Source organism: Microcoleus sp. B7-D4, assembly GCF_036705125.1.
GTDB lineage: Bacteria > Cyanobacteriota > Cyanobacteriia > Cyanobacteriales > Microcoleaceae > Microcoleus.
In genome coordinates, this window is the sequence record NZ_JAUBTT010000005.1 from 1 (window position 1) to 57671 (window position 57671).

The window sequence follows — 57671 nt, forward strand, 5'->3', positions numbered from 1 at the left end:
AGGGTTGATTAGGAAACTGGAAAATCAATAAAAAGCCGTCGTAGAACGACGGGGCTTCAGACCCAGTTTTTTGGTGAATTACAGTAGTCATAAGTCACCTCATTTTACCAATAAAAGTTTGAGTTTTAGTCTAGATGGGCGATCGATAACCTTGTCTATATCTTAGCGCGCTAAGTCGATAATAAAATTGGTTTGTAGTTAGGGCTAAAGCCCTCACTACAAACAATTACCCTGAAGGTACGGAATGCGCGCTTTAAAATTCCCTACGGGAAAATATGGCGATCGCAATTGACAACAGCAGCACCATATACAGCAAACCGTAGCCAGCATCTGTAATCAAACCTGCCAAGTAAGGAACTTGTCCGTAAACAGCATCATTTCTCAAATTGAATCTGGCTAAATCCGGCAAAACCAGATAAAGTCCCATCATCAATTGTTCAATGCCAGGATTTTTAGTTAACTTGCCCAAAGCTACTAAATCCCGCGTCGAATGTCCCATTAAATAAACGCCAAATGTCAGTAAAGTTGCCAGCAGCGAACTGCTAAAAACCCCAAATAAAATCCCGACACTGGCCATGAGACAAAGCTCCAACCAGATAAACAGCGAAGCGATTAAAATGCTTTCCAAAGGGAAAGGAATGCGGCTCAAACTCAGAATAGCCAGATAGATAACAGTCATTGCCGCTACAAGAACCGCCAGCACCGCCGACAGCCCTAAGTGCTTGCCCACAATTAACTCAGCCCGACTTATCGGCTTGGCAACTAACAGATAAACAGTCCGCTTTTCAATTTCTTTGTTGACCAGTCCGGTAGCCACAAAGACTGTGGCAATTAGACCGAGGAGGCTCATAGCAGCCAAACCGACATCTAAGATAATTTTCTTCTCGGTTGTCGCCGCTAATTCGGGTATCAACCGTACCGAGGCGCCCATCAACAAAGCAAAAATAATAATTAAGTAAAGGATGCGATCGCGAATTACTTCCCAAAATACATTGGTCGCGACTGTCAAAATTCTTCTCAAATTCATAAAAAAATTCGCTAACTGGGAAACTCAGCGACTTCAGTCCTGAGAGGGAAACGACCCGGCGATTTCAATCGCCTTGAATCTTCAAATTCAAAATGAGTAACTGTAGCCATCTTTGTGGTGAACAATTTTGCAGTATTTATGGCTAATCCCTTGCACCAATTCTGATGCCGAGATATTGAACGAACCCGTCGATCTAACCGCAACCCGACCAACATATTCACCTATTTTTTTGCCACTGGTAACGACTGCTTTTACAATGTCGCCGGTTTGAAAACCTTTGACAAACTTGTTTCTCGGAACGTACCGAGATGGGAAGCCAAAGTTGTCTGTGCGGCACATTTGACGAGTCCCGTGTCCAGTTGTCTTGATTAGCAATGGTTTACTCGTTACTACAGACAATGATTCAATTTGACCGACACAAGCAGCATCAAGCCAATGAGTTTTAGGTAGTTGCAGTCGAGTACGATTAAACTTTGTCAGTCCACCTGAACCAGTCAAAACGGGCAACCCCGTTTCTTTCAGTCGAGAGAACAACGCCCATCGAGTCGAATTCACAGCAGCAGCATCCTTAAGCGGACGTTTTGCTTGTGCAAGAATGTGCTTCAAGATGTCAGGTTTCTTGACTAAAAATTGCTCAACATCTTGAGTGCCTTTCTTCTGGTTGCACTTCTCGCAAGCAAGGCAGAGATTAGAAATTCGATTGCTTCCACCTTTAGCTTTTGGATGAATGTGTTCAACTTGCAAAGGTACATTTTCAGTGTCGCAGTAAGCACATTTTCTGTTCCATTTGTTGAGTAGATATTCACGAACTTCGTAACCTTGTAGTTCGCCTTGTTGGTACTCAACGCCGGAGATATCAGGATTTTCTAGTTGTTGTAGGTCAAATCTGACAAGCTCTTGAACGATCAAACTGATTGGTGCAAGTCTGCGTAATTTGTTAACCCAAGTTAGGGTGGTTTCTACCCGGTGCTGCAAGGATGGTGCTAACCAACCTTTTTGGCGGGTACGGTTTAAAAACCTTGCTTGGCGGTAGCGAGTATGACGGTTTCGTCTTCCTCGACGCAGTGCGCGACGGGAATCAAGACTTGCTTTGATGGCTTGACCTCGATGAGTTAGTTCAGCGCCAAAAATTACTTTCTCACCTTCTAGTAAAGCGATGCCAGTAGTTTTAGAACCTGGATCTAACTTGAGACTAATTGATTCAATAGTTGCTGTTACCACCTTTTTGAGAATAATTGTGAAGGGGAACCTTCTAAAAACAGCCGCTTTACGGGCAGTTAACAACTTGTGAGCCATTGACGGCTTACAAGGTGTTAGTGGTCTTTTGTTTGTATCGAGTACGAAAATAAAGTTGGACATTGTTGCGTCCCTCCACTTGCGTGTAATGTTAGCTTCGCCAATGTTATAAAAGCTTTTTAAACCTGCAACACTGCCGAGCGTGACTTTAAGACTGTTTAATTGCAGATGACAGAGCAGGGAACTAGCTTCGCATTCGCCTGGTGTCGTGACTTGAATAACGTAGATTTCAAGAATCTTAGGCTGGTCAGCATAGCTTGCTCGATTTCTCTTGCAAGCTCAGTGGCTTTAGCCCTGAGTTACTGACCTAGTTATTAACCCGCTGGAAACTTTCGCCATACTTTAGTGCAAGGAAGAAGGAAGAAGGAAGAGGGAAGAAGTTATTAGGAAGAAGGAAGGGGGAAGAAGGAAGAGGGAAGAAAGAGGATTTTTTCCATCTTAGACTCTCAGACTTTCCCACTCTCCCGCTATACCGATCGCAATTAGTTAACAGAGACAGAATCACACTTGACTGTCTCCCGCAGTTCCATCTTTTTTCTGTCCGGGTTGAGAGCGTTTAATGGCATCGCAGGTTACAGTCGCCCTATTGGCTATCTGGAACACCTCGCAAGATTTGGTAAACGAATATATTTCCGGTCTAAAAACCAGCCCCAGCCAAGTGGCCTGCATATCTAACTGATAGCGGGACTCTCCTTGGACGATCGAAGTTTTGACATCCCAGCTAGCATCTTCTGGGACTATCCCAGTTGTTTTTAAGGCTTGATTCCGCAGAAAAAATCGCTCGTTGTCAATATCTATTAACATTTGCTCTACTTGCGCCCACGGTTTTGTGCGGGCTTCATTTCGCAGGTATCCCTCCATTGCATTGAGGATGACAACTCCTCGGGAGCGATTAATAGTTGGCCGTTGAAATGTCACCACATAATCGCTTTGCCTTAAATCCTGAGATAAAACGCTCGGATACTGTTGTATCCAACCTTGAATTAAAAAGTGAAAAGCAAACCAACAGGAAAACAGCACGTGAACTAGAGTAATCATCAAAAACTGAGGACGCACCAACGACCTGATACCTTCCCGTTTTGACTCGCTATTCCAAATCTCTATTGTAGCAAGAACTACTACTGCTATAATAGGGCCGGATATCCATGCTATTTCCTTCCTATCCGACGGCAATCTTACCAGCAACCACAAGCCAATTAAGATGCTTGTCACCCACGGACTCAGACTTACTCCTTTAATCACAAAAGGTTGCTGACTCGTCAGCAAACCCATTGAAAGTGTAAAAAATAACCAGCTCATATCAAAAAGCAGAGTTCTCGTCCGCCAGTCAGTGACTGCCGCCACTGTCAGCAAAGCTAAAAAGATGCTGAGTAGTAAAGGAGTCTTCCAGTGGACAACTTTAGGCGGAATCATCGCCTTTTGGATTTTTTTATTGGTTTCCCAAAGGTTGTTCGTCAGCTTAGTGAGTTGCTGAGTGACATCTAAAAATTGCTTCATCATAAATTTCAATAGACGCTTTGCAAAAACAACACGGTTAAAATAACGATATTGCTAACAGTGTGGGCGATTAAAATTCCCCCAAACTGGGTAGTTACTTGAAAAGTTTTTTTGGGAGGACGGCGGGTGAGGGTTGGTGGTCCTAAAAACTGAGGTTTGGAAGCTTTTTTATTGCCTGAAACCATGTTTTCTATGAATTCTAATCCCTGCCATTTAGCTAGAAAGGTGACGGCTAATACTGAGAGTGCTATCATAGTTATGGGAGCGTAAACATTATCCCCACGTCCTAATAAGATATAACCGATAAGCTGTTCCCGCAATTCTTTGCTAAGAACGCTTTCAATGCCGAAGAAAACTAACCAGCCTACGCAAGTGCAAGAGAGATTGAGGATGGCTGTATATTCAATGCTGGTTTTGGGGCCGAGTTTAAGTAGTTTTTGCAAAAACCACGATTCGATCGCGATCGCCAAAAACATAATTAAAATTTGCACCAAAACAGTCCGAAATGGGAAAACACTCGCAATCATAAGCCTTTAGGTATATCAGTCCGTGTTAAATTTTAATTGTACAGCACAAACGGAATAATCTTAACCGGAGGTTTGAGCACCTGATTGCGTTAGATCGCGACTTAAAAAATTGGGGGTTAGGACTTATCGTATAATCTGTTGAGATCCGCCAACAGAATGGAAAAATTAGACATTCAAGGCGCGCGATCGAATACCCACCCCGATACAGACTCAAACAACTGCTGATTATGGTAAGGAATGGCATTGGTATTCGGACAGCCTCATCCCGGTCGGAACGCGCCGCAGGTCAGATTCACGTCTACGACGGCGCTGGTAAAGGCAAGTCTCAGGCAGCTTTGGGAGTAGTGTTGCGCTCGATCGGGCTGGGTATCAATTCTGACTCGCCCACGCGAGTCTTGTTGCTGCGCTTTCTCAAAGGCCCCGGCCGCTCCTACGACGAAGACGGGGCAATAGAAGCCTTGCAACGGGCATTTCCGCACTTAATCGACCAAGTGCGTACCGGCCGTGCCGAATATTTTGGGGCCGAAGCAATCACCCGCTTCGATCGCGCCGAAGCTCAGCGAGGCTGGGATATCGCCAAAGGAGCGATCGCAAGCTCGCTCTATTCCGTCGTGGTACTAGACGAACTAAACCCGGTATTGGACTTGGGTTTGCTGCCAGTTGACGAAGTAGTCCAAACCCTCAAAAACAAACCAGAATATTTAGAAGTCATCGCCACAGGCCGAGCGGCCCCCGAAGCTTTGCTGGAGATTGCCGACTTACACTCAGAAATGAAGCCCCACTATAACCCCGCAGTGGCAGAGCATCATATTTCCGGTATCGAAATATACACCGGAGCGGGCAAAGGCAAGTCTACGAGCGCTTTGGGCAAAGCTTTGCAGGCAATAGGTAGGGGTATCAGTCAAGACCAATCTCACCGGGTGTTAATCGTGCAATGGCTCAAAGGTGGCACTGGTTATACAGAAGATGCGGCGATCGCAGCTTTGCGCCAAAGCTACCCGCAGCTAGTAGATCACCAGCGGTGCGGCCGAGATGCTATAGTTTGGCGGGGGCAACAGCAAGAGCTAGACTGCATAGAAGCAGAACGCGGCTGGGAAATCGCCAAATGTGCGATCGCCAGCGGCTGGTACAAAACGATTATTCTCGACGAACTCAATCCCACAGTAGACTTAGAACTGCTGCCGGTAGAGCCGATCGTCGAAGCCCTGCTACGCAAGCCGCGGGATACAGAAATTATTATCACCGGGCGCTGCCACAAACCCCACGCTTACTTTGACTTGGCAAGCGTACACTCCGAGGTATACTGTCACAAACACTACGGCGATCGGGGCGTAGAACTAAAGCGGGGCGTAGACTTTTAAAGCCCGGAGCGGTACTCGGTTCAATCCGGGTCAGAATTATTAAGTCAGGAACTCAGGGCTAAAGCCACTGAGCTTGTAAGAAATTACAAGCTATTCTGACCAGCCTAAGTCTTAACTGACTACGTTATTTGAGTCACGACACCGGCGAATGCGAAGCTAGTTTTCCGCTCTGTCATCTGCAATTAAACAGTCTTAAAGTCACTGAGACAGTGTTGCAGGTCTAAAAAGCTCTTATAACCTTGGCGAAGCTAACATTACCCGAAAGGGACTCGGAGACAACCATATCTCCATAGAGGGGCAACCATACCCCTCTAACCCCGCAAGGGGATTCAAGGCGATTGAAATCGCCGTGTCGTTTTCCTCTCAGGGCTGAAGCCACTGAGTTTCCCACTTACCGAGTATTTTTTATGATGGCCCTGCCTGGAAAACCGGAAATTGCCACAAAGCCTTGTTACCAAGTAACAAATCTCCCAATTTCCCTTGTCTTCCCGATCACCCAGATCAGCCTTTTTTAATCTTTAATGTCCTCCCCCGGACGCGATCCCCGACCGCCAACCCAGAATGGAACATTAAGAATATGAGCCGCGTCTTGTAGAGCGTGAGCACCTGAGACAGTGCACCAGGATTATTAAAGGGTGAAGACATTGAATATAAAAGCTTACAAGCAAAAAATCCGCGAGGGAGAAAGTCTAGACAGGGTTAACGCCAGTAGGCTAGACTTGCGGCTGGCAAACAGGTTAAACTACAGCGGAATCCAAACATTCGGTGTTCTAGGCAGTGTCTGTAGTCGCACCAGCGATGACCAACAAGTAGAGGAGTGAAGCTTTATGACAACGTTAACTGACAATTCCGATCAAACTAATTTAAACACTCCGGGACTGGGCCCGGATACAATCTTCGCTGGAGCGGGGGCGGATTTAATTACAACTTCTACCCTCGGCGGCAGTTTAATATTTGGCCAAGCCGATAACGATACTCTGACTTCCGTCGGCCCGAACGATACACTGTACGGCGACGGCGACGAAGATTCATTAGTAGCCCAGCGCGAGCGGGCTTTGCTGTTTGGCGACGCAGGCAGTGACACCGTAGTCGCTCAAAGCCGGAATACGACCCTGTACGGCGGTTTGGGAGAAGACTTGCTCCAAGGTACAGTCGATGGCAACCTCATGTTTGGTAATGAGGGTACTGATACGATGCTCGGAGGCGCCCTCGGAAGAGACTCCCTCTACGGCGGCAAGGACAATGACTCCCTCGGCTTCTTCATCTCCGGCGGCGGCAACAACCTCGGTCTTCCCGTCGGCGGCAGCGCCGGTGGCAATGCAGGTAGCAACTACTTGCGGGGGGACCTTGGCGCCGACTACGTTGTAGGTATCAATCAAAAAGATACTCTGTTCGGCGGTAAAGACAACGACACACTGTACGGTGTGGCCAGCAACAGCTATCTGTCGGGCGACCTTGACAACGATACTTTAGTCATTCGCAACAGTAGCCAGCCGAACCAGTTTGCTCTAGGCAGCTTCGTCACCATTGGCGTTGAGAAAACCACCTTGCTCGGCGGTGCCGGCAACGATTCTCTCGTCGGCGGTATCGCCGAGTTTGGCGCCGGCAAAAACTTCTTCGACGGCGGCGACGGCAACGACACGATCAGGGTTTTTGCTACCCAGGATACCGCGTTGGGAGGTGTCGGCGACGACTTCATCACGTCAGGAACGACGGTGAATGTAACTTTGAGCGGAGGTGCCCAGAGTTCATTTGGAGGCTTCGCGGGTCGCAACTTGCTCGACGGCGGAGTGGGCAATGACACGATCGTCGCTGCCTTCTCCAGCGATTCGATGATCGGCGGCGAAGGCAACGACAGCCTGAGCGGTACATTTACTAATGCAGTCGGTGGAGATGGCAACGATACTATCAATGCTACCGCTGCCATTTTTGGTAATGCTACTGGTACTGCTTTGATTACTCTCGAAGGCGCGCTGGGCGGCGATCTGTTAATTGGCTACACCAATCCTACTACTGCCAGCAGCTTCACCGTCACCAACCTCTTTAACGGTGGCGAGGGAAGTGACACCCTGATCTTTGGCAGCGATCGCGATAGCCTGATTGGCAACGCTGCCGGTAACGACTTCATCTCCTACGCTAGCAGCGTCACCTTTAGCGGTCCTAACAGTCCTACAACGCCAAACTTGATTACCGATACCTTAGGCAGCAACTTCATTACTGGTGGCAACGGCACTGATGTCATCACTACTGGTAGCGGGGATGACGTCCTATTCGGCGACTCATCCAACGCAACATTGGGGGACGATACCTTAAATTCCGGCGCCGGAAACGACACCCTGCTGGGCGGCTTTGGAAACGACTATTTGATCGGCGGCGACGGTAACGACTCTCTCGGCGGCGGGCCTGGTGCTGACACGCTGATTGGCGGATCGGGTAATGACAGCTTCTACTACCAGAACTTCGGCGAGGGCGCCGATGGTACTGCCGATGGTACTAACGTAGACCAAATCGGGGGTTTTGATGTCGGGCAAGACAAGTTTATCTTGAATAGCCAGACCTTCGGCTTAGGTACAGTGAATGGGCCAAGCCGACCGGGTTCCACACAGTTCTTAGTGCTTGACACCGGGACGTACAATGGTCAGGGGAATGCGCAAGCTCCGGGACAAGCAGTCCTTATTTATGAAAATCGACTGGGCGCAAACGATAACACCGGTCGCTTGTTGTTCGATCCTGACGGTTCTGGATCCCAGGCAGCCGTTACACTGGCAAACATCAACGGCAGACCAGGGTTGACGGTGAGTGACATTACCCTGATTTAATTTGGGTAAAAGTGGGTGGAGTCGATTCTGAAACATCGCCCTAGGAACTCTCAAAACTAATTGTGCTATGTTTCGAGCTGGGGATATCCATCCCTGGCTTTTTTGTGGGCATTGGGAATTGAGCATCGGGGATTGGCCAAACAGGGCATTGGGCATTGAAAGGAAGGGCAGATTCACCGATCCATTTTGCCACCCATCAATAATGTTGATAAACCAGCCACCCAACTCAAAGACGATATAATTGACATTTGAGTAAAAGTCGATTATCGTAGCAGACTAATATTCTCTTTTGTCCTTCAAAAACAGTTATTAATAGTGAAACTGCCCAATGGTCATCTAGCAGATTTAGGCAATAAAATAGAAGAATATTCTCTAAATCCGAATCATCAAGAAGGAAAAAATAAAGCTGTTTTGTTGGCCAGTAAGTTAGGCATTACCCTAAAAAATGCTGAAATGCTCAAACAGGCTTTAAAAGAAGCTGCTATCAACGAAGATGTTGTTATTCAAAAAAACAATGAATACGGAACACATTACAACATGAAATTCTTGCTGAAAACCGAAGTAGGTGAATCTCTGATTCTAGCAGCTTGGATCGTCCGCTTAGGTGAAAGTTTCCCCCGATTAACAAGTTGTTATCCCGTCAAAAAGTGAGGTAAAAACAATGAAAACAATTAAAGACCTAGATATTGTTGCTTTAACTGAAGATTTAGAAGCCACCCATTTTGAAACAAAACAAATCATTAAATTATATAAAGGACAAGTAGGAACAGTCGTGATGGAATTTGATGGCAGTGCTTTTGAGGTAGAATTTTCTCATCAAGATGGTAGAACTTATGCAATGGAAACAATTCCCGCTACAAAATTAATGCTTTTGCATTATGAATTACTGGAATCTGTAGGGGCTGTTAGCCGGTGAATTTTGCCAGCAATAATGTTGATAAACCCGCCCCCACCCAACGAATAACCCCGATTAAGCATCGTCGCGCAACCGTTAAATTCAATTAATTCTGAATTTTTTGGTTGGTGGGGGCGGGTTTATGAGATGGTTAGTTTTTGGCAATTATGGTTGGTAAAACCCGCCCCTACATATTGGTACAAATGATTTAGGCTAATTATAAAAAAAATCCCGCAAACATATCGTTTGCGGGATTTAGTAGGCAGGAAACTTGTAGGGAATACTGTTACTAAGCTCGGTCTACAATCTCTTTTGCTTTATCTTTGAGGTCTTCTTTCAGGTGAATTGCTGATGCTTCATCCTGCTTGGCTTGACCTTCTAATTTATCTTTTTGATTGCCTGTAACTTCGCTAACAGCTTCTTGGATTTTGCCTTCAATATTCTTCGCTGTGGCTTCGACTCTATTTTCAATGTTCATAATTTTTTATTCTAACTCTACAACTACTAATATATGATTTTAAAGTTGAGTCTAAATCCATCTTTAGATAGATTGGCTGTTAACTTTATAGATATCCGGTAGGGAGACGGCACCGTGCCCATTGGTGTCAACTTAAGCTCAAACCAAGTTACAGATTGCTGTTTGACTATTAAGGCCAGATCCCCCCGGCGCCTAGGGCGGGCACTCTTGGCACCGCCCCTACGAAGGGGGGGACAGGAAGCCTCTTTAAGTCAACCCCTACTCCCCTTCTTAAGGGGGATTTAGGGGGATCTAGACTCGACTATTAGCGAGATTTCTCAAGGGTTTTAGTCTTAAGTTGACACGACGAAAGGCACTGCCGTGTCCCTAGGGAGAGATAGAAGTTGCAGGTTCGATCGCAACTTCGACAAGTTTATTTTTCGAGGAAAGACCTGATTTAATGCCGATCGCAGATTTCGGCACTTTAAACTTTTTTGCCAACAGCATGATTAATTCTTGATTGGCTTTACCATCCACAGGCGGCGACTTGAGATGTATTGTGAGGCTGCCGTCGGGTTGTTCTGCGATGCTTTGCTGTTTGGAATTCGGTTTAACTTTGACTGTGAAAATAGTCATACTTCGACTTTCTCTAAATGTTCGATCTTCGTTCCCAAAACTTTCAGGAATTCAGCTAGCCAGTTAGGATGTGCTGGCCACGCGGGGGCGGTGACTAAATTGCCATCGACTACGGCTTCGGTAACGGGAACTTCTGTATATTTGCCGCCGGCCCGGAGTACGTCCGGGCTGCAAGCCGGGTATGCGGTGCAGCGTTTGCCTTCGAGTACGCCTGCTGCAGTTAGAACTTGTAAGCCGTGACAAATAGATGCGATCGGCTTTTTGGTGTTGGCAAAGTAGCGGGTAATTTGCAGGACTTGTTCGTTGAGGCGGATGTATTCTGGGGCGCGTCCTCCGGGGATAATCAAAGCGTCGTAGTCGGCCGGGTTGATTTCGTCAAAAGTCGCGTTTAAAGTGAAGTTGTGACCGGGTTTTTCGCTGTAGGTTTGATCGCCTTCAAAGTCGTGAATTGCGGTGCGAATTGTTTGACCCGCTGCTTTGTCCGGGCAGATGGCGTGGACGGTGTGACCTACCATTTGCAGTGCTTGGAAAGGTACCATTACTTCGTAGTCTTCTACAAAGTCGCCGACTAACATTAAGATTTTTTTTGCTGTCATGTTTCCTACTCCTGTTATTTTGATTTGGTTAAATAGGATGAAAAAAAATGCGGGGCAGTTAAAAAGCTGGCCCCGCAAGCTATTCTGGAATCTAGAAACCGTTGCGTCCCCAAATGACCATTGAAATTGAGAAGGAGAACAGAACTAGCACCGAAACCCAACCGAGTGACAAAATATCCATAGCTATTTATTGAACAAACTGTACAAAGTGACTCCAACCCCTATGATAAGTCAATTTGAGCCATTTTTGAAATGAGGGCGCTGTGAAGGATTCGTCAAATTTTAGTGCGGCTGAACGGGTAGAATCTTTGAAGGCAGGGACGGTTGCTGGTTTGTCTTGTTTGCTGGCTTTTGGGGCGATCGCCCTTGGTAATAGCTTAATTCTAGCGGATAGGTTGGATTCTCTGGCGAGTTTGCAGGTAAGGGAAATTGACCTAAATTTTGCCGCCCGAGGGGCGATCGCACTTTTGGGCGGTTTTTTGTTCGGCGTGACTTACCGCTATGCGATTCGCCGAGATGTTAACCCGCAGCTTAAATCTGGTGCGGTGTTGGCTTTTGGGTTGGTGCGGGCTTTTGGACAGTTGGATGCTGGATTGTTTTTTGAATCCGGGAAGATGCCCGCCCTACAGGAGTTATTGCCGTTTGCGGTTCGCGGTGTCGAGAGTGTGGTATTATTTGCGATCGCGGCTTTGGTTCTGGATTGGGCGATCGGGCGATCGTGGATTAAGCCTTTCGATTCTTGAGATTTGCCGTTGGTTGGGGACAGGTTTACGATCGCCCTCCGTCAAAAACTTGTAGGGGCGGGTTCACCAATAGTTTCAAAGGATACCCAAAGACTCAAAAACCCGCCCCCACCCCGCGCGATCGCCACCCAAGTGGGGGCGGGTTTACGAGATTATCGGTTTTAGGCAATTATTGTTGGTAAAACCCGCCCCTACAGATTTAATTCCTCAAATTCTGGATTGCCGTAAACCATCTGTTTATCTACCGCTGACAAAACTTTATTGTTAGCAGCATCAGAAACTAAACACTGACAAACTAGCTGCGCTACATCTGCCCGGTGAATCGTTCCAGCAACTCGACAATCTTCTGTTAAAATACCGTTGCCTGTTGCAGGTTCCGATTTGAGTCCGCCGGGACGAATCACTGTATAAATCATCCCGCTTGCTATCAAATGATTTTCGGCTTTTTCCTTTTCAATTAAAACCGGGCGCAAAGTTTCTAAAGCTTGGGGCGGCAAAGCGCCGACACTATTACCGCTGCCGATTGATGAAACTAAAATAAACTTTTGCACGCCTGCTTTGACAGCCGCATCAATCAAGTTTTTGTTGCCCAAATAATCGGATAATTCTACATCTTTGGGCAAGCCGCCAATTGTGCTGATTACGGCATGAATTGGCTCACCCCCAGCCATCGCCGCTTCCATAGCTGCTGCATCCAAAGCATCGCCAGTCACGACTTTGATGCCCATTGCTTCTAATTCGGTGCTGGTTGCGGGCGATCGCAAAAGTGCAGTTACTTGCATCTTTTGGGCTGCCAGACATTTCGCAATTTCTAAGCCGACTCCTCGACTAGCACCCGCTAAAAAAATGTGGGATTTCTCTGTCATATTAATTGTGTTTTAAGTTATGCAGAAATTGGTTGTTTTGACTGTGGAACAGTATACAACAATCCTCTGTAATTTTTTGAATTAGTTTTTTTTTACCGCAGAGGGCGCAGAGGGCGCAGAGGAAGAGAGGGGAATGATTGGCAATTTCCCATTTACGTTAGAGTTTTTTGCCCACTATTACTACCCAAGATTGAGCTTCGCGGGGTAAGCCGGGGGGGCGATAGTAGTGATTGACAATTGCAAATCCCGCTTGTTCTAAACAAGGCGCTAAAGTATGATATTCCCATCCGGCAGTATAGCGTTTTCCCGTTGGCCGCTCGTCGTATCCTTCCCAATTTCCCCGGCACATTGACATGACAATTGCGCCGTTAACAACTAAGGCTTTGTGCAAATTTTGCAGGACTTTCACCATCTCGTCGCTGGGAACGTGAATCAGGGAAGCATTGGCAAAAATACCGTCAAATTCTGCCTCTGGCAAGTCGAGATTCAGAAAAGATTGCTGCCAAACTTCGCATCCTGACAACTCTTTTGCTATTTCTACAAAAGCTGGAGTTGCATCTAAGCCTACAACTGTGTGTCCTTGGCTCTTGAACGCTACTAAATCTCGTCCCGGCCCGCATCCTATATCGAGAATTTTACCGGGAGTGCGGGGCATGGCAGCGGTCAGTGCGGAGCGATTTTGGGATACGTCGTGATGCCAAGTTCCTTCTCGGAAAGATTCGGCAGTTAGCTGGTATTCTGCGATCGTAATTTCTTCGCGTTTGTCCACAATTTCCCCCTCTTGTATTATTTTAGATTTTAGATTTTAGATTTTAGATTGAAGAATGTTAACCGTAGGAACACTCCAAGAGCCCATTGGTGTCAAATTAAGGCTAAAACCCTTGATAAATATCGGTTTTAGCCTAGTCTAAATCCTCCTAAATCCCCCTTAAGAAGGGGAGTAGGGGTTGACTTTTATCAAACTCTTGTCCCACCCTTCGTAGGGGCGGTGCCCCCGTGCCCGCCCTATGCGCCGGGGGATCGAACCCTAATAGTCAAACAGCAGGATGGTACTAAGTTTGACGCTAAGTACACAGGCTTTGGGCACTGCCGTGTCCTACTCTATTTCATCCGATTGAAAACTGGTATAAGAGTTACACAGCCAGGGTTTTTTGTTCGGATTTGGTAACTGCTGAATCAACTTCTAAGAGAGAACCTTCGGGGGATTCGATCGCAAATCCCGCATCTCGAATCATGTCCCAATCTTGATGGGCAGCTTGTCCGGGAGTTGTCAGATAATCGCCAACAAAGATAGAATTAGCGGGGTAAAGTCCGAGAGGTTGCAGCGATCGCAAATGTACTTCCCGTCCCCCAGCAATCCGAATTTCTTGACTGGGAAGCAAAAATCGGAACAAACAGAGAATTCGCAAACATTGGCGGGGAGTTAACCTGTTCACATCTGCAAATGGTGTGCCGGGAATCGGAATAAAAAAGTTGACGGGTACGCTAGTAACGCCCAACTTGCGAAGCGAAAGCGCTAAATCGATCGCATCATCATCCGATTCGCCCATCCCCAAAATTCCGCCGGAACAAGTTGTGATCCCCGCTGCTTTTACGTGTTCGACGGTTTCCACCCGATCGCCAAAAGTGTGAGTGGTGCAAATATCCGTGTGATATGATTCGGAAGTATTGAGATTGTGATTGACGCGATCGACTCCAGCTTTAGCCAAACGATGAGTTTGCTCCTCGCTCAACAATCCCAAACAAGCGCAAATTTTTAGGTTATAATTTGCCTTCACAGTCTCGACAGCATCCAAAACGCGATCGAAAGTAGATGCGTTAGGTTGGCGGCCCGAAATCACCAAACAAAACGTACCAGCTTTTAAATCTGCGGCGCGTTGGGCGGCATCCAGAATTTTCTCCTTAGCTAAAAGCGGATATTTCTCAATTTCCGCAGTCGAAATTTTTGACTGAGAACAATAATGGCAATCTTCAGGACAAAGGCCACTTTGAGCATTTAACAAATAGTGCAGCCTGACTCGGTTTCCCCAGTAGTGGCGGCGCACCCGATAAGCTGCGTTTAGTTGTTCCAGCAAAACCTCATCCGGTGCGCGCAATACGGCTAAAGATTGCTCGCGAGAGAGACATTTGCCCGCCAGCGCGTCGTCAGCCAAATCGTTCCAATTGGGTAAATTCATTACTAAAATTAAAGGGTTTACAGAGTATCCAAAACCTGACGAATCACCCGATAAATCGATTCTAGTTCATCAGGAGAAATGCAGTAGGGAGGCATCAAGTAAAGCGTATTTCCCAAGGGGCGGAGCAAAAACCCCGCTTCGAGAAATCTGGCTTTCAATAGAGGAGCGATGTCATTAAAATAACCGGAATCGCTTTCCGTTTTCACATCCATTGCTGCGATGGTGCCACAAGTCCGAATCCGTTCGAGTTTAGGATGATTTCTCAGCCATTGATTCAGATATTGGCGGTGCAATTTTTCCATCCCTTGATACACATTTGGGTTTTGCTCCAAAAGCTCCAAGGATGCTACACTCACCGCACAAGCTAAGGGATTTCCGGTGTAAGAATGACCGTGAAAAAAAGCTTTGTCCCATTCATCTCGCCAGAAAGCTTGATAAATATCCTCCGATGCCATTGTGACAGCAATTGGCAAACAGCCACCAGACAATCCTTTAGACAAACACAGGATATCCGGTGAAGTTGCAGATTTAACCGAGGCAAACAGTTCGCCCGTGCGCCCAAAACCCGTCATTACTTCATCGTAAATCAACAATACATTAAATTGGCCCGCAAGTTGTGCGATCGCCCGCAAAAACTCAGGGCGGCACATTCGCATCCCCCCAGAACCTTGCACCAAAGGTTCGATAAAAATACCCGCATAGCCGCCCTGCTTTAACAAAAACTCCAATTTCTCTAAACTCGCAGCCTCATTGCTTTCCACCTGGCTGTCGCCGTCAAAAGTCGCCGGAAAAGGAACAACATCCCCAGCAAACATTAAAGGTGCAAAAGATTCCCACCACAGCGAACTTCTCCCAGCAGACATCGCGCCCACAGTATCGCCGTGATAACCTCCCTCAAAACTAATAAAGCTAGTGCGGTTAGTTTCTCCGAGATTGCGCCAATATTGAAATGCCATTTTCAGAGCAACTTCAACAGCAGTCGAGCCGTTATCAGAAAAGAAAATCCGCGTTAAAGAAGCAGGCGTATGAGTTAGTAATTTACTCGCAAGTTTCTCGGCAGGTTCGTGAGTAAATCCGGCAAAGATTACGTGTTCTAACTTTTGGGCTTGTTCGTAAAGAGCCTCTGCCAGAACTGGATGGCTGTGGCCGTGAACAGTCACCCACCAACTAGAAATGCAGTCGAGAATTTGCCGCCCGTCTGCCAATTCCAGCACAGATCCTTTGCCGCGAATTACCTTCAGTGGGGGGCCAGCCGTTTTCATTTGCGTGAAGGGCTGCCAAATCGGTGAATTTGAATAATTATGTTCCTGATTCGCAGTCATTTTTGCCCCAATTACTAATATTAACCTGCATTTTAATATAGCAATAATAACGCCCTTATGAACTTTTTATTTTTGATTCTTTCTTCATCTCTTCCTTAGTGTCCTTAGCGTCTTCGCGGTTCGTTAAAAAAAATCTAGTTGGGTGTCGATGCCCCCTGCCTGGGAACGTCAGCCCCCCTACCACGTATTCGCAGGCAATGGTTAAAATTGTCAGTTACAATTTTCTGCCTTTGAGCAAATAAGTCGTCATAGATCCTTTGCCTTTAACATTAATTTTACCCCGCTTTTCCAACAAATACTTATCGCACAGCAACTCATAAGTTGAGTTGCTAACTTGAATTTTACCCGGAAGTCCCTGAGATTCCATGCGGCTTGCTGTATTCACAGCATCTCCCCACAAATCGTAAATAAACTTTTTAGTGCCGATGACACCTGCTACCACAGGCCCAGTATTAATGCCAATGCGGATATTGAGAGGTTTACCGCATTCGTCGCGGAATTTCATAATTTCTTGCTGCATTTCTAAGGCCATTTCGGCAATAGATTCGGCGTGATTTGTACAGGGAAGCGGCAAACCGCCTGCTACCATATAATTGTCGCCGATAGTCTTAATTTTTTCTAAGCCGTATTGTTCGCTTAAGCGATCGAAAGCTGAAAATATTTTGTTAAGTAATTCTACTAATTCTTCAGGAGATGTGCGCGAAGATATTTCGGTAAAGCCCACAATATCCGCAAACAAAACTGTAACATCGGCAAATCCGTCCGCAATATTTATCTGACCTTGTTTTAGGCGATCGGCAATCATTACTGGTAATATATTTAGTAATAAACGTTCCGACTTTTCTTGTTCGGCGCGCAATACTTCCTCAGCTTGTTTCCGCTGTGCAATTTCCTGGTAAACTCGGTGAAACATTTGATTGAATGCGACCATGAGTTCTCCCAACTCGTCATCCCGCTTGACAGACAGAGAGTAGAAATCAGGTTGTGCTCGATCTTTGCTCAAAGCGTCTCCGGCAGCGATCAAGTCATCGCGCAATCTCAAGAGAGGTGCAATTACTGTCACGCCTAAAAAAAACATAGTCACAGAAGTGACAAAGGCTGATATAATAATGACTAGAACAGCCACCCGTCCGATAAATGCGTAAAGTTCCGGTTGAACGGTGGAAGCATCGTGGCGAACAATTAAGATGTAATCGCCTCCCAAATGTCGCTCCGTCCAAGCAATATCGTAGCGCTTGCCATCGAAATTGTGACTGTGAACTATACGAGCTTTTTTTAGTTGCTCTAAACTGATTTCTGGGGGTTCGCCAAGTGTATATATTAGCTCACCGTTAGCTTGGTAAATAGATAGTCCTAAGACTACTTGAGAATCCTTAGTAATATTTTTTACTTCTTCTTGCAAGAAAGTGCGATCGGAAATATCTTGTTGGAGCAAAAACTCTAGGGAATCAACAGTCGCCCGAGATACCTGTTCCAGTTGACTTAAAAGTTCATTTTCGCGCCGAAAATAAGAGGGAACTAAAATAATTCCCTCTATGACAAGAATGCTAGCAAATACCCACAAAGCTATTTGCCTAGACAAGCGAGATTTGAAAAATTTCAAAAATGATAAAATCCGCAATAACATAAAACTTACTATTTTGCCAATGGCTAATGTAGGACCTAGGAAAAAAAACCGGGTTTCTCGTAATCAATTTTGGGTGTGTCAACGAAGCAACCGCCCAGAAACCTGGTTTCTCACATCCCCTGTGTACTTCCTATAATTGTCAGCAGTCAACAGCCAGCAGCTATTAACTGTTACTTCTTGGCTGCTTGCTGCTGACTAATATCATGTCCGATTGATTAACCATAATATCGCGGTCGGGGCGGGTTTTTCAGATTGTCAATTATTGGCAGGTATTGTTGGCTCACGGGCCCCTACGAAAATCGCGGTCGATCGACCGGACATGATATAATGACTGATGACTCTGGACTAACTAGCAGACCCCTTAATAATATAATAAACAAATTAAACCGAAACTGCGCTGACTAGCCTGCCTCCAAGCAGATAAGTATTCATATCGCCCTTGCCTTTGATGTGGATAATTCCTCTGTTTTCAAACAGATACTTATTTCTCAAGATATCGTAAGTGGATTGTGTGACTTGAATCACGCCGGCAATCCCGTTAGGGTAGAGGAAAGCTCAGACATATTTGCCATCGCTACTCCTACACCTACACAAAATAAAATTGTCAGCGCAAGCAGAATTCGCTTATAAATTAATTGGCTGATGGCAGCCCGAATTGGAGAAATCAACTGGCGCATGGTATCCTCAAGTGTGAGGTTTAATCTTGATGGGAATTTATGCACTACTAACATAACACTGCTTTTTCAAAGTGTTTTGTTGGCCTCGGGGGTAAAGCAAGACTCTCTGAGTGCAACCGAGGGTTAATTATTGTTTACCGCGAGTGTTTCGCTTATCCGTAAGAATACGCATAACTTTATAGTGGTTTTCTGTTGAGTGAAGTACAGATGATCGAGTAAGGACACGGCGCCGTGCTTATTGGTGTCAACTTAAGAATGAAACCCCTGATAAATCTCGCTTTTAACCCAGTCTAGATCCCCCTAAATCCCCCTTAAGAAGGGGGACTTTGAGAAGATTCCTGTCTCCCCCTTATTAAGGGGGGCTAGGGGGATCGAGCCTTAATCGTCAGACAGCAAATCCGTAGTACGTTTAACGTTAAGTTGACACGCTTTGGGCTGTGCCCTCTCCCTACTTCACGCAATTTTTGCTTGATATCGGTTAGGATAGCAATTGTAGTCTATGGTTGGCGATCGTGAATTCTGACTCTACTGCCTCACCTGCGCGCAACGAAATTTTGCCGGGAGAAGTTTTCGTCAATACTGCCAATTTTGATACGGGTATTCGGCGACTTTTACCTAAATATGACGAAATGTTGGATGTATTAGCAGGCTGCATTGCTAACACAAACCACCGCATTTTAGAACTCGGCTGCGGTACGGGGGAACTCACTTTAAAAGTTCTCAAACGCTACCCGTCTGCCGAAATAGTTGCTGTCGATTACTCGCCGCGAATGCTTGATTTTGCCCGCGCCAAAATAGAGTCTGCAGGATACGCAGCCCGGTGGACTGGCATAGAAATGGATTTTGGAGAATGGGCGAACAATCCAAATTTCTCAGGCTTGGGCGATAAATTCAATGCTTGCATTTCATCTCTGGCAATTCACCATCTTGAGGATGACATGAAGTTGAAATTGTTTCAACGCATTCGCGAAAGTTTAAATGCTGGTGGCTGTTTTTGGAATGCCGATCCTCTTTTAGCAGAATCAGCAGCAATGAAAGATATTTATCAAGCGGCGCGAGAAGATTGGGCGCTAAATCAGGGGGAAACGTTAGCACAAATTCGCGCAAATGTGGGGACGAGTGTCTCTTACGGGTATTCTAATCCCGATCGCCTAGCTACACTTTCGGCACAGTTGGAAATGCTGGTAAAAGCTAGATTTGAGACTGTTGCAGTTCCTTGGAAATACTACGGTATGGCGGTGTTTGGGGGATTTGTTAATTAAAAAAGCAGCCCTGGAAGCAGAACTTCTATATGTAGGGTGCACGAATAAGCACCTTACTGCTTAAAGAAAGATTGCAATTAGTATTTTATGTTACTAAGTTCTGGTTGATAAAATATATAATATGAATTCCGGTTGCATTGGAATGATTAAACCGCAGAGAACGCAGAGAACGCAGAGGAGAGAACAGAGAGATGAATAATTCCGATGCTAACGGATTTGATATAATACTGCGAGCATAAAGGAAACAAAATGACTGCCACTGCGATTCAAAGTATTGACTGGGATGCTTTTTCTTCGGAACTATCGGGAATTGAAATAATTAGCGATCGCGCGCAAGTTGTCAAGCTATCTCAAGATTATTATCACTTCAGTCCAGTTTTGCAACCTCTGTTAAGTGATAAAACAGGAGATTTAGTAGTTCGTCCCGCCAGCGAAGCGGAAGTTTTGCGGATTGCTGCAGCCTGCGTCAAATCCAAAATTCCGCTGACTGTCAGAGGTGCAGGAACGGGCAATTACGGTCAGTGCATTCCCCTCAAGGGCGGCGTCATTTTAGATACCAGCAAAATGAACAGTATCCGCTGGATAAAACCGGGTTTAGCTTGCGTAGAACCAGGGGTGAAAATGTCGGTTTTCGACAAACAAGCGCGAGAAACTGGTTGGGAATTGCGGATGGTTCCCTCAACCTATCGCACCGCAACGATTGGGGGATTTATCGGCGGCGGTAGCGGGGGAATTGGTTCGATAACTTACGGGCAATTGCGCGATCGCGGAAATCTTCATGCCGTTCGAGTCGTTACAATGGAAGACGATCCCCGCGTCATCGAATTGCGCGGCGATGAAGTGCAAAAAGTCAATCACGCTTACGGCACAAATGGGATTATTACTGAGTTAGAAATTCCCCTCGCCCCTGCTTATCCTTGGGCGGAAATCATCGTCGCTTTTGACGATTTTATGACCTCGGCAAACTTCGGTCAAGCTTTGGGCGATGCTGACGGAATTATCAAAAAACTAATTTGTGTTTGTGCTTGGCCGATTCCTGCTTATTTTGCTGCTTTCCGCGAGGAGATTCCTGAAGGTAAGCACTGCGCTTTGTTAATGGTAGCTGAATCTTGTCTGGAACCGCTGCAAGATTTGGTGCGCGAATATGGCGGCACAATTTGCTATCAAAAAAACGCGCAAGCAGCGAGCAAAGGTGCAGCTATTGCTGAATTTACTTGGAATCATACAACTCTACACGCTCGCAGCGCTGACCCGTCTCTGACTTATTTGCAGACGCTTTTTCCCGCAGATAAAGGTTTGAAATTGATTGAGGAACTGTACAATTATTATGGGGATGAGGTGATGATGCACTTGGAGTTTTTGCGGATGAATGGCAGGGCGATCGCCGCGGCTTTGCAAATAGTTCGCTACACTACGGAATCACGGCTCAATGAAATTATTCGCTATCACGAAGAGCAAGGCGCACTGATTGCTAATCCTCACACTTATATATTGGAAGATGGAGGGATGAAAAGTATTAATGTGGAACAGTTGCAGTTTAAAGAGTTGGTCGATCCTTACGGTTTGCTTAATCCGGGTAAAATGCGGGCGTGGTTGGAACGGGATTAAGGGTGATGGTTTTTAGATAAGATTCAGATATTGAAATCGCTGCTAGACAAACGAAGTCCGCCTAAGCGCTGGCTCGCCCACGCGGACTGAGAAATAAACAAACAGCAGTTGTAAATTTAAGGGACGGGGGCGGTAATTTCTGCTGGTGCGATCGCCCCTGGTGTAGGTACAGCTTGGTTTTCCAGTAGTTGGCGCTGTTTGTTGCGAAATTCTGTGGCCGCATCGTTCAAATTTTGGCGCTGTTCGCTATTAAATTCTTCCATGCTGCGGCCGCCTCCCAATTTCGATCGGTGAATTAAATCAAATATTCCGCTGCCGCTGCTGCGGCCGGAAAATGGGTCGGTATTGTCTTGAGTTTGAAAGTCTTGCAGCGGTTGGGCATTATTTAAACCGCTGGCTTGAGCGAAGCTTGCTTGAGGGGAGAACAGAACACAGGATGCGATCGCGCTTGCAGCAATCCCCATCATCAATTTGCCGGATTTGGAAGTTTTGGTGTTCATCATTTATTAGTTGAATCTTCAAAAAAACAATTCTATCTAAACAATATTCTGACTTGCGACTAAATATTATATTACTTCGCTGGGGCTAAGGACAGGGCAATGCCCATTGGTGTCAACTTAAGCTTTTAGTCCCGCAGTCCTCTCGCTTACCCCAGGACGGTTTCATTCTCCGTAGGGGCAATCCCCCCGTGGTTGCCCCCATGTCCCAAATGCCTGTGAAATCGTCTGTGGGTGGGGGCGGGCACGGGGGCACCGCCCCTACAAAAGCCTGATTTTCGTGAGAATGAAACAGTCCTATCGTTGACCCGGCAGTCCGCCAGGGAATGAATTCCCTGTCTCATAGCGAAAGTCCTCTGAAAGAGGACTGAAGAACTCATTAGTCCTATGCAAGAGGACTTTGGCTTTGAGAGTCTTGTTTCAACCCCTGACGGACTATCGGTTTTACCTTAAGTTGACAGGACGAAAGGCACGGCGCCGTGTCCTAGAATTGACGGTGCAGGTGAAACGATCGCCCTTACTAAGCAAATCGGCGTCGCAGCAGCGGTTGAATGCTCAGCAGCGCCACCAAATCAAACGCCAGCAGCACTAACAGCGCTCCTCCAAAGGTGACATTACCCCAAGGAGCCTGCATCACGACACTGGCTAGCGACCAATCGCTGTGCAGGTACAGGTAGCGGATGGGTTCGATCGCGTAACTCAGAGGATTGAGAGTCACCACAACTTGCAGCCACTCTGGCATAAATGACAGCGGGGCGAGGGCTGTGCTGGCAAATAACAGCGGCAAGTTAGTAACAAAAATTACCGCTATTAATTCTACGTGGCCAGGGAGAGCGAAGGCTAAACCCAGACTCAAGCCGGTGACGCCCAAAACTAATAGTAGGACTATGAGGGCGATCGCCCCCAGTCCGGCAATTCCGGGGAATCCCGCGCCCAAAAACGCTCCCGCTGTAACGATTGTGCCGGTTTGGATAAAGCTGAGGGTGACGATAAAAATAGCGGAAGCGAGGACGATCGAAAATCTCGAAGCCAACGGCGCGACTAACAAGCGGTTGAGAAATCCGAACTCGCGATCGAACATAATCGGCAAACCAGCATTCAGCGCCCCGGCAAATGCAGTAAAAACGATTACACCAGCGCCGAGAAATTGTCCGTAATTCTGGCTTTCGCCGAACAAGCCGGCGGGTGCATTTTCAAACAGAGCTCCGAACAAAACCAACCACATCAGCGGCTGAATAATGCCTGCAACTAGCGTCGAGGGGCGGCGCTGCAATTGAATAAACAGGCGCTTGGTTAAGGCGAGTGTTTCTTGGATGAAGTCGCCCAGCAGGGAAGTGGAAGTGTCGGCGGATGCCGTGGAGAGTTGCCGCTGCTGGTTGAGGTTGTTGGGGGATGTAACAGTACCGCTCATAATTGCTTGTTGATTAGATCTAACTCTCTTTACAGTAGCAAGTCTGGAGGTATTGGTGGTGTTGGGCGGGCGATCGGTCTAAAATTGAGAATAAGCTCATCAAATATGCTAAATAAAAACTTGATTTACTAGGAGTATAAAGCTATGTCATCAAGGGCGATCGCCACTTTGGTCGAAATTATGGAATCTCTGCCGGAAACTCTGCAAGATAGAGTTGTTGAACACCTGCGAGAATACATTCTGAAATCAAATATTACTGTTCCTGTCAACCTCGACGGTAAGTTAGAAATTCCCGCTGAGATTGAAGCTCAACTGAAGCCTGGGGATCGATATGCAGTTACAGTGACAGGGGATAGTATTGTTTTTCAGAAGGTAACAGGTTTTGACTGGGAGGAATGGGAACGGCGAATAGAAGCAGCGAGTCCAGATCCTGATGAGTTAACAATGGAAGAAATTTGCGAACTTGTGCGGGAAGTGCGTCGGGAGAAACGTTCTGAAAAAGAGTCGCACAAATGAAAATTGTAGTGGATACTAATATCTTTGTGTCAGGCTGGCTGTGGGGAGGTATCCCAGCTCGTTTATTCAGATTAGCTCGAACTCGTCAACTCATAATTTGTGCTTCTGAACCAATACTAGCAGAATTAGAGAATACTTTGAACAAACAAAAACTCCAGGCGAGATTACAGTCTTTGAGTTTTACCGTTAATGGTTTAATGAGCGGAACACGAGAGATAGTGGAAGTTTATCCAATTTCCACTATCGACGTGCCTGAGTTACGAGATGCTAATGACAATATGATTTTAGGAACTGCGATGGCTGCTGGTGCCGATGCAATTGTTACGGGCGATCTGGATTTGTTAGTGTTGCAGGAATATGAGGGGCTTCCTATTGTTACGGCTAGGGAATTTTTGGAGCGTTATTTTCCAGAAAATTAGGGGGCGATCGCACTTGCTCTGACAGTGCTATGCTAGATCACAGAGCGATCGGAATAGGGAGGAAAAAATCTTGTCAACTATCACCGATATAGGAACTTTAATTAGCCGTCAGCCTGATATACATGGTGGCTGCCCAATTATTGCCGGAACAGGTGTTACAGTCCGGCGCATTGCTATTTGGTACAAGCAAAGTCTGAGTGCAGAAGAAATTGCCGATCGCATCGGGCATTTAACTCTCACCCAAGTCTATGCAGCTTTGACTTATTACCATGCTAACCGAGAGGAAATTGATGCTGACATTGCGGCGGAAGAAGCTGAGGGCGATCGAATAGAAGCATTGAATTCTCAGCGTAAGATTCAAAAGCAGCCGACGGATATAGCTTTGGAAATACCAACATTAGCAAATTATCCCAGTCGCCGAGAATTTATGAAATTACCGCTGGAAGATAGGGGAAGGATTTTAGAAAGACAAGCTGAGGCAATGTTGCAACATTACCAGGAAGATAGAGAATGGCAAGAGTTAGAAGCAGGAGATTTAATTGACTACTAACTCTCCTTCTCCTAAACGGGGTGATATTTGGTTGGCTAATTTTGACCCAACACTGGGAGCCGAAATCAAAAAAATTCGTCCGGCTGTAGTCGTAAGTTCTGATAATGTTGGTAAGTTACCAGTGAAATTGGCTGCACCTATCACAGATTGGAAAGAATATTATGCTGGTAATATCTGGCACGTTAAGATTGAGCCAGATATTGCTAATGGTTTAACGAAAGTTTCGGCAGTAGATGTGTTGCAATTGCGGGGTATGGATGTACAAAGATTCATTCGTAAAATAGGAGAAATTTCGACTACTGATATGGAGGAAATTGCCAGGGCGATCGCGGCTGTAGTAGAGTATCAGTAGTTATTTATCAAGAGCGATCGCACTTGGGTTAAGTAAGGGCGATCGCACTTGCTATATTAGTGATTTGGATTCTGTGTATTTTTTCTAGACATTACGGCTTGATTTTTTCCACCACACGATATCCATTAGGGCAAGTAACTCCATCACTTGTTGAAATAAGTGATCTATTTCTGTTAGAATAACTATTACTTTTGCAGATTGTGCACACATAACTCTGTTGATTTTTGGAAGGTCCAAAAGCAATTCCAACAAAATTACTGAAATCTGACTTGATAGACTGAGCCCCTATTATTGAGACATTACTATACCGTGTAGGTAAAATCCCGAAACTGTAAGTAGAGTTCTTGCCTAAGTTTATACGTGTGGAAGGCATCCTCCGATGTTTGGAGTAAAAAGACCAGGTATTGCGACATTTGTTTTTTACAATGCTTCTTGCTTGAGATTCAGCAGGCGACAAATCGCTATAATAAAAAGTCAGGAATATTCCGCCAGCCAAAATACACCCTCCTACTTGTAAGCCCTCTTTAGTAAAAAACGCTCTGACGACAATTGCACCAAGAGCATTAGCTATACCATTGCAAAATTCCTGCCAAAGTTCATCCATATAATTATACCTGGGTGTGAAAATTTTAAGTAACTATCTATTTATAAAAACATTGTTCAGACAGTAATTTCCACTTATAAAGGGAGATCGCTCTTCATCGCAACCCGTCGAGAAGGAGCGAGCGCGCCATCATTCCTGAAGCGCGATCGCCCTTCCTTAGATGAGTCTATTCTTCGTTAACTCTTTTCCAAGCATTGTCACGAGATTGTTCTGCTGTTTTACCAGAACCCTTGTGCTCCTTGCCAGTCGTATTATCACGAATTGTCGTTACTTGTTTTGTTCCTTCGACAAATTGCGTAATCGGGTTCCAAGAGCTCTCTGACTTCGTTTTCACATCATAACGTGGGTTTTTTTCTGAAGGCATGGTTTTAACCTCTGAAAGTCCATTTCATTAATTTTGCCAGATTTTGTTCTAAGGCGGCAATCACAAAATATCATCAGTTTTACTTTTTTATTTAGATTATAAGTATCATATTTAATCATAAACATCATAAAATCTCATAATATGCTAAAATAGCAAAACCTTATACCTTTAGGTAAGTGATGGACGTTAAAGAATTCTTAAGATTTGCTGACGACCTGGTTTTAGCCAAAACTGGTAAACACTTAAACAATGTGCAACGGGCGGTATTGCTCGGTAGTTGGCAAGATAAAAAATATCCCGAAATTGCTGAAGAATATCAATTTACTAAAGGTTATGTTGCTAATGTCGCTTCAAGATTATGGCAACTTATGTCAAATAAATTAAGTAAAAATATTAACAAATCAAACCTTATACATACAATGGAAACATATCATGATTGTAATGTCTCAAATTTAAATGATGTTGTAAATTTCGGTAACAATGATAACAATGATGTTGTAAATTTCGGTAACATCAATAAGGTTTGCACAGAAACCTCGCAGCCTCCCAAAATTCCACAAAATTCACCCCCACCACAAACCTCAAATGAAGACAACACTCAACAAAAACCGCGACTCGATTTAAGAGATGCACCGGAACTCAGAACATTCTACGATCGCCCTTCATTCCCCCTCAGCGCCCTCGAAACTTGGATTCTAGAGCAAAACTGCCGCCTCCTCACCATCACAGGCATGGCAGGCACCGGCAAAAGTGCGATCGCCCGTAACCTCATCCCCCAAATTCAAACTCAGTTCGATCGCATCATCTGGCTCAGTCTCCGCACCTCCCCACCCCTCGAAACAACCCTCAAAAACCTGATTCCATTTCTCTCAAATCAACACCCCCCCAACCCCCCCTTACCAAGGGGGGGCGAAGAGGGGGTTTTCCCCGCCAACATCGATGCTCAGTTGTCAATCCTAATAGAAACATTGCGCGAAAATCGCTGTCTCATCATCCTCGATGACGTGCAGCAAATTCTCCGCAGCGGGCAACTTGCAGGAAATTACAAACCCGGATATGAAAACTACGGAACCCTATTTAAACTCATCGGCGAGATTCCCCACAACAGTTGCTTAATTCTCAATAGTTGGGAACCTCCCTCAGACATCATCACCTTCACCGACGATAATTCAGCAGTATGTTTATTGCAGTTAACTGGTTTAGGTGAAGCCGCAACAGAAATTCTTAGACAAAAGGGTTTGTTGGATGAAGAAGCCTGGCCAGAATTGATTAACATTTATCAAGGTAATCCCCTGTGGTTAAAATTAGTCGCTCAAACCATTAACAACTTATTTGGCGGTAGAGTCTCTCAATATTTAAGCTATCAACCAGTATTTTTAAGCGATGAATTGACACCGATATTGCAGCAGCACTATCAGCGGTTGTCCGAAATAGAAAAACAGGCGATTTCGCAACTTAGTAATGAAATAGAACCTGTTTCGTTTACTCAATTCATGTCAAAAGGTCAAGGTTCGCAGGGCGAATTATGTAAAGCTATTCTATCTTTAGCCCGACGGGGAATGATCGAAAAATTGATCGGTGAAGCTGAAATCGTTTTCACGATTCCACCTGTGTTAAAACAGTATGTTAAAATGGTTCGAGAGTAGTCCTAAATATCTAGCTAAATGAGAGAAAACCATGACCGTAACTCCTACCCAACCTAAGCAGATGCTCAGTTTCGAGCAATTTGTCAAGCAACTTCCCGACGAAGAAGGCCGCTATGAACTTGTCAATGGAGAAATTGTGAAAATATTACCAATAAGACTGCATGAGGATGTTGCTGATTTTCTGATAAAACAATTTGATAGAGAAGTCGATCGCGTTCCGCTCAATTACAGGGTATCTGGCAGATTTATGCTGAGGACATTAACCCCGAATGGTAAAGAACAAGGCCGCCATCCTGATGTTACAGTAGTAGACAAAACCCTCTGGAAATCGCAGCCCTTCGCCTATTCAGCACTAACTGAACCACCACAATTAGTTGTAGAAGTTGTCTCAACAAATTGGGAAGATGATTATATCGACAAGCTGGATGAATATCAGCGGCTAGGAATTTCTGAATATTGGATTGTCGATTATTTAGCTTTGGGTAGCAGAAACTATTTGGGCAACCCGAAAGAACCGACTGTTTTTGTTTACCTGCTTGATGAAAATCGGGTTTATCAAATGACTGCTTACCGAGGAACTGAGCGAATTATATCCCGAACTTTCCCAGAATTAGCATTGACAGCAGAACAAATCTTGGATGTATAGCAGTTGACAGTTGCTGTAGGGTGCGTCGCTATCAAAAACCCTCAAAAAGATCGACCATCTCACAGCGACGCACCTTACAAACCGGGTTCAGTTGCTGTAGGGTGCGTCGCCATTAAAAATCCTCAAAAATATCGACAATCTCACAGCGACGCACCTTACAAACCGGGTTCAGTAAACAAGATTGTTTTTGGGCTAACAAGCGCGATCGCACAACGCCCAGATCGGGTTGAATGCCTAACAAACGCTGACGGACGGAATCTGCTAATTGCTCGCGATAATTGAGATAAGTTTCCACGGCTTCTTGGTGTCGGAGATAATAGCCGATCGCACTATAGACATCCGACAACGACAGAGTTGAATAACGCTGCACAATAGATTCCGGCGACGCACCATCCTGAAAAGCTCTAATCACCAATTCCAGCAAAACTCTTGAGTTTCCCACCCGAATAGCTCCTCTTGCATCTTCTCGAAAAGGAGGCGCTTCAACTTCCAAAACAAGATTCATCTATTAATATCCCCCAAAATTACGATCGTATTTTAGATTCTATAGGACTTACGCATGGGGGTTCAGAAACCGGGTTTTTTTACGAAAATACATCGTTGCAGCCCGCAGATTCGGTAAAAAACCCGGTTTCTTTAGTCGCGCGGAGTTATCCCAAAGAGCATCCCCCCAACTTTCCTCAATTAATCCGTGTATCCGTGTCAAAATCCGTGTCGTGCATTCCCTCTTCCCTCAAACTACGATCGCATCGCCTGTTTTTGCTCAGCCTTCAAATCGCGGTTGCTAGCAGCAGCCAACTCCGCATCCAACAGCGTCTTACCAGTGGCAGCCAAATACACATCATCCAAACTCGGCCGAGATTGAGCAATCCCAAAAGTAGGCAATCCCGCATTTTTTAAAGCCTGCTGAATAGTCACCAGCGCATCGCTTTGCGGTGTTACTACTAAATTCAGAGAATTTCCTTGAGCCGCGTTGACAATTACTTCCTGCACAAAAGGCAAAGATTGCATCAGAGTTTTAGCTTTTTCGGCTTCTTCGATCGGCGAAAACTCCCGAATCCGCAAAGTCACCCGATCGCCCCCAACCCGATTTTTCAACTCCTCCGGCGTGCCCTCAGCAATTACCGTACCCTTGTCAATAATCGCCACGCGATCGGCCAAAGCATCAACTTCTTCGAGATAGTGACTGGTAATCAAAACCGTCGTACCTTCCTCCCGCAAGCGCCGCAGGAAATCCCACACCACCACCCGGCTTTCAATATCGAGCCCGACTGTCGGTTCGTCTAACACCAAAACATCAGGCTGGTGCAGCAACCCAGCAGCTAAGTCAAGGCGTTTGCGGATACCGCCGGAATAAGTGCCCGTCTTTTTATTTTCCCACTCCTCCAAACCCAGGAGTTTCACCATTTCGTCAATCCGCCCTTTAATCGTATTGCGCGGCAAATGGTAAAGCGCTGCTTGCAGTTGCAGGAGTTCCCGCCCCGTCAGCACCTTATCGAGAGCCACTTCTTGGGCGACATAGCCTAGTCTTTGTCTGGCAATTCTCGGCTGGCTGACAGCAGAAATGCCAGACACTTCAATGCGTCCGCTATCGGGCGCACTCAAAGTACAAAGTACCCGCAGGGTTGTGGTTTTGCCTGCACCGTTGGGGCCTAGCAAACCAAATATTTCCCCCGGTTCTACCTTGAAGGAAACATCTTTAACGGCTTCTACAGTGCCGTAGCGTTTCTGAAGATTTTCAATTAAAACGGCGGGAGCCATATATTTTGGGGATGAACTGGTTGTTAATATTTTGACACTTCTGAGCTCAAATTGCCGGAATGGTCGATCGACCAATGCGACTGGCTGTGCTTGTACGATCGCACAATCCTCCTCAACCGGAAACAGATTCTAGTTTTGATTTTTAATACCCGTTTATAAAATATTAACTTTATAGCGGTTCTCAACCCTGATATTCATCAGTTTTCCCACTATTTAATCTCCCATCTCAAATCATGTCCGGTCAATTAACCATGATTCCTGTAGGGGCCCGTGAGCCAAGATATTGAATAGAAACGGGAAAATCTGTAAACCCGCCCTGGCCTTTAATCGCTGTCAATCGATCGGACATGATATCTAATCCCAAAAATTATGAGTTTTGAGTTAATTATAACTTTTCAGTTAACAACTCAAAACTCACAATTGTTCAACAAGTAGAGATGCACCCGAAACCTGTTATTTTATAATTATCTCTACCTATAGGCTGATGTGTAGCGAGATTTTGATAATTAACACACTGGTCAAACACATCACACTTTCGAGCAAACTATTAAACACAAAAAACTTCCCTAATTGGCAAGTTCTACTTGTAACGAGTTCCCAAAAAATGTAACTGTAGGCCCGTGATCTCAACCCCGATAGTTATCAGTAATCACCAACTCTTTAATCGAAAATCGAAAATCGAAAATCGAAAATGGTATTAACTCCCCTACAGGGAGTGGCTACCACCTCTTTAATCGACAATTTTTACCCAACCGCGGCGAACGTTGTAGAGCAGTCGGTTGATGATGGCATACTCATCTTCATTCAGTGTTCTTTCTAAGAGTGCCGATCTGAGCTGTCTCCGGTCGTGGCGAGTCACGACGCTGGAGAACATGACCTGACCAAATAACTCTTCGAGTGTCATTTGGGATACTGACATGATAAACCTCCTAGTTGATTGAGACAGATAAAATTTTAACAGGCTTGTTGTATTTGTATTATGCACTCTGGGAGCGACTTCACAGGCGATCGAAAACATTGACACGGTGTGATTTTTCGGCGAAAAATCTGTGAGCGAGACTTTGATCCCCAGTGACTTGGATCTCTTAAATTTGTGATGCTTGTCACGGAAGTCAGAAGTCAGAAGTCAGAAGTCAGAAGGAAGAGGGAAAAAGACCATCAAGCGCGATCGCCCTCAAAAACTCTCCATCTCGTCCTGACGGCTTCTCAACCTCATTTTCCCCTATGCCAATTTTCCAGCTAATTGAGGCATCGGTCAATAGTCGCCACAACCGACTCAGCCAAATCTTTCAGCGCGTAACCCCCCTCCAAACCAAAGGCGATGCGACGGGTGAGTTGCAGACAGTATCCGGTGAAAGTACCGAAATCTGACGGCATCAGAGTCATGCTCGCCAGCGGATCGGACGCAGTAGCGTCATAACCAGCGCTGACAATCAACAAATCCGGTTCAAATTTGGACAAAAAAGGCACGACAAGAGATTCAAAGGCGCTCAGGTATTCAGCTATGCCACTGCCGGGATACAGGGGAATGTTCAGCACGTTGTCGTAGGCCCCGCACTCCTCGGCATCTCCCGTTCCCGGATAGCACGGAGATTGGTGCAGGGAACAGTAGGCAATTTGCCGGCAGTTTTCCACCAAAGATTGAGTGCCGTTGCCGTGGTGCACGTCCCAGTCGAGGACGGCGACGCGCTTGATTCCCGGCTGTTCCAGGGCGTAGTGAGCGGCGATCGCAGCATTGGAAAACAAGCAAAAACCCATCGCGCGGGCGTTTTCGGCGTGGTGTCCCGGCGGCCTGGCCAGCACAAAAGCCGGTTCCCCCGCAGCCACCACTCGATCGACCCCATCGAGCCAAGCACTCGCCGCTAGCAGCGCTACATCGTAACTTTCAGCAGAAATCGGCGTATCACCGTCGAGGTAGCCGCCTCCCCGATGAGCCAAATGTTCGATTTCTTTGATGTATCTTTGCGAGTGAACTTTTTTGATAGCCGAGAACAGTTGTTGTTCGCGCTGCGCCACTGGGGTGGGCAGTTGCCATTCAATTTGATCCGCCCAAGGAGCAGCTTTCAGAGCGTTGACGATCGCCGTTAAACGTTCTGGTCGCTCTGGGTGAAGCATTCCAGTCTTGTGCAGCAAGAAATCTTCGGAGTAGATGACGGGTAGCATCGGCTGATTTTAGATTTTAGATTTTAGATTTTAGATTTTTAGTTGGCTTTAAGAATGCCTTCGGTTTTGTGAAATTAAAATTTCGATCGAGTAACCATTTTAATTTCTTATATGGTCGTCAAAAAAACTCACGAAAGCATGAAAAGCGACCGCCTAAAAAAAACTTTCTAGCTTTTGCCAACTGCTGACAAAATCACCAACTGACAAATTATCAATTGTGCTTGTTTCGTCCCTTAAATTTTCTGGCAACTTTCCCATAAATTCCAAGGCAAATTGTGATATAATTTCAGGAGTAATTTGCAATATTTGGCAGCTCTACTGAATCCAAACCGATTTTATCGCATTTTTGAGATTTATAGCGGTCAAATTTAAATTTTTAACGGAGTTTTTCAACCTATGAGCACCTCTGAGTCGCGGATAATCCCGACGGATCTGGGTAATGAGATGTCCCGATCGTACTTGGAATACGCCATGAGCGTAATTGTCGGTCGGGCGCTACCAGATGCCAGGGACGGTCTCAAGCCCGTTCACCGACGCATTCTCTACGCCATGAACGAATTGGGCTTGACTCCCGATCGACCTTTCCGCAAATGCGCCCGCGTCGTGGGGGAGGTGCTGGGCAAGTATCACCCGCACGGAGATACAGCGGTTTACGACGCCCTGGTGCGGATGGCTCAGGATTTCTCCATGCGGGAACGCCTGATCAACGGCCACGGCAACTTCGGCTCCGTTGACAACGACCCGCCCGCTGCAATGCGTTACACCGAGTGTCGCCTGACAGCTCTCACTAGCGACTCCATGCTGCGCGACATCGACTCGGAAACAGTTGATTTCGGCGACAACTTCGACGGTTCCCAGCAAGAACCCCTCGTACTCCCGGCACGCATCCCCCAAATTTTGCTCAACGGTTCCTCCGGGATTGCTGTGGGGATGGCCACCAACATTCCGCCGCACAATTTAGGCGAAATAATTGACGGTTTAGTAGCACTAATCCACAACCCAGGAATTACCGACCTGGAATTGATGCAGTACATCCCCGGCCCGGACTTTCCCACCGGAGGGCAAATTCTCGGCAGAGGCGGCATTCGCGATGCTTACACCACCGGGCGCGGTTCGATTACAATGCGCGGAGTCGCCGGCATTGAAACCATCGAACATCCCGGCCGCCCCGACAAAGAAGCAATTATTATCACCGAATTGCCTTACCAAACAAACAAGGCAGCCCTAATTGAGAAAATTGCCGAACTTGTCAACGACAAAAGATTAGATGGAATTTCCGACATTCGCGACGAAAGCGATAGAGACGGAATGCGGATCGTGATCGAACTCAAGCGCGACGCCTATCCCCGCGTCGTCCTCAACAACCTCTATAAACAAACACCCCTCCAAGCCAACTTTGGAGCCAATATGTTAGCGCTAGTAAATGGGGAACCCCAACTACTTACGCTCTCCCAATTCCTCAATGTCTTCCTAGATTTCCGCATTGAGACAATTACTCGCCGGACTCAATATGAGCTCCGCAAAGCAGAAGAACGCGACCACCTTCTGCAAGGCTTATTAATTGCCCTAGACAACTTAGATGCAATTATTCACCTAATTCGCGCCGCTGCCGACTCCGCAGCAGCCAAACAGGAATTGATGGATAATTACGGTCTTTCGGAACAGCAATCCGATGCAATTCTGCAAATGCAGCTCCGGCGTTTGACAGCATTAGAAGCGCAAAAAATTCAGCAAGAACACGAAGAATTGCGAGCAAAAATCTCCGATTTGGAAGATATCTTAGCGCGGCGGGAACGCATCTTAGAAATCGCCGAATTTGAAGCAGTCGAAATCCAAACCAAAATCGCTACTCCTAGGCGCAGCGTCATCGAACACGCCGAAGGAGAAATCGATGAAAGAGATTTAATTGCCAACGAACAAGCAATTATTCTGATCACAGAGCAAGGCTACATCAAGCGGATGCCTGTCAGCACTTTCGAGGCCCAAAGTCGCGCTACTCGCGGCAAAGCAGGCGCGAAAATGAAAGAAGACGATGGAGTAGAACATTTCCTTTCCTGCTGCGATCACGATAGCGTTTTGTTCTTCAGCGACAGGGGCGTAGTTTACTCTGTCAAAGCTTATCAAATCCCCGTCTGTTCCCGGACAGCCCGCGGCACTCCCGTAGTGCAACTGCTGCCGATTCCTATAGAAGAAAAAATCACTTCTATGGTGTCAGTCACAGAATTCACCAGCGAAGAATACTTGGTCATGCTGACTCGCGGCGGCTACATTAAGAAAACCGCACTTTCCGCTTTTGGCAACATCCGCACTAATGGATTAATCGCCATTTCTCTAGAAGAAGGCGACCAATTGCGCTGGGTACGGAGAGCAAAAGTTGGCGATAGCATCATCATCGGTACGCGCCAAGGCATGGCAATTCATTTCCGCACCAATCACGAACAGTTGCGCCCAGTCGGCCGCGCCACACGGGGTGTAAAATCAATGAAATTGCGATCGGGCGATGAGTTGATCAGCATGGACATTTTGCCGAGTTCAATTGTTGCCGAAATTGCTGACTTGGAAACTGAAGACTCGGAATTTGAGGGAGCTAATATTGCTCAATTAGAAACGGACGAAGCGGAATTTGAAGGGGCAGAAAGTGCTGAATTGGAAACGGAAGATGAAGAATTAGAATTGCAAGCCGAGGAAATTGAAGGCGAAGATGTCGAAGAAATTTCGACAGTTAGCAGCGAAGTTCCTTCGGTGTTGGTAATCACCACCAACGGCTACGGGAAGCGGGTTCCTGTTTCTCAATTCCGCCTACAAAGACGGGCTGGCAAGGGATTGACGGCTACTAAATTCAAATCTAAAAAGGGTAAGGATCAGGTAGCTGCGCTGCGAATTGTCAACGAAGATGACGAATTGATGATCATTACCAACCGAGGTATTATTATCCGTCAGGCTGTGAGTGCAATTTCTACTCAATCGCGCACAGCAACGGGTGTGCGGGTGCAGCGGTTAGATGAGGATGATTCGATCGTAGCTGTGGCTTTAGTGCCGCCTGCTGGTGAAGAATCGGCAGAAGAATCGGAATCTGAGGAAGTGGCAGAATAGTCCTAGGTTAATAGTTTGTAAGGTGCGCGCTGCGTACCTTACTGCTGAATGGTAAAAATGCGATCGTCCCTACTCAGAAGTTTTCCCTCAAAAGTCAAAGATTTTTTCCGGTGAGGTAATAATGAGTCAACTCCAAACCAAACTACTAACTGATACCTGGGTTACAGCGACTTGGGATGAATATATAGAAATTATTAAACAGCCGGAGTACGATCGAGCAAAATGCTACTATTACAACGGACAGTTGAGGATTGAAATGGCAGCAGTCGGGCCAGATCATGCTGATGACAACGGAATTATCGTCATCTTAATCAATTTATTTGGCATTGCTAAAGGTATAAAAATGAGACTTCTGGTCAACTGTAGCTACGCCAAAACGGGTGTCAGAGGCGCTCAACCTGATGCTTCTTACTACATCGGAGACCGGGTACAAACGGCACCTCGCGGCAGTTCTGTAGTGAATTTAGATAGCCTAGTTTCCCCAGATTTAGCAATTGAAATTGCCGACAGTTCTCTCGTTGACGATTTGGGAACCAAAAGAATGATTTATGAAGAATTAGGAGTGTCTGAATATTGGGTAGTAGACGTACAAAAAGCGCAAGTTATTGCTTTCAAAATAATTGCTAACCGGGGAAGCGAACGTCTGACGGAATCTCAAGTTTTGCCGGGGCTAAAAGTTGCTTTATTAGAGGAAGGTTTGCGCCGCAGTCGCCAGACGGACAATACAGAAGTAGGCAACTGGTTTTTAGAGGAAGTTCGCGAGAATCGTCAATAGTGCGATCGACTGCATTCTTTTTTTTTACTGGAGGCTAGAAACCCGGTTTCTAGGAGTTTTGTGAACAGAAACGAGAAATATAGGAAGAAACCGGGTTTCTGAGGTTTGCGTGTTTCCAGGACAGGGCAATGCCATGTCCGGCGCTTGAATCGTTGACAATCGATCCGATAATTGCCATAGCATAATAGAATCAAAAAGTTAATAGCAAAAGTCTGTAAAAATGCCTTATTTAACAGCAGCAAACGACATCAAAGCAATCATAGCTAAATTTGCCCAAGCTAAAATCCTGTGGGTTGACACAGAAATAGCAGACTATAAATCCAACCCCAGATTATCTCTGATTCAGGTGTTAGCTGACTCTACAGATTCGAGTGGAGATGGTACTTTTCTACTAGATGTCTTGGATAAACCTGAATTGGCCAAAGATTTCATCAACCAAATCATGGTAAATCCCGACATTGAAAAAGTCTTGCATAACGCCAGCTATGACATCAGATTTCTAGGCAATGACGACGCTCAAAATGTCACTTGCACATTAAAAATGGCGAGCAAGATTCCCACTTACATTCTGCCCTTACCTAATCGACAACTCAAAACTTTAATAGAAACACTTTGCGGCATTGCTTATGTAGATAAAACAGAACAAAGCGGCGATTGGGCAAAGCGTCCCCTCACCCAAAAGCAGCTAGAATATGCCAAGATGGACGCGGTTTATTTAGCTGGAGTGCATGGCCGCCTGCTAGAAATCCTTGCCCAATGTTACCCCGAACCCGCAACAGAAAACTTGATAGCATTGGGCGAAAAATATCAGGAAATAGAATCTCGGTGGAAACCGCTAGATTCAGAAATCGCTGCAGTGAAAGAACGATTTAAAGCAGGGATGATGGCCCAAAAGCTCAAAGACAGTTCTTATTTTGAGCTTTCCAGTTCGATAACGATGAAAGTTGATTTTATGACGCTGGCCAGACTGACGCAAGCTGAGGGAATTGAGTTGAATTTTCCGGTGACGCTGACGAAAGAAATTCAAAAACAGTTAGGCCAACTCATCGCTCATCCATCTTTGGAAGTTGAGGATATTGCTAGTTGGCGGTTAAATTCTAATGTACAGCAACGGCGGAAATCTACTAAAAAAATTGCGCCGGAACCGGAGAGTGAGGATTTAACAGTGCTGGGCAAAAGGTATCAAGAAATTTTGCCTGAATGGAAGTTGTTGGATTCTGAAGTTGAGCATCTGAAAGAGCGCATTAAAAAAGCAATGTTGGTGCAAAATAAGGAAAATACTCCCCATTTTAAGTTATCCAGTTCCTCGATTTTGAAGGTAGATTTTGCTAGCTTGGCAAAACTTGCGCTATCTGTGGGAGTTGAGTTAGATTTTATGGTGACGCTGACTCAATACATCCAAAAGCGGTTAGGGGAAGCTATTAACAAAATTGATGTGCAAATTGAGTATATTACCAGTTGGCGGATGACGGCTAAGACTGTGGAAGATGAAGATGAGGAAATTCCGTTTTAAATAGAGCGCGGGTACGGGGATACCGCCCTTACAGTATAAACGAATCGCGTTTCATTTTTGCTGGGTGTACCGCGACTAAGCTTGTTCTTCCAAATACTCTGCAACTGCTTGCAAATCTTCCAATCCTCGGTTCAAGCTGTTAAGCATAGCTTCCCCAGTTTCAGTATCAAAGTTGAGTTTAGGATTTTGCAAAGCTAACTCTTGAATTGCTTCTAGCCATAGTGAAAGCGGTACATGACGAACAGCTTCCCGTAACCCCATATTTGCCAATACTGCAAGATAAAAACCTGTCAAGTCTTGCCCTCCATAGCCATAGAAACCATGCCGCAGTTCTAGCTTTTGGGGGGTGTAGGCTGCATATTGATCGAAAGTGATCGGTGTGCGATCGAGTTTTGGTTGTGGGAGTGGTGGTGTATCCATATTTTTTGACCTGATTTGTTACTATCGACTACGCCTTTGCAGTTCATTTCAATCAGCCCTATTTAACCAAGGTGGGCAAAGGCCCACCCTACTTTCTACTTCCCTACCGTGAAATACTCATTCTTAGCATACACGCTAATAATGCAATCTCCCACTTCAAAAAACATCCCCTCTTGCTCATCTTTAGAAAATTGCAAGTTGCCGTATTTAGAATTAATTTCCTCAGCAGTAGCAGCTTTTGCCTCCATTTCATCCGGGATAAGTCCGGTAGAACCGATATAGAAAACCAGCGGTGAAACTTTTTCCCTGTACACTTTTTCAGCATAAGCTTCCAGTCGCTCATTCGCATTAGCTAAAGCAGCGACAAACTCGTCTCGCTTGACATCTTCTCCCTGCCATTTCGCTTGCAAAAGCCGCAGCAAACTATCTGCACCCACTTTGGCTAAAGTAGCGCTAACAATTCCGTTATCCTCCAACCCCAAAAACTCATCGAAAATCAGTTTCATCAAGTCGTCAACTTTGGTGATTTTTGTTCGGGATGACAGGGTTTTGTGTGCGAAGACAACAGGCTCATCTAACGTGATGTCAAATGTCGGTTTTGCTAGCTTTTCGCCCGTGTTTTTGTGGTAAACTTCATAAAGGCGATCGAGAAATTTGTTGGCAGAGTGCAATTTGCCGAAGTTGAGGATGTTTTTGCTGCCGATGTCGATTTTGTAGCTGACTCGCGAATCTACTGAACCGTTGGCGATCGCACTTTTTAATTCCGTGTATTCCGTCGTCGTCGGAAAGTTGATGTAAAGGCTTTTTGAGAGATAATGCTGTTTCAATTCTTCCAATTGTTCCGCAGTGTAAGCCTCAGATTCCTCCTTCAAATGAGCCGAGAGAATGCTAGAGAGAATTTTGATTTCTGCGAGTTCCTCAAACACTCCGTCAAGGCTGCCGTAACGCCCGTCAAAAGGCACCAGGGGCAAAGTCTCTAACTTAATATCGTACTCGGAACGGAAGTCAAATTCTTGCACGGGCGAACCGTCTTTTTCAAGGACACCGCATTTTTTGAGCAAATCAAACACTGGTTTGCTGCTGATTTTGGTTCGCAGCGACTTAATATTAACTTCGCCGTCGCTGACAATGGTATAATTGTTGAAAGTATTGAGGTCTGTAACTAGAATTCCCGCCACTTCTGCGATTAAAGTTTCATCCTCAACTTTTACCAGCTTAGCTTTGCGGGTAATCAGCATATTGATGGTAGCGGTATTTTGATTGATCGCAAATGAACCCATTTGCATGTATTCGCCACCGTCCAAGAATTCAGTTTTCAGCCAAGGCTTGACAAGGTTGCCGTTTTCGTCTCGCTTTCCCTCAATTCGCTTCAAACCTTTTCGCTGATAATTTTCTTGCAAGTGTTTCAAGTTGATGATGATGCTGTTGCTGTTTTCCTCCAATATCTTGATTAACTCCAGCAGGGAAATTTTCTCGCTGACTTTTACCCGATCGCCAATTACATGATTTTTCAACACATCAGGCGCAAAAACAGCCTGTTCCAAATCTTCCGTAAACTCCGCTATTTGGGCATTTGTCAAAGCTTTAGCGTGTTTTTCCGTCAAAGTAGCGTCGAAGGTACTCACCAGCGCATACTTAGCCGTATTTAAATTGCCGTCAGCGAGGTTAGCTTTCGCAAAAGCAAACACCGACTCATCAGTTTGAGCAACGGGAACATCTAGTTTGTCATACTCATCTTTGGCGACTTTCTGATATTTGTAAAACAGTCCGCGATCGTCTGCTTTCAGCCCGCAGATTTTCAGCGTGCTCGATGAACCGTTGATTTTCTTGCCACTTTTGGAAACAAAAACTTGATAATCATATTCCTTAATTAACGGTTCTTCCAGCGGCGGTGCAACGGAACTGCCTAACAGTTTTGTGCTGTCGTAAAGAGCATCATAAACCATTTTGACTTCGCCAGCGCGGATGCAATTTCCCGATAATGTGTTGGCGATTTTGGAGAGAAGTTTGAAGTCAGCAGAAGCATAGGATATCGTGTTTGCAAACACATCCATGTCTTTGAGTTCTTCGCAAATTTCCCCTAGTTTTGCAGATTCCGAATTGGGACTGGGGTCATTTGCATAGCCGTCTGTGTGCAAATTGATCGCTGTCATTTCTCCCGCTTTAACCAGAGATTTAGCGAGTTGCATCGACTGCGATATGCAGGTACTGCCAGCCGTGTGGATTTTTTGAATTTCTTTGATGTATGGAGAGTCAAACTTCAGCACTTCTTGAATGGGAATTCGCTGGAAGTGACAAATTACGTCCCGATTGCTAGCGTAGGAAATTAGGCTGACAATTAGCTGGTAATTGTTGTATTCGTCTAATGTCAAAAGCTTGATTAAGGTTTCTTTCAGCGGTTCTAAGTCATAATACATTGAGCCGGAACGGTCGATGATGATGATGCTGTGAGCCACGGATTTTTCAGGGAGATCACCGGGCTTTCTTTCTAAATTTATGCGATCGACTAGATAGAATGCCTTGGCGTTTCCGGCAAAATTGTAGAGAGTAAACTTGGTGCGAGTATTGGAGGCTGCTTGGCTGCTGGAACGTTTGACTTGAGATGATTGTTTTGCTTGCCGTGCCATAGTTTTCACCTATGTTGACTTATTCCTCAACTTAATCATGACACGCGCTTCTGTGGATGTCAAGGCCTGTGTGGAAAATTATTTGCGAGGCTGAATAATCATTAATATTTAGCCCTGCGATGCCGGGGAAAACTGCGGCGATAGGGTAAATGTGGGCTTTTTTGGCAAAAGTAGTGGATCTGCGTAATACCAATTTAATGTGAAGTTGCACATATCTCGATCCCCCTAAATCCCCCTGATTGTTGGGGAGTAGGGGTTGACTTTGATCGGAATCTTGTCCCCCCTTAGTAGGGGCGGTGCCCCCGTGCCCGCCCTTGGCTAGGGGTGATCGGATTCTACGGAGCCTCATAAAAAATTGGTATATGTCGTTTAGTAAAGATTTAGCCAATCATGCTTTATTTAGAAAATCCGCTGCTCAAACTTTATCTAAATCTGATCGGATGGGTGGCGTTCGGATTCATTCTCGGCCGCCTGCTACCGAGAAGCTATTCTACATATTTAGCGAAGTTTCTTTTCTTCTTTGGCACGCCATTGAGCATTGTTGCTTTTATCCGCAGCGCTAATTTGTCTGGCGCTATTTGGATGGCGCCGCTGATAGCTTGGGCGGCAATTCTAGCAGGTGGAGGACTCGCTGGGATTTTGATAAATTTCGGTGTCGGCGAGGAACGTTTCAAGAGTCTTAATCCGATCGCCCAAAATAGCCCGGAACACACCAGCGCTTGGAGTTTGCCCACTCAAGGCAGCTTCTTATTGGCAACGATGGTGGGTAATACGGGTTTTTTAGGCTTTCCCGTCACCTTGTCCTTATTAGGTTCCGAACACTTTGCCTGGGCGTTGTTTTACGACTTGCTAGGCACTGGCATGGGAATCAATATACTGGGAGTTGCTATTGCTTCTCACTGCGGCAAAAGCGATCGTCCTCAGAGTTGGTTAGGTCCGGTGCGGGCAATTTTTCTGAATCCGGCACTGTGGGCTTTTGGTTTAGGATTTGTCTCGCGCAGCTTGCCGCTTTCGGCACAAATTGCAGAATTGTTAACAACAGGTGCTTGGAGTGTAATTACTTTAGCTTTAATTACGATCGGGATGCTGTTGAGCAAGTTGAATTCCTTGCACAACCTCAAACAAGTTTTGGCTTGTCTCGTGATTAAAATGCTGTTAGTTCCCTTGGTAATTGGCACGGGATTAACGTTTTTGGGGATCGCGGGCGCGCCGCGACTTGTGCTAGTGCTGCAAATGGCGATGCCTCCTGCTTTTGGTACTACATTGTTGGCAGAAGCTTTCAATCTCGATCGCGAATTAGCCGTAACTGCGATCGGTCTCGGCTGCGTTAGTTTATTATTCACTATTCCCCTATGGATGAGGCTATTTAATTTTTAATAAAAATAGGAATTGCTCAGCTTGAAAAGTTTCTTACTTCAGTGATCCCCATCACGAACATTGAACGATATATAGCGTTTCTCAGTAACATGAGGTGTTCTCCGATCTAGGGCATAGGGCATAGGGCATAGGGCATAGGGCAGACCTCACCAAGATTGAGAACTGCTATATCTCATATTGATTTAAAATAACAATCACGGGAGTTGGAAACTGTATGGGCTTCTGCTAATGTGGAAATAGCCCGTGGAGGACGGGAAGAATATAAGTATGGCAAGTATAAATTTTAGATTGACAGGTTATCACATTCTCGATCGCATTTACTCAGGAACTCGCACCCTAGTTTATCGAGCTTTTCGCACTAACGATAAACAGCCCGTCGCCATCAAAGTCCTGCAGAACGAGTATCCCAGCTTCAGCGAACTGGTGCAATTTCGCAATCAGTACACGATCGCCAAAAACCTCAACTTGCCCGGAATCATCGAAACCTACAGCTTAGAAACCTACCACAACAGCTATGCGTTGGTAATGGAAGACTTTGGGGGAATTTCTCTGAAGGAATGGACGGAAAAAGGGGAAACTCGGCCGTCTCTGATGGAGTTTTTGCAAGTGGGGATCGACCTGAGCAATATATTAGATATACTCTATCGCCACCGGATAATTCACAAAGACATTAAACCCGCCAATATTTTAATTAATCCCCAAACAAAACAAGTCAAACTCATTGACTTTAGTATTGCATCTTTGCTGCCCAGGGAAACTCAAACCCTGATGAATCCCAACCTGCTGGAAGGGACACTCGGCTATTTGTCTCCCGAACAAACGGGAAGGATGAATCGCGGCATTGACTACCGCAGTGACTTTTACTCTTTGGGCGTGACTTTTTACGAATTGCTGGCGGGACGATTGCCGTTTCAATCCAACGATGTGATGGAATTAGTACACTGTCATATTGCCAAGCAACCACCATCACTGCATGAAATTAATCCTGAAATCCCGCCCGTACTTTCGGAGATTGTCAGCAAATTAATGGGGAAAAATGCCGAAGACCGCTATCAGAGTGCGTTGGGGCTGAAATTCGATTTAGAATGTTGTTTGGAGCAACTTGAAGAAAACGGTAGGATAAAGAGTTTTGCGATCGCGCAGAGGGATGTGGGCGATCGATTCATTATACCCGAAAAACTCTATGGTCGCGAAACAGAAGTAGAAACCCTACTCGAAGCCTTCGATCGCGTCAGTAGTGGCACAACAGAAATGATGCTAGTAGCTGGTTTTTCTGGGATTGGAAAAACGGCAGTGGTGAATGAAGTTCAAAAACCAATTGTCCGCCAGCGTGGCTATTTTATAAAAGGCAAATTCGACCAATTTAACCGCAACATTCCTTTCTCAGCTTTTGTGCAAGCATTTCGCGACTTAATGGGACAATAGTTGAGCGAAAGTGACGAGGAGTTGAAAAAATGGCAAACTCAAATATTGCAAGCACTGGGCGATAACGCACAAGTCATTATTGAAGTAATTCCCGAACTCGAAAAAATTATTGGCAAACAATCACCCGTACTAGAATTATCAGGAAATGCGGCAAAAAATCGGTTTAATTTGCTTTTCCAAAACTTTATTAAGGTGTTCACAAAACCCAAACATCCCCTGGTGATGTTTTTGGATGACTTGCAGTGGGCAGATACCGCCTCGCTGCGGTTAATGGAAATGCTGGTGGCCGATGCGACAATCGGTTATTTATTAGTAATTGGTGCCTACCGAGATAATGAAGTATTTGCAGCACATCCGTTGATGCTGACACTGGATGCAGCGGTTAAAGCTGGGGCAACGGTGGATACTATTACGCTGGAACCGTTGAGTTCCGAAAGCCTAAATCATTTGGTTGCTGATACGCTCAATTGCGATCCATCTTGGGCAATACCGTTGGCGGAGTTGGTGGCACAAAAAACCCAGGGAAATCCCTTTTTTGCAACGCAGTTTCTCAAAGCACTGCATCAGGATGGGCTGATTGAGTTTGACCGGCTTGCTGGTTACTGGCAGTGCGATATTGTGCGAGTTCGGGAGGCAGCGCTGACGGATGATGTGGTCGAGTTTATGGCGTTGCAGTTGCAAAAATTGCCGCCAGCGACTCAGAATGTGTTGAAGTTGGCTGCTTGTGTTGGGAATCAGTTTGATTTGGGGACTTTGGCAGTTGTTTCCGAGCAATTGGAAACGGAAACGGCGGCGGATTTGTGGAAGGCTTTGCAAGAGGGGTTAATCCTGCCTGAAAGTGAAATCTATAAGTTTTATATTGGTCGAGAAAGACGGGAGGAGACCGATAATTCGGAGGTAGTGAATTACAAGTTTTTGCACGATCGCGTTCAGCAAGCCGCCTATTCTTTAATTCCCGAACAAGAGCGAGATCGTGCTCACTATCAGATTGGACAATTGCTGATCCAGCAAATTTCACCCGCAGCTATAGAAGAGCAAATTTTTTCAGTTGTCAATCAGTTGAATTATGGTATTGCGCTGATTGAAGACCAAACAGAACGGGACAATTTGGCACAACTAAACCTCACGGCTTGCCGCAAAGCCAGAGCCGCTACTGCTTATCAAGCTGCTCGCGAGTATGCTGCGATCGGGCTAAATTTGCTTGGAGAGAGCGCTTGGCAACGACAGTACGAGATGACCTTGAACTTGCACGAAATAGCCGCCGAAGTGGCTTCACTCTGTGGCGAATTTGACCGGATGGATCGGTGGATTGACACTGTGATTCATCATACCAGAACTCCCCTAGAGCGAGTGAGCGTTTACATCGTCAAAATTCAGGCATTATCGTCCCAGAACAAGTTTTTAGAAGGAATTGCTATCGGTTTGTTGAGTCTCAAAGAATTAGGAGTAGAATTGCCCGATAGCCCTACATCAGAAGATATTCAGCAAGCAGTGCAGGAAATTAATAGCTCGATCGGCGATCGACCTATTGAAGAGTTATTCGATCTGCCAGCGATGGTGGATGCCCAAAAACTGGCCACGATGCAAGTGGCGGCAAGTATTGCGACAGCTTGTTATCTGGCTGGTTCGTCTTTGTTTGCGCTGGTGACTGCCTTACAGGTAAATTTATCAAAAATTTGGGTTTAAAACCCTGTCCTTCTAGGACGGCTTTAATTTCTTAAAACTTCTTTCAACAAGTCCAGTAAGTTCCTATATTTGTGATATACTATAAAAGTCAAGGTTTAATTCCTTTACCATCGTGAAACAGTTAAGACACACTTTTAGGTATAAACCGGGGGACGCAGAGCAGCGAAAACTCTTTAAACAGCTAGAGGTTGAATTAAACCTTAAACCAGTTAAAACAAACTATTCTTTTAGGATTGTTAAGTAGGGTAGGGCATACCCAAACTCTAGGTAAATATCCTAGTACGCTTTTGGAGATAGACCCGCTGGGGTGGCTGCGAATCAGGCTCGTTAATTGGTAGTTTTCTACGGTTAAAAGGTCTGAATATTGCCTTTCATGACGCAACACTTAAAGGTTAGTCGCTGAATTAAGAATCCTCGCACTTTTAGGTCGGGGAGTGTCAAATTTCTATGACTCACTCATAGCCCTGGCCACTCCTGAGTCCGAGACGGAGTTAGAAACAGGGCTGTTTCATTCTCACCAAAAACATGAATTTTGTAGGGGTAGTGCTACCCCTACTCCCCGTGCCTACCCCCGACCTAGACGATTCGATCGGCAGGTCAGACCAAGAGGGCCGGCACGGGGAGTAGGGGTAGCACGGCCCCTACGGATAATGAAACAGCCCTGGAGTTAGAAACGCAGGGGCAACGAGTTCAGGAAAATCAAAGGAAGTTGCAGCATTGGGCAGAACACGCCCCCATGAATTATTTGCATAAGTGGCAGTTGGTAGAAGCAGAGAAATACCGAGTTGCCAGACAGAGGGCAGAAGCTATTGAAATGTACGATCGTGCCATTTCTGGAGCGAAAGAAAACGAATACATCCAAGAAGAAGCCCTCGCTAACGAACTAGCAGCTAAATTCTACCTCGACTGGGGCAAAGAAAAAATGGCGCAAGCCTATATGCAAGACGCCTACTACTGTTACGCTCGCTGGGGTGCGAAAGCCAAAATCGATGACTTAGAAAAACGCTATCCCCAACTTCTTTCTCCCATATTGCAGGCCAGAGAAAATCGTTTTGTAATCCCCCAAACCCGCATCCACCCAATCAATAAATCGTCAATTTTACCTCAAAGATTCCAAACAATTCGATCGAGTAGCAACAGTATTTACGAAACCCTCGATTTCGCGGCTATTCTCAAAGCCTCCCAAACTCTCTCAAGTGAAATTAAATTAGAAAAAGTGCTGGCTGGCCTGATGTCTGTGGTGATGGAAAATGCCGGGGCAAAAAAAGTAGTTCTGCTGTTGCTTAAGGATGGGAATCTCGCCATCGAAGCTGTAGCCTCCTTCAATCAAGATGTCATCTCAATATCTGTACCACTGTCAGCCAGCGACGAGTTTCCCTCTGCTGTGGTCAACTATGTTAAGCGGACTTGGAAAACTGTGGTTTTGGATAATGCAGCAGTACAAAACGATTTTATTGCGGATCAGTATTTGCTCCACGAAAAGCCCAAAAGTGTGCTGTGTACCCCGATTTTAAATCAGGGTAAATTAATCGGGTTGCTATATCTAGAAAATAACTTGACAATTGGTGCATTTACAGAAGATCGCACTGATCTCATCCAACTTTTGTGCGCCCAAGCGGCTATCTCTATAGAAAATGCTCGCTTGTACCAACAATCTCAAGCTTATGCACAAGAATTAGAGCGATCGCTCCTCGATCTGCAGCAAGCACAGTTACAGATCGTGCAAAGCGAAAAAATGTCCACATTGGGGAATCTAGTCACAGGAATAGCCCACGAAATTAATAATCCTGTCGGCTTTATTAGCGGCAATATTGAGGAAGCAACGACCACGATAAAAGATGTGATTGCCCACTTAAAATTATATCAAGAAAAACTGCCAAATCCCGGCGAGGAAATTGAAGAAGATGCTGAGGATATTGATTTAGAGTATGCCTTAGAAGATTTGCCAAAGATGCTGTTGTCGATGAAAGTCGGGTGCGATCGCATTCGCGGCATTAGCACCAGCCTCCGCACCTTCTCCAGAGCCGATAAAGACTACAAAGTTCCGTTTAATATCCATGAGGGCATTGACAGCACCATCTTAATTTTGAAACATCGGCTGAAAGCCAACGAACACCATCCCACGATCGAAGTCGTCACAGACTACGGCAATCTCCCCCCAATCGAATGCTTTCCCGGTCAACTGAACCAAGTCTTTATGAACTTGCTTGCTAACGCGATCGATGCCCTAGAAGAATCAAACCAAAGACGCAGTTTGGATGCCATTAAAGCAAATCCACACTGTATCACAGTTCGTACCTGTCAGTCGGGCGATCGGCACATCAAAATTCAGATTGCCGATAACGGTGCAGGCATGACAGAAGCAGTAAAACAGCGGATTTTTGACCATTTATTCACAACGAAGGCAGTAGGAAAAGGCACTGGGTTAGGATTGGCGATCGCCCGCCAGATTGTAGTCGAAACCCACGGCGGAACAATTAATGTCAATTCTACTTTGGGGGGAGGGAGTGAATTTGAGATAGTGTTACCTATTAGCGCATAAAAGTTGACTGTTGACTGTTGACTGTTAACTGTTAACTGATGACGGTTGACTGTTAACTGATGACGGTTGACTGTTGACTGTTGACTGTTAACTGTTAACTGTTGACTAATGACTAATGACTAATGACTAATGACTAATGACTAATGACTAATCGGGCATTATACCAGCCCCGATCGCAACTGCGGACACGGGTCAAACTTCCAGCGCCCCTGCGCCAGATTGCCAAAATCTCAATTATGCTAACCTAGGCAAGCAGCAATCCCTTGTCACGAAGGCGATTAACATAATTTCAAACAATTTATTTTATTGAGGAACGGTGTATCCCGTATGGCAAATCTGATCGGCACAGACAGCAACGACTTTATTCTAGGGACTCCGCTGGGCGATCGAATTCGCGGCTTAGATGGCGATGACACGCCTCTGGGTGCGGGAGGAGATGACACCCTAGAGGGCGACGGCGGCAACGACCAGCTTCTTGGAGGTGACGGAGCAGATTCGCTGATTGGCGGTGAAGGAAATGACGAACTTATTGGCAACCAAGGCCGCGATTCTGCTCTAGGCGGCAACGGCGACGACTCGATTCGCGGCGGTTTGGGCAACGACATCCTCGAAGGCAACGACGGGATAGACAGCGTGTTGGGAGATGCAGGGGACGACTTAGTTAGTGGGAACGCAGGCTTTGATGTGATTGCCGGCGGTACTGGCAACGACACCCTCACAGGGAATGACGGGGACGATTCCGTGTTCGGGAATGCTGATGATGACTTTCTCTACGGGAATTTTGGGAACGATTCTCTCAACGGCGGTAGTGGCAGGGATCAACTGTTGGGCGGTGATGGCAACGATTACTTGAGTGCCAGCGACGGCGACGACACTTTGTACGGCAATGCCGCCAACGATTCGCTTTTGGGAGACGCTGGTAATGACCAGATATTCGGGGGCAAGGCTGACGATACAGTTTTTGGCGGCATCGGTTCCGATACGCTTCGCGGCGATGAAGCCGACGACTCGGTACTGGGAGATGAAGGCAATGACTTCCTGTTTGGCGGCAAAGGTAATGATGGTATCGACGGCGGTTTTGGCGATGACTCCTTGGCTGGAGGTATCGGCGACGATACCATTTTGGGAGGTTTCGGCAATGACAATTTATTTGGGGCAGAAGGTAATGATTCTTTAATCGGAGGCGAGGGTTCGGATACTCTGACTGGCGGCAGCGGCAGCGATGTCTTTGGATTGGGAGCCGGGCCTGGCAGTTTGGGTTTAATTACTGATTACAATGACACAGAGGATTTCTTTGGACTGCCGAGCAATTTATCTTTCGCTCAACTGCAAGTTCGGCAAGGTAACGGTGCAAATGTCAGGGATACAGTAATTACGACGCTCGACGGCAAGCTTTTAGCAATTTTGATCGACACTCCGGCGGCGCTGATCGAGGCGAATGATTTTATCGCTGTGACTGGGACGGCTACTCCCAGACCAACTAGGACTACAGTTACAACCACAGTTACAACCACAACTACAGATATAACTGGGGCTGCAACGGAGGCTGCAACTGATGCTCCGACTCCAACTCCGCCTCCGACTCCAACTCCGCCTCCAACTCCAACTCCGCCTCCAACTCCAACTCCGCCTCCGACTCCAACTCCGCCTCCGACTCCAACTCCGCCTCCAACTCCAACTCCCCCTCCGACTCCAACTCCCCCTCCGACTCCAACTCCGCCTCCGACTCCAACTCCCCCTCCGACTCCAACTCCGCCTCCGACGCCGACTGCTTCGAGGATTCCGATTCCGCCGACAGTTAGCGTGCCTGATTCGCCTCTGCTATCAATTAGTTCGATCCCTCCGACGCCGACTCCCGGACTATTGCCAATGCCGGGGCAGACGCCGATATTCCCGACGGTGGCGAACCCGATACCCTTAGCTCCTACACCTTTGGGGTTCTAGGTGCGATCGCGCAGCTCAGTTATGAGTTTGTGAGTTTTACATAAACTCATAACTCATAACTCAAAACTATTTCACGTCTTGGGGAGTTCCGGCCGAGTCTTGTGGCGACTCGGCTGGAGAATCTTCTACAGGAGATAATTGTTGGCTGTACCCCAAGAGCGATCGAAGTTTCATGCGGTGGATGTAAGGCCAGCCGCCATTGGCTTCAATATTCCTGAGCAGTTTGTAAAGTGCTTGGCGGTTGTCGGGAAAAGACGCTTGAAACAAACCGTCCCGAATTTCCCGGTGCGAAGCTTCCAGCCTCCGCAGCAGGGCCAAAAGCAGCAGACTGTCTCCCTGACAACTTTCGGCTAAAGTCCGAATCGCCTCTGTCAGCGAGTGCATTTGAGACTGCAACTTTTCTGACTCTAAATCTTTGCCGTTGTCCATACCGCTGCTTCCTTTGAAATCTACAAGGCCTTTGTCCCCAGCCTTTTGGTCAATCGACTAATCGAGCTAGTCGCGATCGCCATTCGGGGTCATAAGCAAAGTAACTTAAGTAGGTTGACTTAAGCAATATTAATTTGCAGTCCAAGTCAGGAAAAGAGCACAACCCGTCGTACCATGTGTATTGGGCTGCGATCCGAACCTTTGAGAAATCATAAGTTCATGCTTATTTTCACGGCGCACTAGCTTGATTTTTTGAGTCAATGCCGGTCTCGGTGAAGCGAGCGATCTGGATCTAAATGCTGCCCTAAGCGCTGGCCTAGCCTGCCGGCGGGCAATTATATTTTGCTCGAAGTAGGGCTTTTTCTTAATATAATCCGATGTTGGATATTGAGGTTTGCAATGAAATATCGTGCTTTAATTGTTGCACTTTTAGCATTTTGCATGAGTGCGCTGGTTGCTTGTTCTTCTGCTTCTGACACGACGGTGGCGACTACGGAGTTGCTCACCTACGACGAGATTAGAGGTACTGGCTTGGCTAATAACTGCCCTAGCTTGGCAGAAACTTCTCGGGGATCGATCCCCATCGAAGCGGGCGCCACCTATAAACTTACTGGTTTGTGTTTGCAGCCCACAACTTATTTTGTGAAGGAAGAACCAGCAAACAAACGCCAAGAAGCGGAATTTGTGCCTGGTAAATTGCTGACCCGGTTCACGTCGAGCATTGACCAAGTTCAAGGTACGCTCAAGGTCGGTACAGACGGAACTCTGACTTTCACAGAAGAAGACGGCTTGGATTTTCAAGCTATTACGATTCAGTTACCGGGCGGAGAGCAAGTACCTTTCTTGTTTACCATTAAACAGCTAGTGGCCAGTTCCGATCCCGGAGTGGTTGCTATCAATACTTCCACCGATTTGAGAGGGGAGTTTAACGTTCCTTCTTACCGCAGCGCAGGCTTTTTAGACCCTAAAGCTCGCGGGGTATCGACTGGCTACGACAATGCTGTAGCGCTTCCGGCTAGTGACAATTCCAAACGGGTGCGGGCTAATGTTAAGGTTGCTGACACTCGCACTAAGGCCGGCAAAATTTCTCTCCAAGTTGCTAAAGTCAACAGCGCCACTGGCGAAGTTGGCGGGATTTTTGAGAGCACGCAGCCTTCTGATACTGATTTGGGAGCTAGACCGGCTCTGGACGTGAAAATTCGGGGTTTGTTTTACGCTCGCATTGAGCCTTCTGTATCGTAAAATTGGCTTTCTGGATAGATCGAACTTGAGCAGTTTCTGGTCGTAAAGCTCCTGCTCGCCCTTCATTGGCCAACAGTCTTGAGCAACATAACTTAGGACTGTTGACTAATGACTAAATTTATGATTGAATAGTGGTCATTCGCAAGTTATGAAGTTGGGATTTTTTATTAATTAAAGTATTGTATTCACAAGGTTTTCAGCTTATAATATATTTTTGAAAAAAGCTGGTTAAATTGGGGATTCGATCGAAGGTGTTCTCCCTGGTAAAAGTCTGCCTGATGCCGAAAAACTTCGGAGAATCCCGCTAAATCCGTTCAGGTACCGAAAACTCAACTGGTGTGTCCGCTATCACACCTATTAAGTGCTAGGATTACACTACCTAAAAGTGAATTTTTTTAGACTAGATTAGAAGCTAGATCTAAAGCAACCTCAGTCCTCTGCTCTACCAACCCTTATGTCACCATGTCTACCACAGTGCCGAACGAGCTAAAAAGCGAAAATTTGCAATTGTTGCGCGAGTACCAAGTTTCTGGATCGAATGAAATCCGCAATCAGTTAGTTAAACTGAATATTGGACTGGTCAGAAAAGAAGTTTACCACTGGATCAACCAGTGCGGTGAAAGCTACGACGATTTGCTGCAAGTCGGATGTATTGGGTTGATCAGGGCGATCGAGCGGTTTGATATCGCCAAGGGACACGCTTTTAGTTCCTTTGCAATTCCCTACATACGGGGCGAAATTCAACACTACTTGCGCGACAAAAGCCCTTCTGTGCGATTTCCCCGCCACTGGCAGTCCCTGGAACGCAAATCAGTAGCAGCGATCAAGGATTTGCAGGTGCAGTTAAACCGCAAACCTACGGATGCTGAAGTAGCAGCAGCCCTTGAGGTGTCTTTAGAAGAATGGCAAGAAATTAAGTTGGCCCATCTCAACAGATCGCCTCTGAGTTTGGACGCGCCGATGCAAGATGAAGATGAGGGGGCGACTTGTCTGGGAGAATTGGTGCCCGATAGCAAGTATCGGAGTTTTCAGTTGGCGCAAGAAGATCAAATTCGCGTACAGCAAGCTTTGGCTATGTTGGAACAACGGACTCGCGAGATATTGGAGTTTGTTTTTCTCTACGATTTGACGCAGAAGGAAACGGCTGAACGCTTGGGTATCAGTGCGGTGACTGTTTCTCGGCGAGTTAAGAAGGGGCTGGATTTGCTCAAAGAGATTATGACTAAACAGCTTTAGTTATTAGTCAGTTGTTGGTTGTCAGTTGTGAACAGTTAACAGTCAACCGTTAACAGTTAACAGTGAACCGTTAACAGTCAACAGTCAACAGTCAACAGACTAATTTTTAGATGCTGCGGACAAATTTATCTAGCCTTTCTACGGCTTTTTTAATTGTGCCTAAATCGGTGGCGTAAGACAATCGAATGTGGTCGTCTGCACCAAAAGCAATCCCCGGAATAACTGCTACTTGCTGCTGTTCTAAGAAAGCGTCGCAAAATTCCAGAGAATTCATTCCAGTCTTGCTGATGTTGACAAACATATAGAAAGCACCGTCTGGTTTAATACAGCTAATTCCCGGAATAGCATCGAGTAATTCAAATATTACCTGACGCCTTTCGGCAAAAGCTAGACGCATTGTTTCGACAGACTCTTGGCTGCTTTCCAAAGCTGCGATCGCGCCGTACTGTGCAAAGGTACACACATTTGAGGTACTGTGACCTTGAATGGTGCTGGTGGCTTTGATTAATTCGATCGGCCCGGCCAAATAACCGACTCGCCAGCCTGTCATCGAGTAAGCTTTAGCAAAACCGCTGCTGATCAGGGTGCGATCGAAGATTTCTTTGCCCAGGGAACCAATGCTGACGTGTTGGGCGCCGTCATATATAATTTTTTCGTAAATCTCGTCAGCAACGACTAAAATATCTCGATCGACTATCACCTCGGCCAATGCTTTGATTTCCGCCGGAGTATACACCATTCCCGTCGGGTTAGAAGGCGAATTCAGTACAAATAACTTGGTTTTGGGAGTAATCGCTTTACTCAGTTGTTCCGGTGTAATTTTATATCCTGTAGAAGCATCAGTCCGTACAATTACTGGCTTGCCACTAGCGAGTTTCACCATTTCAGGGTAGCTTAGCCAGTAGGGAGCCGGAATAATTACTTCCTCTCCCGGCTCGATCAGAGCCATCATCAGATTGTAGAGCGAATGCTTGCCGCCGTTGGTGACAATGATATTTTCTGGTTGATAGTTGAGATTGTTGTCGGATTGGAGTTTGCGGGCGATCGCAGCTTTTAACTGCGGTTCCCCAGCCACAGGGCCGTACTTAGTCTTCCCCGCGTCTAAAGCTTGTTTTGCCGCTGCTTTAATGTGTTCGGGCGTATCAAAGTCAGGTTCTCCCGTACTCAAACTACAGACATCAATCCCTTCGGCCTTCATGGCTTTAGCCTTAGCGGCGATCGCCAAGGTTATAGAAGGAGGAACCTCACCCACTCGTGCTGCCAACTTAATCATTGGATTTTAGATATTAGATTTTTGACTTTAGATCATAGGGTGACAAATGTTGATATTCAACCCTATTGTTAGGGAATTATGACATTTGTTTACATAGTACGTAAAGGATTAAGCAATTAAAGAATAAAAATTAAAAAAGCTCTTAGTTTTAATTTTTATTTTTTAATTTTTATTTTTTGACGTTATTATTGTAACATTTTTGATGCCTCGTTACCCTCAACGCCGATCTGCAAGCTTATGGATCTCAAATCTCTGATTCGCGACATTCCTGATTTCCCCAAGCCGGGAATTCTGTTTCGAGACATTACAACTTTGCTGCGCGACCCGCAAGGGCTGAGCTACACCATTGACAGCTTAGCAGAAAAATGCTCTGCAATGTCTGTTGACTATGTGGTGGGCATGGAATCGCGGGGCTTCATCTTTGGCGCGCCGTTGGCTTATAAAATGGGAATAGGCTTTATTCCTGTCCGCAAACCAGGGAAACTGCCAGGTGCGGTTCATTTTGCTGAGTACGAGTTGGAGTATGGTGTCGATCGACTGGAGATGCACCGAGATGCGATGACATCCGGCAGCCGGGTGCTGATTGTGGACGATTTAATCGCCACTGGCGGAACAGCGGCGGCGACGGCTAAATTGTTAGAGCAAGCTGGCTGCGAGCTTGTCGGTTTTGCTTTTATCATTGAATTGCAGGCCTTGGGCGGCAGGCAGAAATTGCCCGATGTGCCGATCGTCACGCTAGTGGAGTATTAGTTAGTTAAGTGTTGGCAGTTGACAGTTGACAGTTGACAGTTGACAGTTGACAGTTGACAGTTGACAGTTGACAGTTGACAGTTGACTGCTGACAGTTGACTGTTGACTGCTGAGTAAAAACTACTGACAAATAATATCCTTGACCTTTGCATCGGAATTATTAATCTCTCTCTTCTCTTTCTCTGCGATCTCTGCGTTCTCTGTGGTTAAATCATTCCGATGCAAGCGGCATTAATATCATTCACAATTCTTCAAATCTAAAATCTAAAATCTAAAATCCTATGACTTCTATTAAATTGAATCGAAATTGGCGAATGTTGAGTTCTCTGTTTAGCAGCGAGACATTTACTTATATTTTCAAGCGACTGTTGCAGGCACTTTTAACCCTATTTTTGGCATCGATGCTTTGTTTTGCAATTATTGAGCTAGCACCGGGAAATTACTTGGATACATTGAGCCAAAATCCGAAGATTTCGCCGGAAACGCTCAAGCAACTCGAACAGCAGTTCGGCTTAGATAAACCAGCGATTGTGCAGTATGGGCGGTGGCTGCAACAAATTGTGACGCGGGGGAATTTTGGCACGAGTTTTGTGTATCAGCGATCCGTAGCTTCGCTGCTGTGGGAACGGGTACCGGCGACGTTATTAATGGCGATCGCATCTTTGATTGTAACTTGGGCGATCGCGATTCCTTTGGGAATTGTCGCGGCCGTCAATCAAAACCGCACAGTCGATCGAGTTCTGCAAGTAGTCAGCTACACCGGACAAGGATTTCCGAGCTTTATCACAGCGTTGCTGCTGCTATTTTTCGCACAGAATACTTCGCCTCTGTTTCCCGTCGGAGGAATGACAAGTATTGACCATGCAGACTTACCTTGGTGGGGTCAAATCCTCGATTACGGCTGGCACTTAATTTTGCCAACTGTCGCCCTCAGCGTTACTGGTTTTGCTGGTTTGCAAAGATTGATGCGCGGACAATTGTTGGACGTGCTGCGTCAAGATTATATCCGCACAGCAAGGGCGAAAGGTTTGCCGGACGATCGAGTAATTTACATTCATGCTTTGCGGAATGCTGTTAATCCGTTGATTACGCTATTGGGTTTTGAGTTTGCTAGTTTGTTGAGCGGTGCGTTTATTGCCGAATTTTTCTTTAATTGGCCTGGTTTGGGAAAGCTGACTTTGGAGGCGGTGAACAATCAAGATTTGTATTTAGTAATGGCAAGTTTGATGATGGGTGCGACCATGTTGATTGTTGGGAATTTGTTGGCGGATTTGCTGCTGAAAGCTGTCGATCCTCGGATTAAACTGGAAGATTTGAAGTGATAGAATCATATTTGACTATAAATTTGATTCTCGTTAAATTCTGTTGTGACACAACCATTTTCCAATAATGTTCCTAGCCCTCGCTTTTTCAATCAGTCCCCCGCGACGCTAAATGATGAAATTCGATCGGCAGATGAGTTAGGTATCAGACCCATTAAAGTGGGAGAAGCAGGATTTGACGATATAATTAATGAAGGTACTGTCAAATGGGCAGTGACAACCAACCTAGAACTCCTTATAATTCCGAAATTTTTAGATGTTATACCAATTTAATGTGAAGTTGCACATATCTCGATCCCCCTTAATAAGGGGAGTAGGGGTTGACTTTGAGAAGAATCTTGTCCCCCCCTTTGTAGGGGCGGTGCCCCCGTGCCCGCCCTCTTGGTTAGGGGGGATCAGATTCTACGGGGCCTCATAAAAAATTGGTATTAACAATGAAATTTACCATACGGTTATAACTCGCGGTCAGCCTGTTTTGGCGGCGGGAGAAGCCGAGATTGTCGGCACCAACGGTTTGTATATTTTGCTAACAATCAGCAATCATAGCGGGCATTTTAGACCCAATTCAGAGAGCTTAGAACTAGGAATTGCAGCCTTTAGGCAGCAAGGAGTTGATACAAATAATGCTGATATCGAATATGTGGAGTAGATAAATTATGACGGGAGCATCTCACCTTTGCAGCCCTCCGCTAGAAATTGGAGTTTTGAGGCAGGAGGCAGGAGGCAGGAGGCAGAAGGAAAGAGGAAGAAGGAAAGAGGAAGAAGGAAAGAGGAAGGAGGAAGGAGCCAGAAGAAGGAAGGAGCCAGAAGAAGTATTTTTACAAATATGAGATGCTCCCATTATGACTCAATCTCCTACGACAATATCCCTCGATCGCATTCTCGAACAAAATGCCGAATCTGTACTGATTTGGGCGAACAACATATTTTCAGGTCAAACCACCGAACCACAAGGGTTTAACTGGCTATTATTAGCCGATGTTGCCTCGGCTAAGGCTCGAAAAGGTGAAAATGGTTCCGGTTTGGGCGATCGCAAATGGGCAGAAGTAGCGATCGCAATTTACGATCGCAAGGCCGGTGATGCCGATCGGAAAAAACCAGGTAGTGGCGAGTCTTTTACGATTTCCTCAATGATGTTGCGGGCTGCGATGATAGAAAAACAGGAAGTAATTTCCGATCGTGCTGTTCTCGATGTTAACTTAATTTTAGAATGGTTTTGGGATAACATCAAAGAGTCGCAGGAAGATGTCGAAAAAAAGGCAGCTAATTGGAAAACGCTACCTATTACAGAAATTCGCGAGTTAAGAAAAATTAAAAATCGATTGAAAGTTATTGCAGCACTTTCTGATACTAATAAATATGTTTTAGATGAAAAACTCAACACTTGGCTTTTACTACGCGATCAACTACCATAAAAGTGCGATAAATATTCCCATGCCCCATTCCCGATGCCCCATTCCCCATCTAGGAGTGTTTTATGTCAGAAAAAAAGCCAAACGAGGCAATGAGTTTTAGTCGCTTTGCCGACTGGTGCAGGCATATTGACAGTCTTTCAGAAGAGGCAAGGCACACAGTTAAAGTGTTGTTAAAAAAGGCTGGCACTGATGACGCACAAGCAGCGGAGCAGATACTTTCAAGCATGACAGAACTGGATCTCCGCAGCAATAAAATTAGCGACATCAGCTCCCTCGCCTC

At 45.9% G+C, this 57671-nt stretch carries 54 protein-coding genes and 2 pseudogenes (1 of these 56 running past the window's edge); 29 read left to right on the forward strand and 27 right to left on the reverse strand.

Features of this window, described 5'->3' with window-relative positions:
- Positions 1-253 precede the first annotated feature (253 nt).
- The 4 genes from QUB12_RS02680 to fraC form a co-directional block, all read right to left on the reverse strand.
- Entirely contained in the window at positions 254-1027 is a 774-nt protein-coding gene (locus QUB12_RS02680) for an ABC transporter permease (protein WP_333142468.1), read from the reverse strand.
- An 87-nt stretch (positions 1028-1114) separates the two neighbouring features.
- On the reverse strand, positions 1115-2386 hold the full coding sequence (iscB, locus tag QUB12_RS02685; RefSeq protein ID WP_333142469.1) for an RNA-guided endonuclease IscB: 1272 nt from the start codon (positions 2384-2386) through the stop codon (positions 1115-1117).
- A 438-nt stretch (positions 2387-2824) separates the two neighbouring features.
- Positions 2825-3823: a DUF5357 family protein gene (locus tag QUB12_RS02690; RefSeq protein WP_333142470.1), complete on the reverse strand. Its 999-nt coding sequence runs from the start codon at positions 3821-3823 to the stop codon at positions 2825-2827.
- A 5-nt stretch (positions 3824-3828) separates the two neighbouring features.
- The gene (gene fraC, locus QUB12_RS02695) at positions 3829-4347 is read right to left on the reverse strand and encodes a filament integrity protein FraC (protein WP_333142471.1); all 519 of its coding nucleotides are present in this window, start codon (positions 4345-4347) and stop codon (positions 3829-3831) included.
- Between the two features lie 227 nt (positions 4348-4574).
- On the opposite strand from fraC, the gene QUB12_RS02700 reads away from it, so the two are divergent.
- The 4 genes from QUB12_RS02700 (at position 4575) to QUB12_RS02715 (ending at position 9443) form a co-directional block, all read left to right on the forward strand.
- Positions 4575-5708 carry a cob(I)yrinic acid a,c-diamide adenosyltransferase gene (locus QUB12_RS02700; protein WP_333142472.1) on the forward strand — a complete coding sequence of 378 codons (1134 nt, stop codon included), beginning with the start codon at positions 4575-4577 and terminating at the stop codon, positions 5706-5708.
- Positions 5709-6535: 827 nt separating this feature from the next.
- Positions 6536-8527, forward strand: coding sequence for a calcium-binding protein (locus QUB12_RS02705; protein WP_333305349.1), 1992 nt, complete (start codon positions 6536-6538; stop codon positions 8525-8527).
- A gap of 315 nt (positions 8528-8842) precedes the next feature.
- Entirely contained in the window at positions 8843-9178 is a 336-nt protein-coding gene (locus QUB12_RS02710) for a DUF6883 domain-containing protein (protein WP_333305352.1), read from the forward strand.
- A gap of 10 nt (positions 9179-9188) precedes the next feature.
- Positions 9189-9443, forward strand: a complete 255-nt coding sequence (locus tag QUB12_RS02715) for a DUF4926 domain-containing protein (protein WP_333142476.1) — start codon at positions 9189-9191, stop codon at positions 9441-9443.
- 268 nt (positions 9444-9711) lie between these two features.
- Here the strand turns inward: QUB12_RS02715 and QUB12_RS02720 are convergent, their stop codons facing one another.
- The 4 genes from QUB12_RS02720 to petN form a co-directional block, all read right to left on the reverse strand.
- Positions 9712-9900: a CsbD family protein gene (locus QUB12_RS02720; protein ID WP_333054441.1), complete on the reverse strand. Its 189-nt coding sequence runs from the start codon at positions 9898-9900 to the stop codon at positions 9712-9714.
- Between the two features lie 366 nt (positions 9901-10266).
- The gene (locus QUB12_RS02725) at positions 10267-10515 is read right to left on the reverse strand and encodes a DUF167 domain-containing protein (RefSeq protein WP_333305355.1); all 249 of its coding nucleotides are present in this window, start codon (positions 10513-10515) and stop codon (positions 10267-10269) included.
- Positions 10512-11111 (reverse strand): DJ-1/PfpI family protein, encoded by a 600-nt coding sequence (locus tag QUB12_RS02730; RefSeq protein ID WP_333305358.1) that lies wholly within the window; start codon positions 11109-11111, stop codon positions 10512-10514. The genes QUB12_RS02725 and QUB12_RS02730 overlap by 4 nt, the downstream gene beginning before the upstream one ends.
- A 91-nt stretch (positions 11112-11202) precedes the next feature.
- The gene (gene petN / locus QUB12_RS02735; RefSeq protein ID WP_071883976.1) at positions 11203-11292 is read right to left on the reverse strand and encodes a cytochrome b6-f complex subunit PetN; all 90 of its coding nucleotides are present in this window, start codon (positions 11290-11292) and stop codon (positions 11203-11205) included.
- An 82-nt stretch (positions 11293-11374) separates the two neighbouring features.
- On the opposite strand from petN, the gene QUB12_RS02740 reads away from it, so the two are divergent.
- The gene (locus tag QUB12_RS02740; protein WP_333305361.1) at positions 11375-11854 is read left to right on the forward strand and encodes a hypothetical protein; all 480 of its coding nucleotides are present in this window, start codon (positions 11375-11377) and stop codon (positions 11852-11854) included.
- Positions 11855-12045: 191 nt separating this feature from the next.
- On the opposite strand, the gene QUB12_RS02745 is transcribed toward QUB12_RS02740, so the two are convergent.
- The 7 genes from QUB12_RS02745 to QUB12_RS02775 all read right to left on the reverse strand — a co-directional run bounded on the left by QUB12_RS02745 (position 12046) and on the right by QUB12_RS02775 (position 18577).
- Complete coding sequence (locus QUB12_RS02745) at positions 12046-12720, reverse strand: SDR family oxidoreductase (RefSeq protein WP_333142480.1); 675 nt, start codon at positions 12718-12720, stop codon at positions 12046-12048.
- A 157-nt stretch (positions 12721-12877) separates the two neighbouring features.
- Positions 12878-13489, reverse strand: coding sequence for a class I SAM-dependent methyltransferase (locus QUB12_RS02750; RefSeq protein ID WP_333142481.1), 612 nt, complete (start codon positions 13487-13489; stop codon positions 12878-12880).
- A gap of 364 nt (positions 13490-13853) precedes the next feature.
- Positions 13854-14897, reverse strand: a complete 1044-nt coding sequence (gene bioB / locus QUB12_RS02755) for a biotin synthase BioB (RefSeq protein ID WP_333142482.1) — start codon at positions 14895-14897, stop codon at positions 13854-13856.
- 17 nt (positions 14898-14914) lie between these two features.
- Positions 14915-16219, reverse strand: a complete 1305-nt coding sequence (bioA, locus tag QUB12_RS02760) for an adenosylmethionine--8-amino-7-oxononanoate transaminase (RefSeq protein ID WP_333142483.1) — start codon at positions 16217-16219, stop codon at positions 14915-14917.
- A gap of 214 nt (positions 16220-16433) precedes the next feature.
- Positions 16434-17846, reverse strand: a complete 1413-nt coding sequence (locus tag QUB12_RS02765) for an adenylate/guanylate cyclase domain-containing protein (protein WP_333305364.1) — start codon at positions 17844-17846, stop codon at positions 16434-16436.
- A gap of 381 nt (positions 17847-18227) precedes the next feature.
- Complete coding sequence (locus QUB12_RS02770; protein ID WP_333305366.1) at positions 18228-18371, reverse strand: adenylate/guanylate cyclase domain-containing protein; 144 nt, start codon at positions 18369-18371, stop codon at positions 18228-18230.
- Positions 18368-18577: a hypothetical protein gene (locus QUB12_RS02775; protein ID WP_333305368.1), complete on the reverse strand. Its 210-nt coding sequence runs from the start codon at positions 18575-18577 to the stop codon at positions 18368-18370. Before QUB12_RS02775 ends, QUB12_RS02770 begins: the two co-directional genes overlap by 4 nt.
- Before the next feature lie 458 nt (positions 18578-19035).
- Between QUB12_RS02775 and QUB12_RS02780 the strand changes: the two genes are divergently transcribed.
- Positions 19036-19785 carry a class I SAM-dependent methyltransferase gene (locus tag QUB12_RS02780; protein WP_333305371.1) on the forward strand — a complete coding sequence of 250 codons (750 nt, stop codon included), beginning with the start codon at positions 19036-19038 and terminating at the stop codon, positions 19783-19785.
- Between the two features lie 249 nt (positions 19786-20034).
- A complete protein-coding gene (locus QUB12_RS02785) occupies positions 20035-21393 on the forward strand; it encodes an FAD-binding oxidoreductase (RefSeq protein ID WP_333305374.1) in 1359 nt (452 codons plus the stop codon).
- 116 nt (positions 21394-21509) lie between these two features.
- Here QUB12_RS02785 and QUB12_RS02790 read toward each other — a convergent pair whose 3' ends face one another.
- Entirely contained in the window at positions 21510-21896 is a 387-nt protein-coding gene (locus QUB12_RS02790) for a hypothetical protein (RefSeq protein WP_333305376.1), read from the reverse strand.
- A gap of 514 nt (positions 21897-22410) precedes the next feature.
- Entirely contained in the window at positions 22411-23301 is an 891-nt protein-coding gene (locus QUB12_RS02795) for an ABC transporter permease (protein ID WP_333305379.1), read from the reverse strand.
- 144 nt (positions 23302-23445) lie between these two features.
- On the opposite strand from QUB12_RS02795, the gene QUB12_RS02800 reads away from it, so the two are divergent.
- From QUB12_RS02800 to QUB12_RS02815, 4 genes are all read left to right on the forward strand, one after another.
- A complete protein-coding gene (locus QUB12_RS02800; RefSeq protein ID WP_333305382.1) occupies positions 23446-23817 on the forward strand; it encodes a hypothetical protein in 372 nt (123 codons plus the stop codon).
- Positions 23814-24236: a putative toxin-antitoxin system toxin component, PIN family gene (locus tag QUB12_RS02805; protein WP_333305384.1), complete on the forward strand. Its 423-nt coding sequence runs from the start codon at positions 23814-23816 to the stop codon at positions 24234-24236. Before QUB12_RS02800 ends, QUB12_RS02805 begins: the two co-directional genes overlap by 4 nt.
- Before the next feature lie 70 nt (positions 24237-24306).
- Positions 24307-24786 (forward strand): DUF433 domain-containing protein, encoded by a 480-nt coding sequence (locus tag QUB12_RS02810; protein WP_333305386.1) that lies wholly within the window; start codon positions 24307-24309, stop codon positions 24784-24786.
- Complete coding sequence (locus tag QUB12_RS02815; RefSeq protein ID WP_333305388.1) at positions 24776-25138, forward strand: type II toxin-antitoxin system PemK/MazF family toxin; 363 nt, start codon at positions 24776-24778, stop codon at positions 25136-25138. Before QUB12_RS02810 ends, QUB12_RS02815 begins: the two co-directional genes overlap by 11 nt.
- 91 nt (positions 25139-25229) lie before the next feature.
- Here the strand turns inward: QUB12_RS02815 and QUB12_RS02820 are convergent, their stop codons facing one another.
- A complete protein-coding gene (locus QUB12_RS02820) occupies positions 25230-25742 on the reverse strand; it encodes a hypothetical protein (RefSeq protein WP_333305391.1) in 513 nt (170 codons plus the stop codon).
- A gap of 166 nt (positions 25743-25908) precedes the next feature.
- Positions 25909-26106 (reverse strand): hypothetical protein, encoded by a 198-nt coding sequence (locus QUB12_RS02825; protein WP_333305393.1) that lies wholly within the window; start codon positions 26104-26106, stop codon positions 25909-25911.
- Between the two features lie 179 nt (positions 26107-26285).
- Between QUB12_RS02825 and QUB12_RS02830 the strand changes: the two genes are divergently transcribed.
- Both QUB12_RS02830 and QUB12_RS02835 read left to right on the forward strand, forming a co-directional pair.
- Positions 26286-27752 (forward strand): NB-ARC domain-containing protein, encoded by a 1467-nt coding sequence (locus tag QUB12_RS02830; RefSeq protein WP_333305395.1) that lies wholly within the window; start codon positions 26286-26288, stop codon positions 27750-27752.
- 31 nt (positions 27753-27783) lie between these two features.
- A complete protein-coding gene (locus tag QUB12_RS02835; protein ID WP_333305397.1) occupies positions 27784-28398 on the forward strand; it encodes a Uma2 family endonuclease in 615 nt (204 codons plus the stop codon).
- A gap of 112 nt (positions 28399-28510) precedes the next feature.
- Here QUB12_RS02835 and QUB12_RS02840 read toward each other — a convergent pair whose 3' ends face one another.
- The 3 genes from QUB12_RS02840 to QUB12_RS02850 all read right to left on the reverse strand — a co-directional run bounded on the left by QUB12_RS02840 (position 28511) and on the right by QUB12_RS02850 (position 31078).
- Positions 28511-28903 carry a DUF433 domain-containing protein gene (locus QUB12_RS02840; protein WP_333305399.1) on the reverse strand — a complete coding sequence of 131 codons (393 nt, stop codon included), beginning with the start codon at positions 28901-28903 and terminating at the stop codon, positions 28511-28513.
- 233 nt (positions 28904-29136) lie between these two features.
- A complete protein-coding gene (locus QUB12_RS02845; RefSeq protein WP_333305401.1) occupies positions 29137-30159 on the reverse strand; it encodes an ATP-binding cassette domain-containing protein in 1023 nt (340 codons plus the stop codon).
- A gap of 730 nt (positions 30160-30889) precedes the next feature.
- Positions 30890-31078 (reverse strand): hypothetical protein, encoded by a 189-nt coding sequence (locus QUB12_RS02850; protein WP_015175516.1) that lies wholly within the window; start codon positions 31076-31078, stop codon positions 30890-30892.
- A gap of 177 nt (positions 31079-31255) precedes the next feature.
- Between QUB12_RS02850 and QUB12_RS02855 the strand changes: the two genes are divergently transcribed.
- Positions 31256-31402 (forward strand): hypothetical protein, encoded by a 147-nt coding sequence (locus QUB12_RS02855; protein ID WP_333305403.1) that lies wholly within the window; start codon positions 31256-31258, stop codon positions 31400-31402.
- On the opposite strand, the gene QUB12_RS02860 is transcribed toward QUB12_RS02855, so the two are convergent.
- Complete coding sequence (locus tag QUB12_RS02860; protein WP_333305405.1) at positions 31399-32322, reverse strand: histone deacetylase; 924 nt, start codon at positions 32320-32322, stop codon at positions 31399-31401. The genes QUB12_RS02855 and QUB12_RS02860 overlap by 4 nt on opposite strands.
- Before the next feature lie 396 nt (positions 32323-32718).
- Here QUB12_RS02860 and gyrA point away from each other — a divergent pair, with 396 nt between their 5' ends.
- The 3 genes from gyrA (at position 32719) to QUB12_RS02875 (ending at position 37703) form a co-directional block, all read left to right on the forward strand.
- Positions 32719-35415, forward strand: coding sequence for a DNA gyrase subunit A (gene gyrA, locus QUB12_RS02865; protein WP_333305407.1), 2697 nt, complete (start codon positions 32719-32721; stop codon positions 35413-35415).
- 121 nt (positions 35416-35536) lie between these two features.
- Positions 35537-36190: a Uma2 family endonuclease gene (locus tag QUB12_RS02870; RefSeq protein WP_333305409.1), complete on the forward strand. Its 654-nt coding sequence runs from the start codon at positions 35537-35539 to the stop codon at positions 36188-36190.
- A 220-nt stretch (positions 36191-36410) separates the two neighbouring features.
- Positions 36411-37703: a ribonuclease D gene (locus QUB12_RS02875; protein WP_333305411.1), complete on the forward strand. Its 1293-nt coding sequence runs from the start codon at positions 36411-36413 to the stop codon at positions 37701-37703.
- Positions 37704-37778: 75 nt separating this feature from the next.
- Here the strand turns inward: QUB12_RS02875 and QUB12_RS02880 are convergent, their stop codons facing one another.
- Together QUB12_RS02880 and QUB12_RS02885 are read right to left on the reverse strand one after the other, a co-directional pair.
- Complete coding sequence (locus QUB12_RS02880; RefSeq protein ID WP_333305413.1) at positions 37779-38123, reverse strand: hypothetical protein; 345 nt, start codon at positions 38121-38123, stop codon at positions 37779-37781.
- Positions 38124-38218: 95 nt separating this feature from the next.
- Positions 38219-40750, reverse strand: a complete 2532-nt coding sequence (locus QUB12_RS02885) for a VWA domain-containing protein (RefSeq protein ID WP_333142505.1) — start codon at positions 40748-40750, stop codon at positions 38219-38221.
- A gap of 390 nt (positions 40751-41140) precedes the next feature.
- Between QUB12_RS02885 and QUB12_RS02890 the strand changes: the two genes are divergently transcribed.
- The 3 genes and pseudogenes from QUB12_RS02890 (at position 41141) to QUB12_RS02905 (ending at position 49724) form a co-directional block, all read left to right on the forward strand.
- Entirely contained in the window at positions 41141-42127 is a 987-nt protein-coding gene (locus tag QUB12_RS02890; RefSeq protein ID WP_333142506.1) for an AEC family transporter, read from the forward strand.
- A gap of 267 nt (positions 42128-42394) precedes the next feature.
- Positions 42395-47768, forward strand: a pseudogene (locus QUB12_RS37465) (AAA family ATPase); the annotation flags it as partial.
- Between the two features lie 339 nt (positions 47769-48107).
- Positions 48108-49724 carry a calcium-binding protein gene (locus QUB12_RS02905; protein ID WP_333142507.1) on the forward strand — a complete coding sequence of 539 codons (1617 nt, stop codon included), beginning with the start codon at positions 48108-48110 and terminating at the stop codon, positions 49722-49724.
- A 66-nt stretch (positions 49725-49790) separates the two neighbouring features.
- On the opposite strand, the gene QUB12_RS02910 is transcribed toward QUB12_RS02905, so the two are convergent.
- Complete coding sequence (locus tag QUB12_RS02910; RefSeq protein ID WP_333142508.1) at positions 49791-50153, reverse strand: hypothetical protein; 363 nt, start codon at positions 50151-50153, stop codon at positions 49791-49793.
- 399 nt (positions 50154-50552) lie between these two features.
- On the opposite strand from QUB12_RS02910, the gene QUB12_RS02915 reads away from it, so the two are divergent.
- Together QUB12_RS02915 and QUB12_RS02920 are read left to right on the forward strand one after the other, a co-directional pair.
- Positions 50553-51395 carry a photosystem II manganese-stabilizing polypeptide gene (locus QUB12_RS02915; RefSeq protein WP_333142509.1) on the forward strand — a complete coding sequence of 281 codons (843 nt, stop codon included), beginning with the start codon at positions 50553-50555 and terminating at the stop codon, positions 51393-51395.
- A gap of 462 nt (positions 51396-51857) precedes the next feature.
- Positions 51858-52631, forward strand: a complete 774-nt coding sequence (locus QUB12_RS02920) for an RNA polymerase sigma factor SigF (RefSeq protein ID WP_333142510.1) — start codon at positions 51858-51860, stop codon at positions 52629-52631.
- Between the two features lie 106 nt (positions 52632-52737).
- Here QUB12_RS02920 and QUB12_RS02925 read toward each other — a convergent pair whose 3' ends face one another.
- On the reverse strand, positions 52738-53904 hold the full coding sequence (locus QUB12_RS02925; RefSeq protein ID WP_333142511.1) for a pyridoxal phosphate-dependent aminotransferase: 1167 nt from the start codon (positions 53902-53904) through the stop codon (positions 52738-52740).
- A gap of 237 nt (positions 53905-54141) precedes the next feature.
- Between QUB12_RS02925 and QUB12_RS02930 the strand changes: the two genes are divergently transcribed.
- From QUB12_RS02930 to QUB12_RS37470, 7 genes and pseudogenes are all read left to right on the forward strand, one after another.
- A complete protein-coding gene (locus tag QUB12_RS02930; protein ID WP_333040475.1) occupies positions 54142-54654 on the forward strand; it encodes an adenine phosphoribosyltransferase in 513 nt (170 codons plus the stop codon).
- A gap of 281 nt (positions 54655-54935) precedes the next feature.
- Positions 54936-55976 carry an ABC transporter permease gene (locus QUB12_RS02935; RefSeq protein ID WP_333142512.1) on the forward strand — a complete coding sequence of 347 codons (1041 nt, stop codon included), beginning with the start codon at positions 54936-54938 and terminating at the stop codon, positions 55974-55976.
- A 45-nt stretch (positions 55977-56021) separates the two neighbouring features.
- Positions 56022-56249 carry a hypothetical protein gene (locus QUB12_RS02940; protein ID WP_333142513.1) on the forward strand — a complete coding sequence of 76 codons (228 nt, stop codon included), beginning with the start codon at positions 56022-56024 and terminating at the stop codon, positions 56247-56249.
- A 202-nt stretch (positions 56250-56451) separates the two neighbouring features.
- The gene (locus QUB12_RS02945) at positions 56452-56625 is read left to right on the forward strand and encodes a hypothetical protein (RefSeq protein ID WP_333142514.1); all 174 of its coding nucleotides are present in this window, start codon (positions 56452-56454) and stop codon (positions 56623-56625) included.
- 7 nt (positions 56626-56632) lie between these two features.
- Positions 56633-56806, forward strand: a complete 174-nt coding sequence (locus QUB12_RS02950) for a hypothetical protein (RefSeq protein WP_333142515.1) — start codon at positions 56633-56635, stop codon at positions 56804-56806.
- 12 nt (positions 56807-56818) lie between these two features.
- Entirely contained in the window at positions 56819-57391 is a 573-nt protein-coding gene (locus tag QUB12_RS02955; RefSeq protein ID WP_333142516.1) for a hypothetical protein, read from the forward strand.
- Between the two features lie 224 nt (positions 57392-57615).
- A pseudogene (locus QUB12_RS37470) lies at positions 57616-57671 on the forward strand (leucine-rich repeat domain-containing protein); its annotated part runs 1033 nt beyond the window's last position; the annotation flags it as partial.

What these genes read in the sequence shown, in the direction of transcription:
- QUB12_RS02805 (WP_333305384.1), top strand. Translation starts at nt 23,814, where the DNA reads ATGAAAATTGTAGTGGATACTAATATCTTTGTGTCAGGCTGGCTGTGG.
- petN (WP_071883976.1), bottom strand. Translation starts at nt 11,292, where the DNA reads ATGGATATTTTGTCACTCGGTTGGGTTTCGGTGCTAGTTCTGTTCTCC.
- QUB12_RS02785 (WP_333305374.1), top strand. Translation starts at nt 20,035, where the DNA reads ATGACTGCCACTGCGATTCAAAGTATTGACTGGGATGCTTTTTCTTCG.
- QUB12_RS02705 (WP_333305349.1), top strand. Translation starts at nt 6,536, where the DNA reads ATGACAACGTTAACTGACAATTCCGATCAAACTAATTTAAACACTCCG.
- QUB12_RS02680 (WP_333142468.1), bottom strand. Translation starts at nt 1,027, where the DNA reads ATGAATTTGAGAAGAATTTTGACAGTCGCGACCAATGTATTTTGGGAA.
- QUB12_RS02915 (WP_333142509.1), top strand. Translation starts at nt 50,553, where the DNA reads ATGAAATATCGTGCTTTAATTGTTGCACTTTTAGCATTTTGCATGAGT.
- QUB12_RS02730 (WP_333305358.1), bottom strand. Translation starts at nt 11,111, where the DNA reads ATGACAGCAAAAAAAATCTTAATGTTAGTCGGCGACTTTGTAGAAGAC.
- QUB12_RS02930 (WP_333040475.1), top strand. Translation starts at nt 54,142, where the DNA reads ATGGATCTCAAATCTCTGATTCGCGACATTCCTGATTTCCCCAAGCCG.
- fraC (WP_333142471.1), bottom strand. Translation starts at nt 4,347, where the DNA reads ATGATTGCGAGTGTTTTCCCATTTCGGACTGTTTTGGTGCAAATTTTA.
- QUB12_RS02935 (WP_333142512.1), top strand. Translation starts at nt 54,936, where the DNA reads ATGACTTCTATTAAATTGAATCGAAATTGGCGAATGTTGAGTTCTCTG.
- QUB12_RS02855 (WP_333305403.1), top strand. Translation starts at nt 31,256, where the DNA reads ATGCTTGTCACGGAAGTCAGAAGTCAGAAGTCAGAAGTCAGAAGGAAG.
- QUB12_RS02950 (WP_333142515.1), top strand. Translation starts at nt 56,633, where the DNA reads ATGACGGGAGCATCTCACCTTTGCAGCCCTCCGCTAGAAATTGGAGTT.
- iscB (WP_333142469.1), bottom strand. Translation starts at nt 2,386, where the DNA reads ATGTCCAACTTTATTTTCGTACTCGATACAAACAAAAGACCACTAACA.
- QUB12_RS02910 (WP_333142508.1), bottom strand. Translation starts at nt 50,153, where the DNA reads ATGGACAACGGCAAAGATTTAGAGTCAGAAAAGTTGCAGTCTCAAATG.
- QUB12_RS02775 (WP_333305368.1), bottom strand. Translation starts at nt 18,577, where the DNA reads ATGTTAGTAGTGCATAAATTCCCATCAAGATTAAACCTCACACTTGAG.
- QUB12_RS02925 (WP_333142511.1), bottom strand. Translation starts at nt 53,904, where the DNA reads ATGATTAAGTTGGCAGCACGAGTGGGTGAGGTTCCTCCTTCTATAACC.
- QUB12_RS02835 (WP_333305397.1), top strand. Translation starts at nt 27,784, where the DNA reads ATGACCGTAACTCCTACCCAACCTAAGCAGATGCTCAGTTTCGAGCAA.
- QUB12_RS02725 (WP_333305355.1), bottom strand. Translation starts at nt 10,515, where the DNA reads ATGACTATTTTCACAGTCAAAGTTAAACCGAATTCCAAACAGCAAAGC.
- QUB12_RS02850 (WP_015175516.1), bottom strand. Translation starts at nt 31,078, where the DNA reads ATGTCAGTATCCCAAATGACACTCGAAGAGTTATTTGGTCAGGTCATG.
- QUB12_RS02955 (WP_333142516.1), top strand. Translation starts at nt 56,819, where the DNA reads ATGACTCAATCTCCTACGACAATATCCCTCGATCGCATTCTCGAACAA.
- QUB12_RS02790 (WP_333305376.1), bottom strand. Translation starts at nt 21,896, where the DNA reads ATGATGAACACCAAAACTTCCAAATCCGGCAAATTGATGATGGGGATT.
- QUB12_RS02885 (WP_333142505.1), bottom strand. Translation starts at nt 40,750, where the DNA reads ATGGCACGGCAAGCAAAACAATCATCTCAAGTCAAACGTTCCAGCAGC.
- bioA (WP_333142483.1), bottom strand. Translation starts at nt 16,219, where the DNA reads ATGACTGCGAATCAGGAACATAATTATTCAAATTCACCGATTTGGCAG.
- QUB12_RS02840 (WP_333305399.1), bottom strand. Translation starts at nt 28,903, where the DNA reads ATGAATCTTGTTTTGGAAGTTGAAGCGCCTCCTTTTCGAGAAGATGCA.
- QUB12_RS02800 (WP_333305382.1), top strand. Translation starts at nt 23,446, where the DNA reads ATGTCATCAAGGGCGATCGCCACTTTGGTCGAAATTATGGAATCTCTG.
- QUB12_RS02920 (WP_333142510.1), top strand. Translation starts at nt 51,858, where the DNA reads ATGTCTACCACAGTGCCGAACGAGCTAAAAAGCGAAAATTTGCAATTG.
- QUB12_RS02905 (WP_333142507.1), top strand. Translation starts at nt 48,108, where the DNA reads ATGGCAAATCTGATCGGCACAGACAGCAACGACTTTATTCTAGGGACT.
- QUB12_RS02875 (WP_333305411.1), top strand. Translation starts at nt 36,411, where the DNA reads ATGCCTTATTTAACAGCAGCAAACGACATCAAAGCAATCATAGCTAAA.
- QUB12_RS02880 (WP_333305413.1), bottom strand. Translation starts at nt 38,123, where the DNA reads ATGGATACACCACCACTCCCACAACCAAAACTCGATCGCACACCGATC.
- QUB12_RS02795 (WP_333305379.1), bottom strand. Translation starts at nt 23,301, where the DNA reads ATGAGCGGTACTGTTACATCCCCCAACAACCTCAACCAGCAGCGGCAA.
- gyrA (WP_333305407.1), top strand. Translation starts at nt 32,719, where the DNA reads ATGAGCACCTCTGAGTCGCGGATAATCCCGACGGATCTGGGTAATGAG.
- QUB12_RS02845 (WP_333305401.1), bottom strand. Translation starts at nt 30,159, where the DNA reads ATGGCTCCCGCCGTTTTAATTGAAAATCTTCAGAAACGCTACGGCACT.
- QUB12_RS02690 (WP_333142470.1), bottom strand. Translation starts at nt 3,823, where the DNA reads ATGATGAAGCAATTTTTAGATGTCACTCAGCAACTCACTAAGCTGACG.
- QUB12_RS02830 (WP_333305395.1), top strand. Translation starts at nt 26,286, where the DNA reads ATGGACGTTAAAGAATTCTTAAGATTTGCTGACGACCTGGTTTTAGCC.
- QUB12_RS02870 (WP_333305409.1), top strand. Translation starts at nt 35,537, where the DNA reads ATGAGTCAACTCCAAACCAAACTACTAACTGATACCTGGGTTACAGCG.
- QUB12_RS02765 (WP_333305364.1), bottom strand. Translation starts at nt 17,846, where the DNA reads ATGTTATTGCGGATTTTATCATTTTTGAAATTTTTCAAATCTCGCTTG.
- QUB12_RS02700 (WP_333142472.1), top strand. Translation starts at nt 4,575, where the DNA reads ATGGTAAGGAATGGCATTGGTATTCGGACAGCCTCATCCCGGTCGGAA.
- QUB12_RS02715 (WP_333142476.1), top strand. Translation starts at nt 9,189, where the DNA reads ATGAAAACAATTAAAGACCTAGATATTGTTGCTTTAACTGAAGATTTA.
- QUB12_RS02890 (WP_333142506.1), top strand. Translation starts at nt 41,141, where the DNA reads ATGCTTTATTTAGAAAATCCGCTGCTCAAACTTTATCTAAATCTGATC.
- QUB12_RS02820 (WP_333305391.1), bottom strand. Translation starts at nt 25,742, where the DNA reads ATGGATGAACTTTGGCAGGAATTTTGCAATGGTATAGCTAATGCTCTT.
- QUB12_RS02745 (WP_333142480.1), bottom strand. Translation starts at nt 12,720, where the DNA reads ATGACAGAGAAATCCCACATTTTTTTAGCGGGTGCTAGTCGAGGAGTC.
- bioB (WP_333142482.1), bottom strand. Translation starts at nt 14,897, where the DNA reads ATGAATTTACCCAATTGGAACGATTTGGCTGACGACGCGCTGGCGGGC.
- QUB12_RS02860 (WP_333305405.1), bottom strand. Translation starts at nt 32,322, where the DNA reads ATGCTACCCGTCATCTACTCCGAAGATTTCTTGCTGCACAAGACTGGA.
- QUB12_RS02720 (WP_333054441.1), bottom strand. Translation starts at nt 9,900, where the DNA reads ATGAACATTGAAAATAGAGTCGAAGCCACAGCGAAGAATATTGAAGGC.
- QUB12_RS02825 (WP_333305393.1), bottom strand. Translation starts at nt 26,106, where the DNA reads ATGCCTTCAGAAAAAAACCCACGTTATGATGTGAAAACGAAGTCAGAG.